Source organism: Photobacterium sp. 1_MG-2023, assembly GCF_030547945.1.
In the GTDB taxonomy this organism is placed as follows: Bacteria; Pseudomonadota; Gammaproteobacteria; order Enterobacterales; family Vibrionaceae; genus Photobacterium.
In genome coordinates this window covers 56386-114056 of the sequence record NZ_JAUORR010000011.1, presented here as the reverse complement: position 1 = coordinate 114056, position 57671 = coordinate 56386, and the positions used below count along the sequence as shown (strand labels likewise).

55 protein-coding genes and 2 pseudogenes (2 of these 57 only partly in view) are annotated in these 57671 nt (G+C 49.3%); 25 read left to right on the top strand and 32 right to left on the bottom strand.

Annotated features, from left to right (window positions below; genetic code table 11):
• From Q4579_RS11845 to Q4579_RS11820, 6 genes are all read left to right on the top strand, one after another.
• A protein-coding gene (locus tag Q4579_RS11845; protein WP_303564396.1) for an iron-containing alcohol dehydrogenase crosses the window boundary here: on the top strand, positions 1-75 show its 3' portion. The gene continues 1083 nt to the left of window position 1, outside the view; the window shows 75 of its 1158 coding nt (coding positions 1084-1158); its start codon lies beyond the left edge, outside the window; its stop codon occupies positions 73-75.
• Positions 76-319: 244 nt separating this feature from the next.
• Positions 320-1108 carry a TetR/AcrR family transcriptional regulator gene (locus Q4579_RS11840; RefSeq protein WP_211651473.1) on the top strand — a complete coding sequence of 263 codons (789 nt, stop codon included), beginning with the start codon at positions 320-322 and terminating at the stop codon, positions 1106-1108.
• A 220-nt stretch (positions 1109-1328) separates the two neighbouring features.
• Positions 1329-3668: an RND family transporter gene (locus Q4579_RS11835; protein WP_303564390.1), complete on the top strand. Its 2340-nt coding sequence runs from the start codon at positions 1329-1331 to the stop codon at positions 3666-3668.
• 75 nt (positions 3669-3743) lie between these two features.
• Positions 3744-4508 carry an outer membrane lipoprotein-sorting protein gene (locus Q4579_RS11830; RefSeq protein ID WP_303564482.1) on the top strand — a complete coding sequence of 255 codons (765 nt, stop codon included), beginning with the start codon at positions 3744-3746 and terminating at the stop codon, positions 4506-4508.
• A gap of 20 nt (positions 4509-4528) precedes the next feature.
• Positions 4529-5680 (top strand): hypothetical protein, encoded by a 1152-nt coding sequence (locus tag Q4579_RS11825; RefSeq protein WP_303564388.1) that lies wholly within the window; start codon positions 4529-4531, stop codon positions 5678-5680.
• A gap of 653 nt (positions 5681-6333) precedes the next feature.
• The gene (locus Q4579_RS11820; protein WP_303564385.1) at positions 6334-7650 is read left to right on the top strand and encodes a PAS domain-containing methyl-accepting chemotaxis protein; all 1317 of its coding nucleotides are present in this window, start codon (positions 6334-6336) and stop codon (positions 7648-7650) included.
• 70 nt (positions 7651-7720) lie between these two features.
• Here the strand turns inward: Q4579_RS11820 and Q4579_RS11815 are convergent, their stop codons facing one another.
• From Q4579_RS11815 to Q4579_RS11800, 4 genes are all read right to left on the bottom strand, one after another.
• Entirely contained in the window at positions 7721-8227 is a 507-nt protein-coding gene (locus Q4579_RS11815; RefSeq protein WP_303564383.1) for a histidine phosphatase family protein, read from the bottom strand.
• 53 nt (positions 8228-8280) lie between these two features.
• Complete coding sequence (locus Q4579_RS11810; RefSeq protein WP_368501985.1) at positions 8281-9531, bottom strand: ABC transporter substrate-binding protein; 1251 nt, start codon at positions 9529-9531, stop codon at positions 8281-8283.
• Positions 9532-9628: 97 nt separating this feature from the next.
• On the bottom strand, positions 9629-11068 hold the full coding sequence (locus Q4579_RS11805; RefSeq protein WP_303564378.1) for an ATP-binding protein: 1440 nt from the start codon (positions 11066-11068) through the stop codon (positions 9629-9631).
• A gap of 21 nt (positions 11069-11089) precedes the next feature.
• A complete protein-coding gene (locus Q4579_RS11800) occupies positions 11090-11830 on the bottom strand; it encodes a response regulator (protein WP_303564376.1) in 741 nt (246 codons plus the stop codon).
• Between the two features lie 549 nt (positions 11831-12379).
• On the opposite strand from Q4579_RS11800, the gene Q4579_RS11795 reads away from it, so the two are divergent.
• Complete coding sequence (locus tag Q4579_RS11795) at positions 12380-14695, top strand: FdhF/YdeP family oxidoreductase (RefSeq protein WP_303564375.1); 2316 nt, start codon at positions 12380-12382, stop codon at positions 14693-14695.
• A 141-nt stretch (positions 14696-14836) separates the two neighbouring features.
• Here Q4579_RS11795 and ptsG read toward each other — a convergent pair whose 3' ends face one another.
• On the bottom strand, positions 14837-16282 hold the full coding sequence (gene ptsG, locus Q4579_RS11790) for a glucose-specific PTS transporter subunit IIBC (protein ID WP_303564373.1): 1446 nt from the start codon (positions 16280-16282) through the stop codon (positions 14837-14839).
• Between the two features lie 316 nt (positions 16283-16598).
• On the opposite strand from ptsG, the gene Q4579_RS11785 reads away from it, so the two are divergent.
• From Q4579_RS11785 to Q4579_RS11775, 3 genes are read left to right on the top strand one after another with little or no spacing between them, the layout of a single operon-like run.
• Positions 16599-17294 carry a response regulator transcription factor gene (locus Q4579_RS11785; RefSeq protein WP_303564371.1) on the top strand — a complete coding sequence of 232 codons (696 nt, stop codon included), beginning with the start codon at positions 16599-16601 and terminating at the stop codon, positions 17292-17294.
• Between the two features lie 14 nt (positions 17295-17308).
• A complete protein-coding gene (locus Q4579_RS11780; protein ID WP_303564369.1) occupies positions 17309-18754 on the top strand; it encodes an ATP-binding protein in 1446 nt (481 codons plus the stop codon).
• Entirely contained in the window at positions 18751-20016 is a 1266-nt protein-coding gene (locus tag Q4579_RS11775) for an ABC transporter substrate-binding protein (RefSeq protein ID WP_303564367.1), read from the top strand. Before Q4579_RS11780 ends, Q4579_RS11775 begins: the two co-directional genes overlap by 4 nt.
• A gap of 86 nt (positions 20017-20102) precedes the next feature.
• Here the strand turns inward: Q4579_RS11775 and Q4579_RS11770 are convergent, their stop codons facing one another.
• Positions 20103-20723, bottom strand: a complete 621-nt coding sequence (locus Q4579_RS11770; RefSeq protein WP_303564366.1) for a class I SAM-dependent methyltransferase — start codon at positions 20721-20723, stop codon at positions 20103-20105.
• Positions 20724-21025: 302 nt separating this feature from the next.
• On the opposite strand from Q4579_RS11770, the gene Q4579_RS11765 reads away from it, so the two are divergent.
• Complete coding sequence (locus Q4579_RS11765; protein WP_303564364.1) at positions 21026-22330, top strand: mechanosensitive ion channel family protein; 1305 nt, start codon at positions 21026-21028, stop codon at positions 22328-22330.
• Positions 22331-22425: 95 nt separating this feature from the next.
• Here the strand turns inward: Q4579_RS11765 and Q4579_RS11760 are convergent, their stop codons facing one another.
• A complete protein-coding gene (locus Q4579_RS11760) occupies positions 22426-22785 on the bottom strand; it encodes a hypothetical protein (RefSeq protein ID WP_303564362.1) in 360 nt (119 codons plus the stop codon).
• A 342-nt stretch (positions 22786-23127) separates the two neighbouring features.
• On the opposite strand from Q4579_RS11760, the gene Q4579_RS11755 reads away from it, so the two are divergent.
• A complete protein-coding gene (locus Q4579_RS11755; protein ID WP_303564360.1) occupies positions 23128-24174 on the top strand; it encodes a hypothetical protein in 1047 nt (348 codons plus the stop codon).
• Between the two features lie 103 nt (positions 24175-24277).
• On the opposite strand, the gene Q4579_RS11750 is transcribed toward Q4579_RS11755, so the two are convergent.
• Positions 24278-25210 (bottom strand): EboA domain-containing protein, encoded by a 933-nt coding sequence (locus Q4579_RS11750; protein ID WP_303564359.1) that lies wholly within the window; start codon positions 25208-25210, stop codon positions 24278-24280.
• 507 nt (positions 25211-25717) lie between these two features.
• On the opposite strand from Q4579_RS11750, the gene Q4579_RS11745 reads away from it, so the two are divergent.
• A complete protein-coding gene (locus tag Q4579_RS11745; protein ID WP_303564357.1) occupies positions 25718-28150 on the top strand; it encodes a M9 family metallopeptidase in 2433 nt (810 codons plus the stop codon).
• Positions 28151-28250: 100 nt separating this feature from the next.
• On the opposite strand, the gene Q4579_RS11740 is transcribed toward Q4579_RS11745, so the two are convergent.
• The 3 genes and pseudogenes from Q4579_RS11740 to Q4579_RS11730 form a co-directional block, all read right to left on the bottom strand.
• Complete coding sequence (locus tag Q4579_RS11740) at positions 28251-28562, bottom strand: cupin (protein ID WP_303564354.1); 312 nt, start codon at positions 28560-28562, stop codon at positions 28251-28253.
• A gap of 17 nt (positions 28563-28579) precedes the next feature.
• Positions 28580-29083 carry a GNAT family N-acetyltransferase gene (locus tag Q4579_RS11735; protein ID WP_303564481.1) on the bottom strand — a complete coding sequence of 168 codons (504 nt, stop codon included), beginning with the start codon at positions 29081-29083 and terminating at the stop codon, positions 28580-28582.
• A 51-nt stretch (positions 29084-29134) separates the two neighbouring features.
• Positions 29135-29467: pseudogene (locus tag Q4579_RS11730) on the bottom strand (GNAT family N-acetyltransferase); the annotation flags it as partial.
• 308 nt (positions 29468-29775) lie between these two features.
• Between Q4579_RS11730 and Q4579_RS11725 the strand changes: the two are divergent.
• The 3 genes from Q4579_RS11725 to Q4579_RS11715 all read left to right on the top strand — a co-directional run bounded on the left by Q4579_RS11725 (position 29776) and on the right by Q4579_RS11715 (position 32349).
• Positions 29776-30084: a hypothetical protein gene (locus Q4579_RS11725; protein ID WP_303564352.1), complete on the top strand. Its 309-nt coding sequence runs from the start codon at positions 29776-29778 to the stop codon at positions 30082-30084.
• A gap of 110 nt (positions 30085-30194) precedes the next feature.
• A complete protein-coding gene (locus Q4579_RS11720) occupies positions 30195-31109 on the top strand; it encodes a pirin family protein (RefSeq protein WP_303564350.1) in 915 nt (304 codons plus the stop codon).
• A 283-nt stretch (positions 31110-31392) separates the two neighbouring features.
• Positions 31393-32349, top strand: coding sequence for a transposase (locus tag Q4579_RS11715; RefSeq protein WP_303564480.1), 957 nt, complete (start codon positions 31393-31395; stop codon positions 32347-32349).
• Here Q4579_RS11715 and Q4579_RS11710 read toward each other — a convergent pair.
• Positions 32335-33261 (bottom strand): LysR family transcriptional regulator, encoded by a 927-nt coding sequence (locus tag Q4579_RS11710; RefSeq protein ID WP_303564349.1) that lies wholly within the window; start codon positions 33259-33261, stop codon positions 32335-32337. The genes Q4579_RS11715 and Q4579_RS11710 overlap by 15 nt on opposite strands.
• A 132-nt stretch (positions 33262-33393) precedes the next feature.
• On the opposite strand from Q4579_RS11710, the pseudogene Q4579_RS11705 reads away from it, so the two are divergent.
• Positions 33394-33798 (top strand): annotated as a pseudogene (locus Q4579_RS11705) (DMT family transporter); the annotation flags it as partial.
• Positions 33799-33848: 50 nt separating this feature from the next.
• On the top strand, positions 33849-34286 hold the full coding sequence (locus Q4579_RS11700) for a DMT family transporter (protein WP_303564347.1): 438 nt from the start codon (positions 33849-33851) through the stop codon (positions 34284-34286).
• 51 nt (positions 34287-34337) lie between these two features.
• On the opposite strand, the gene Q4579_RS11695 is transcribed toward Q4579_RS11700, so the two are convergent.
• A complete protein-coding gene (locus Q4579_RS11695) occupies positions 34338-35237 on the bottom strand; it encodes a DMT family transporter (protein ID WP_303564476.1) in 900 nt (299 codons plus the stop codon).
• A gap of 135 nt (positions 35238-35372) precedes the next feature.
• On the opposite strand from Q4579_RS11695, the gene Q4579_RS11690 reads away from it, so the two are divergent.
• A complete protein-coding gene (locus Q4579_RS11690; RefSeq protein WP_303564345.1) occupies positions 35373-36269 on the top strand; it encodes a LysR family transcriptional regulator in 897 nt (298 codons plus the stop codon).
• Between the two features lie 42 nt (positions 36270-36311).
• Here Q4579_RS11690 and Q4579_RS11685 read toward each other — a convergent pair whose 3' ends face one another.
• The gene (locus Q4579_RS11685; protein ID WP_303564342.1) at positions 36312-36800 is read right to left on the bottom strand and encodes a hypothetical protein; all 489 of its coding nucleotides are present in this window, start codon (positions 36798-36800) and stop codon (positions 36312-36314) included.
• Positions 36801-36963: 163 nt separating this feature from the next.
• On the opposite strand from Q4579_RS11685, the gene Q4579_RS11680 reads away from it, so the two are divergent.
• Together Q4579_RS11680 and Q4579_RS11675 are read left to right on the top strand one after the other, a co-directional pair.
• Positions 36964-38508 carry a bifunctional GNAT family N-acetyltransferase/carbon-nitrogen hydrolase family protein gene (locus Q4579_RS11680; RefSeq protein WP_303564341.1) on the top strand — a complete coding sequence of 515 codons (1545 nt, stop codon included), beginning with the start codon at positions 36964-36966 and terminating at the stop codon, positions 38506-38508.
• Positions 38509-38530: 22 nt separating this feature from the next.
• Entirely contained in the window at positions 38531-39508 is a 978-nt protein-coding gene (locus Q4579_RS11675) for a DUF2860 family protein (protein WP_303564339.1), read from the top strand.
• A gap of 66 nt (positions 39509-39574) precedes the next feature.
• On the opposite strand, the gene Q4579_RS11670 is transcribed toward Q4579_RS11675, so the two are convergent.
• The 4 genes from Q4579_RS11670 to Q4579_RS11655 form a co-directional block, all read right to left on the bottom strand.
• On the bottom strand, positions 39575-40231 hold the full coding sequence (locus tag Q4579_RS11670; RefSeq protein WP_303564338.1) for a DsbA family protein: 657 nt from the start codon (positions 40229-40231) through the stop codon (positions 39575-39577).
• A gap of 98 nt (positions 40232-40329) precedes the next feature.
• Positions 40330-41160 carry an arylamine N-acetyltransferase gene (locus Q4579_RS11665; protein ID WP_303564336.1) on the bottom strand — a complete coding sequence of 277 codons (831 nt, stop codon included), beginning with the start codon at positions 41158-41160 and terminating at the stop codon, positions 40330-40332.
• A 105-nt stretch (positions 41161-41265) separates the two neighbouring features.
• Positions 41266-41841 (bottom strand): peptide-methionine (S)-S-oxide reductase, encoded by a 576-nt coding sequence (locus tag Q4579_RS11660; RefSeq protein WP_303564334.1) that lies wholly within the window; start codon positions 41839-41841, stop codon positions 41266-41268.
• Positions 41842-41996: 155 nt separating this feature from the next.
• On the bottom strand, positions 41997-42977 hold the full coding sequence (locus Q4579_RS11655) for a rhodanese-related sulfurtransferase (protein WP_303564331.1): 981 nt from the start codon (positions 42975-42977) through the stop codon (positions 41997-41999).
• Positions 42978-43222: 245 nt separating this feature from the next.
• Between Q4579_RS11655 and msrB the strand changes: the two genes are divergently transcribed.
• Complete coding sequence (gene msrB, locus Q4579_RS11650) at positions 43223-43666, top strand: peptide-methionine (R)-S-oxide reductase MsrB (protein WP_303564329.1); 444 nt, start codon at positions 43223-43225, stop codon at positions 43664-43666.
• 57 nt (positions 43667-43723) lie between these two features.
• Here the strand turns inward: msrB and Q4579_RS11645 are convergent, their stop codons facing one another.
• Positions 43724-44008 (bottom strand): hypothetical protein, encoded by a 285-nt coding sequence (locus tag Q4579_RS11645; protein ID WP_303564325.1) that lies wholly within the window; start codon positions 44006-44008, stop codon positions 43724-43726.
• A gap of 135 nt (positions 44009-44143) precedes the next feature.
• Here Q4579_RS11645 and def point away from each other — a divergent pair, with 135 nt between their 5' ends.
• Positions 44144-44659 carry a peptide deformylase gene (def, locus tag Q4579_RS11640; RefSeq protein WP_303564323.1) on the top strand — a complete coding sequence of 172 codons (516 nt, stop codon included), beginning with the start codon at positions 44144-44146 and terminating at the stop codon, positions 44657-44659.
• Positions 44660-44690: 31 nt separating this feature from the next.
• Here the strand turns inward: def and Q4579_RS11635 are convergent, their stop codons facing one another.
• Both Q4579_RS11635 and Q4579_RS11630 read right to left on the bottom strand, forming a co-directional pair.
• Positions 44691-45260, bottom strand: coding sequence for an NADPH-dependent FMN reductase (locus Q4579_RS11635; RefSeq protein ID WP_303564321.1), 570 nt, complete (start codon positions 45258-45260; stop codon positions 44691-44693).
• Entirely contained in the window at positions 45226-46134 is a 909-nt protein-coding gene (locus Q4579_RS11630; RefSeq protein ID WP_303564319.1) for a DMT family transporter, read from the bottom strand. Before Q4579_RS11630 ends, Q4579_RS11635 begins: the two co-directional genes overlap by 35 nt.
• A 135-nt stretch (positions 46135-46269) precedes the next feature.
• Between Q4579_RS11630 and Q4579_RS11625 the strand changes: the two genes are divergently transcribed.
• The gene (locus Q4579_RS11625) at positions 46270-46761 is read left to right on the top strand and encodes a MarR family winged helix-turn-helix transcriptional regulator (RefSeq protein ID WP_303564316.1); all 492 of its coding nucleotides are present in this window, start codon (positions 46270-46272) and stop codon (positions 46759-46761) included.
• A 166-nt stretch (positions 46762-46927) separates the two neighbouring features.
• Here the strand turns inward: Q4579_RS11625 and Q4579_RS11620 are convergent, their stop codons facing one another.
• The 9 genes from Q4579_RS11620 to hisC form a co-directional block, all read right to left on the bottom strand.
• A complete protein-coding gene (locus Q4579_RS11620; protein WP_303564313.1) occupies positions 46928-48244 on the bottom strand; it encodes a DUF2254 domain-containing protein in 1317 nt (438 codons plus the stop codon).
• A gap of 64 nt (positions 48245-48308) precedes the next feature.
• A complete protein-coding gene (locus tag Q4579_RS11615; protein ID WP_303564310.1) occupies positions 48309-48845 on the bottom strand; it encodes an ASCH domain-containing protein in 537 nt (178 codons plus the stop codon).
• A gap of 37 nt (positions 48846-48882) precedes the next feature.
• On the bottom strand, positions 48883-49713 hold the full coding sequence (locus Q4579_RS11610; RefSeq protein ID WP_303564308.1) for a patatin family protein: 831 nt from the start codon (positions 49711-49713) through the stop codon (positions 48883-48885).
• A gap of 186 nt (positions 49714-49899) precedes the next feature.
• On the bottom strand, positions 49900-50421 hold the full coding sequence (locus Q4579_RS11605; protein ID WP_303564306.1) for a GNAT family N-acetyltransferase: 522 nt from the start codon (positions 50419-50421) through the stop codon (positions 49900-49902).
• Positions 50422-50489: 68 nt separating this feature from the next.
• Positions 50490-51011 (bottom strand): hypothetical protein, encoded by a 522-nt coding sequence (locus Q4579_RS11600; RefSeq protein WP_303564304.1) that lies wholly within the window; start codon positions 51009-51011, stop codon positions 50490-50492.
• Between the two features lie 84 nt (positions 51012-51095).
• Entirely contained in the window at positions 51096-52133 is a 1038-nt protein-coding gene (locus Q4579_RS11595) for a S66 peptidase family protein (protein ID WP_303564302.1), read from the bottom strand.
• Between the two features lie 197 nt (positions 52134-52330).
• Complete coding sequence (locus Q4579_RS11590; RefSeq protein WP_303564301.1) at positions 52331-53182, bottom strand: hypothetical protein; 852 nt, start codon at positions 53180-53182, stop codon at positions 52331-52333.
• Between the two features lie 217 nt (positions 53183-53399).
• Positions 53400-54146 (bottom strand): ABC transporter substrate-binding protein, encoded by a 747-nt coding sequence (locus Q4579_RS11585; protein WP_303564471.1) that lies wholly within the window; start codon positions 54144-54146, stop codon positions 53400-53402.
• Positions 54147-54185: 39 nt separating this feature from the next.
• Positions 54186-55262: a histidinol-phosphate transaminase gene (gene hisC, locus Q4579_RS11580; protein WP_368501982.1), complete on the bottom strand. Its 1077-nt coding sequence runs from the start codon at positions 55260-55262 to the stop codon at positions 54186-54188.
• A gap of 209 nt (positions 55263-55471) precedes the next feature.
• Here hisC and Q4579_RS11575 point away from each other — a divergent pair, with 209 nt between their 5' ends.
• On the top strand, positions 55472-56365 hold the full coding sequence (locus tag Q4579_RS11575) for a LysR substrate-binding domain-containing protein (RefSeq protein ID WP_303564297.1): 894 nt from the start codon (positions 55472-55474) through the stop codon (positions 56363-56365).
• Here the strand turns inward: Q4579_RS11575 and Q4579_RS11570 are convergent.
• A complete protein-coding gene (locus Q4579_RS11570; protein WP_303564294.1) occupies positions 56344-57441 on the bottom strand; it encodes a hypothetical protein in 1098 nt (365 codons plus the stop codon). The two genes, Q4579_RS11575 and Q4579_RS11570, sit on opposite strands and share 22 nt — an antisense overlap.
• Positions 57442-57517: 76 nt before the next feature.
• On the bottom strand, positions 57518-57671 hold the 3' portion of the coding sequence (locus Q4579_RS11565; protein WP_303564292.1) for a hypothetical protein. 896 nt of this gene lie beyond the right edge of the window; only the last 154 of its 1050 coding nucleotides appear in the window; its start codon lies off the right edge, out of view; its stop codon occupies positions 57518-57520.

The window sequence follows — 57671 nt, the reverse complement described above, 5'->3', positions numbered from 1 at the left end:
ACTGCACTGGGCGAACATGGCCGCATTGCGATTGCAGACAGTGAAATGATTCTGAATACCGCTCTGGCACATTAAACAATCCTTCCCCCTTCGTATTTCAACCGCCTCCCGGGGCGGTTTTTCTGATCCGACCACAATTTTTTTCGAAGAAAGTCACAAGGCTTGTCTTGATCTCCATGCAGAAGCGACTATTATGACGATTGGTCAACTTTGACTAATCGTCAATTTTCTGATGATTTACCCTTGAGGTAATCGTGTTAAACTTACAAGACAGGAGTTGCAATGTATTCACGCAACTGACAGCCAATAGTTGGAAGTGATGTTCGGGTTGAACTGTAATAAAGAACGATGCGCCCTCTTCTCTGGAGAGCGAGTGCCAAAAACAAAAAAACAGCAGGCGATTGCAGACCGCGATCAAGAGCTGATTATGCTTGCAAAAGATCTGGTGAACAAAGAAGGCTTTGCGAACCTGACCATGGACAAGCTTGCAGCCATGAGCCCTTACTCAAAAGGAACGGTGTATAACCACTTTTGCAGTAAAGAGGATGTCATTGTTGCGCTGTGCACTCATGCCATCAAAGAAGAAATGGCATTGTTTAATCGGGTGTTGGGGATGGAAGGGACCAGCCGGGAAATTTTATTGGCTGTCCATGTCGCATACCATATTTTTGCCCGGCTTGAACCGATTCTTTCAACCTGTCTGTTGACGGCGAAGACCCCCTGGGTCATCGATAAAGCCTCAACAACGCGCGTGGAAATATTGAACCAGCTGGAAGAGCAAATGATTGATAACGCAGATGCAATCGTCAATCACGCACTGGACGAAGGAAGCCTGACCATGTCAGCCGCCGTCAGTACGGATGCCGTTGTATTTGCAAATTGGTCGCTTGCGCTGGGTTCCAATGCACTCATCATGAATGCAACCAACAGTCGGTGTATTCACCGTCTTCAGGACCCGTTCACTGTCCTGAACAACGTGAACATGCTGCTGGATGGGATGAACTGGAAACCACTGTCGAGTGAAAAGGACTATAAGCGCTTGTGGAAACACATTGAGCAGACCTTTTTTGCAGAAGAGATCTCACTTTTGTCACAACTTGGTCGATAGTTTGCTTTGTTAACCCGCTTGATGCGGGTTAATTTCACACCATAGTTGACGATTAGTCATAAAAAACGTTTACTCTCCTTCTTGCATATTTAGGAAGTAAACTGTTACAGGGAAATGACACTCTAATTCAGTGACCTGTAAGTTGTTTAGAACACCAACCAGTTGAAAAACTGGTTTTTAAACGCCAATTTTTGACGAAACGTCACCAATGGAGAGTGTGATGAAAGACAGTCTATATGCATTGCCAATCAAACGAGCCTATCTCGTGATGGCAACGATGATCGCCTTGATCGTCGCAGCGACAATTGGGGGGAAGAACCTCTATTTCCGCGGCGATTACAACATTTTTTTCGACGGAAATAACCCGCAACTTCAGGCATTCAACACCATCCAGGCCACCTTCAGTAAAACCGACAACATCAGTTTTGTGGTTGCGCCAAAGAATGGCAATGTCTTTACCTCTGAAACGCTCACTTTGATTCGGCAACTCACTGATGAAAGCTGGCAAATTCCTTTTTCAAGCCGGGTCGATTCAATATCAAATTATCAGCACACCGAAGCCATCGACGACGATTTGCTGGTGGAAGATTTACTTCTGGCGGATTATCCACTGACTGCTGAACGCATTCGGAAAGTCAAAGCCGTTGCACTCAACGAACCCCTGCTGCGAGATGCCTTAATCTCAGCTCAGGGGGATGTCGCTGTGGTGAATGTGACTTTACAAATGCCAAAAGTTGACGAAACGACAGAAATGACTACGGTCACGGATGCAACACAGACATTGATTGACAAATACCGCGCTGAATATCCAGAGGTCGATTTTTATCAGGCCGGTATCGTGGCAATGAACCGTACCTTCATGGATATGGCGCAAAAAGACAGCAGCACGCTGGTGCCTGTGATGTTGCTGATTGTACTCGTATTTCTGGTCTTCATGCTGCGGACAGTCACCGCGGTACTGGCGACATTGCTTGTCATTATTGGTTCAGTCATGGCCACGATGGGCCTCTCCGGATGGGCAGGCATGTTCCTTAACACAGCCACTGTCAATGTGCCGACTCTGGTGCTGACGCTGGCGGTTGCAGACTGTGTTCATGTGATTGCGACCCTGCGCCAGGGGATGCAACGGGGCATGACCAAGCACGAAGCCATTGTCTACAGTACCCGGCTCAATGCCATGCCGGTTTTGATTACCTCTGTGACGACAGCGTTGGGATTCCTGATGATGAATGCATCCGACTCCCCTATCCTGCGTGATTTAGGAAATCTGGCTGCACTGGGCATCATGCTCGCTTGTGTGCTGTCGCTGACGTTATTACCCGCGCTGCTGGCAAAACTGCCCATGCGTGCACCTGCTGTTCGGCCTGAAGGACAAACCACCTGGACGGATACGCTGGGTAATCTGGTTGTGAACCACCGGAAAGTCATTCTACCTTTCTCTGTCCTCATGCTTGTGGGCTCCGTCTTCCTGCTGCCGAAAAACGTCGTCAATGATGAACCGGTCAAATATTTCGCAACAGACAGTTCATTCCGACAGGCGGCCGACTTTATGGCAGACAATATCAGCGGCATGACCACAGTCAGCATTGCCATTGATTCCGGCCAGCCACAAGGCATTGCCGACCCGCAATTTTTACTGATTCTGCGCGATTTTACAGACTGGCTGCGGATACAACCCGAAACGGATCACGTCGCCAGCTTAAGTGACACATTCAAACGCCTGAATATGAACATGCATGGCGATGATGAAAGCTGGTACCGCATGCCGCAGGACCGCGAACTGGCCGCGCAGTACCTGCTGCTTTATGAAATGTCACTCCCCTACGGACTCGATCTGAACAATCAGCTCAACGTTGATAAATCCTCTGTCAAGCTGACACTCACGACCAAAAATATCGGCAGTAAAGAACTGGTTGCGCTGGAAACACGGATCAATGACTGGTTTGCCAGTTATGCACCGGGCTATCAGATTATGGCTTCCAGTCCGAACCTGATGTTTGCTCACATTGGTGAAACGAACATGGCGAGTATGTTGAGCACGCTGCCAGTCACCCTGGTTCTCATTTCTGTGCTGATGATTTTCGCGCTGCGCTCACTCCGTCTGGGACTGATCAGTTTAATTCCGAATATTGCGCCCGCAGTCTTTGGATTTGGTCTCTGGTCGCTGTGGTCCGGTGAAATCAACTTGGGGTTATCTGTCGTTGTCACGCTCACCCTGGGCATCGTCGTCGACGACGCTGTGCACTTCCTCAGTAAATACCAGATCGCCCGGAAAGAAGGCCGTGATGCTGAAGCTGCCGTTCGTTATGCCTTCAGTACTGTCGGCCGGGCCCTGTGGATCACCACTGTGGTTCTGGTTGCCGGTTTCCTGGTTCTTGCAAGCTCGAGCTTCAGACTGAACAGCGATATGGGGCAACTCAGCGCACTGATTATTTTCATCGCACTGGTCGTGGACTTCCTGTTACTGCCAACCATGCTGATGCTATTTGACCGTCAACCTGTGGCACAGGACAGTCCTCAAGCCACAGCGCCAGATACGAATCATCCGATTACCCAATAATTTTCCCGAATCTTTAGGAGAACGATCATGACAAATCAAACCGCCCGAATGACGCAATGGCTGGCCTCGATTGGCATGCTTGCCACGCTGGGCATGGCAGTGATCCCTGCCGTTTGTCACGCAGGCAATACACAGGGCATGGAGATTGCCAAAGAGCGTAAAGCGCGTGACACCGGTTGGGGAGACAGTATCGCAGATATGACGATGCTACTATCCAACGCTCAGGGAGAAAGCAGTACCCGAAAAATGCGCATTAAAACGCTGGAAGTAGTTGATGACGGCGATAAAGGCCTGACCATCTTTGATGAACCAAGAGATGTTCAGGGAACAGCGTTTCTCAACTTTGCCCACACCACCAAACCCGACGATCAATGGCTTTATCTGCCCGCGTTAAAACGTGTGAAACGCATTGCATCGCGCAACAAATCCGGTCCGTTCATGGGCAGTGAATTTGCTTATGAAGATCTCAGTTCATTCGAGCTTGAAAAATATGAATTCACCTACCTTGGGGATGAAACAGTTGCCAGTCAGGACGCATTTAAAGTCAAGCAAATCCCAACAGATGCGTACTCAGGCTACACCAAGCAGCTGGTCTGGGTCGACAAGGCACATTACCGTCCACTCAAAATTGAATTCTATGACCGGAAAGACAGCTTACTCAAAACGCTGAATTTCGACGATTACGAACAGTATTCAGGAAAATACTGGCGCGCTCATCAAATGACCATGACGAATCATCAAACCGGCAAGTCGACAGTGCTCACCACGCATAAACTGACGTTTAACAATGGGCTTGATGAAGGTGATTTCAACAAGGCCAGCCTGAAACGCGCCAAATAATTTCCTGAACAGGAGCAAGTATGACTTCTCGTCTCGCTGTACTGCCCCTGTATCTGGCTGCCTCTGTCGAGGCAGCTGGTTTCAGTGGCCAAATCAATTTAGAACAACGTCAATTCATTCATGATGGCCTGCAAGGACAGGATAAAAGCCAGACCTCTCTCGTGATTGAACCGGAGTGGTTTACCGAATTTCAGGACGGCGATGCCCGTCTCACCATCCAGCCGTTCCTGCGACTTGATAGCATGGACGATGAACGGACTCATGCCGATATTCGTGAATTGATGTATCTGCAGCTCATCCAGGATTACGAGCTTCGGGTCGGGATTGGCAAAGTTTTTTGGGGAGTCACCGAATCCATCCATTTGGTGGATGTGATCAACCAGACCGACAACGTCGAATCTGTAGACGGTGAACAAAAATTGGGACAGCCAATGATCAACCTGACCGCAGTCAAGGATTGGGGAAACGTCAGTGGTTTTATTCTGCCCTACTTCCGGGAACGAACTTTTGCCGGAAGCGACGGACGCCTTCGGACCCCCTTGCCGGTCAATGATGATGCCCGTTATGAGTCTTCTGCCGAACAGGCACATGTTGACTGGTCGCTACGATACAGCAACTATTTTGGTGACTGGGACGTAGGGGCAAGCTTTTTTAAAGGCACCAACCGGGATCCCTACTTCCTGCCAGGCACCGCAAGCCTGACACCTTATTACGCCCAGATGGAACAAAGCAGCGTTGATATTCAGGGTATTTTCGGTTCCTGGTTACTGAAATTAGAAGCGCTCTATCGGGATAGTCTGGAGAATCACTCTGCAGCCGTCACCGGCTTTGAATATACCATTGTGGGGGTATTTGATACTTACTGGGATTTAGGACTGATCGCTGAGTACCAATATGACTCCCGCGACCTCAGCCTGAATCAGAATGATCTGTTTTTGGGTACACGTTTTGCCTTCAATGACATTGACGGCACTGAGATTCTCTTTGGGATCAATCAGGATTTGGATCACAGTCAGGAATCAACCGGCAGAATTGAAGCATCCGCCCGAATCAACAATAACTGGAAATGGCGTGCGAATGTCTGGTGGTTTAACACCGATAAACTGGATAGCCCCCTGTATTTTGTCCGAAAAGATGATTTCATCGAGGTCGCTCTGGAATACTATTTCTGAATGCACACAATCACTTGATATCTGCCTTGCCGGAGCATCCCTGACTCCGGCATTTTTCATTCAGATTCACAGTGCCTCATCAGACTGTGGCCACTTCATCCGGTCACAATAAGATGCGCATACTTCCCTGAATTGGCGAGCACGTATTTTCGCCAGACTGGCATACCATTGCCACGCCGCTTTCATGGCATATCTGTCAACATTTACTGATAAATAAAATATTAAAATCCTGTTTATATTAAGCATGTTACGAATGAAAATGCATAGCCATGAATAGGAAATTCAATATATCGATAGCAAATACAATTGCAGTCGACATCAGCGAGAATATGCAACTACGCAATGAACCGCTGTTTTTTAACAACATTGACACTTGGAGAGAGATCACAAGTCCGATAAATAACCACACATCCAGCAGTTCAGGAATCGATCAGTAAGCATCTGGTATCCATACTTTAGGTAAGTGTATTCAGCATGAACACTAATAGATAAAAACATTAATAGAACATATTGATATGAAATATGAGTGTTTCAGCAGATTAGCAGCATCGTTTAGCTTTTACTAAAAATGTGCTGGCTCTTCGAAAAATATCTTTTAAGCATTATTTGCTGCTATATGTTTTCTTAGGGTATATATCAACAAGGACTGTGACATGTTCGGTTTATCCAAGAAGAACAACGTCTCTCTTGAAGAGTACGAAGCGATAAAAAAACAGTGTCTGGAAACAAAACAACATCTCAATGCCATCAACGACGTCTTCGCGACCATTGAATTCTTTCCTGATGGAAAAATCATTACAGCCAACCCCCATTTCCTCAAGACCATGGGCTATGATTTAATTGACATTCAAGGCCACCATCACCAAATGTTTTGCTCCAGCGAAACCCGCCAAGGTCCTGAATACAAACGTTTCTGGCAACAACTCGCCGCAGGGCAGCAGTCCAAAGGACTCTTTCAGCGTCTTAAAAAAAATGGTCAGGAAATCTGGCTTGAAGCCAGTTATTGTCCGGTAAAAGGTGATGATGGCCAGGTTTATAAGGTGCTGAAAATTGCAGCGGACACCACGGAACGTGTTGCCGCTCACCATGAAAATACAAGCCAGATGCAGGCTGTCTCGCGTTCAATGGCTGTCATTGAGTTCGATCTCGAAGGAAGAATCCTGACGGCCAATGAGAATTTCCTGAATACTGTCGGTTACACGCTTGAGGAAATCAAAGGGAAACATCACCGGCTATTTGTGACCCCGGAACATGCCAAATCTCAGGAATATCGTGATTTCTGGTCTCAACTCAATCAGGGCCAATTCCTTGGCGGAAAATTTGAGCGCGTCAATCATCAGGGCGACCCCTTGTGGCTTGAAGCCACCTATAACCCGATCTTTGATGCCAATGGAAAGCTCTATAAAGTCATCAAATTTGCGACTGACATTACTCAGAACGTCCTGTTGGGACATCAAAACAGCCAGTTGGCCTACGATCTTTCAGTGAAAACAAGCCAGCTCTCTGCTGAAGGAAGCCATTCTGGCAATCTGGCCATCGAACAAATGACGCATATGGTTGAAGCCTTGAACATGACGTCAGACGTGATCGCTCAGCTTGAAGAACAGTCCAAAACCATTACCAGCATGGTCGATACTATCTCAGGCATCGCCAACCAGACCAACCTGCTGGCACTGAACGCCGCCATTGAAGCGGCCCGGGCGGGTGAGCAAGGCCGGGGGTTCGCGGTGGTTGCAGATGAGGTACGTCAACTCGCATTCCGTACAAATGAATCCACCGATAAAATCGACAACCTTGTGAAACAAAACAGCCAATTTACCGTGCAGGCAGTCACTTCAATGTCGGATATCATTTCTCATGCGCACAGCAGCATGGAAAAGGTGAAAGAAGCCAGCCAGGCGATTCACGAGATCGAAGCCAGCATGAATGAAGTTGTTGATGCGGTTCGAAAAATGTCTGAAGCCAGCTGAAGCAGCTCACTCAACAAATCATCGTCGGCTTCGCGGCAACTGCGAGAAGCCGACGCAGCCCCAAATCAGATCATGATTTTTCAGGCTTGAGCAGACGCTTCGGATAATCAAAGAAAATCACCTCTGAGGTTTCTGGCCCGAGGTTTTTCCATTGCTCCGTATGAATGGCAAAAACCGCCACCCCACACGTCGGCATATTCTCAATCTTCAGCCCTAAGCGCCCGACCAATTCATTAATCGCCGGGTTATGACAAACCACCATCAATCGATCAATCTCATCCGAAACCGACTGAATAATTTCTGCAACTTCATGAGCAGAATCGGTATAAAGGCCGACCGTGGTTGCCAGCTCGGTTGGATGCGGGTGCAGCCCCTGTTCAAAAAACTGAGCGGTCTGAAAAGCCCGTTCCGCCGTACTGGACAGTATTCGCTGCGGCATCGCCAGCCATGCGCCGAAGCGTTTCGCCATCTCCTCAGCGTTTTTAAGACCTCGTTCATTCAACGGACGGTCATGGTCATCTAAATCCGGGTTATCCCAGGACGATTTTGCATGACGAACCACAAACAGTAATTTCATAAAGCAAAGCCTCCCTTTTCTTCATCATTGACCACGCCACATGCACAAAACGATCAGCGGGCAGACCGGACTGCTCTTTCCAATCGCATGGCAGCTTGCTGCGGATCCGCTTTTTTACTGTGGAAGAAATCTGTGACCACATCAAAAATAGCAGCCTGCACATAGCTGCTGTTCGCCAGACCCTGCGACAGACTTGGCACAAGCTGATGGTGTTCTGCATTCGCCCGAAATGCTTGTGCCGATGCTTGAGCGCAGCGATCAAACTCTGTTAAAGGCACATCGTTGCGCACCGGAATCGAACCTTTTGCCAGGTTGAACTGACGTTGAAATTCTGGCGTCAGAATCGTGTGCGCCATTTTTGCCTGCGATTCCGGATTCATGGTGGCGTCGTGTTTAAAGAACGCAAAACTATCAATATTGTAGGTAAAAAATCCCTGTGTGCCTGGCGCAGGCAAGCAAAGCACATCCACACCCGGTACTTTACCCATCGCGGTGAACTCGCCTTTCGCCCAGTCCCCCATAAATTGCATGGCCGCTTCACCATCCACAACCATGGCACTGGCATCACTCCATTCCATGGCTTTGGTTTTGACATCAACATAAGGACGAATCGCGTCAAACTGGCGGAACACTTCAACCATTTTGGCACTGCTCAGCAGGTCGGCATCCAAATCCACGAAGGCGCTCCGATAATCTTCAGGTCCCAGAACCGCTAACGCAATAGATTCAAATAAAGTCACTTCCTGCCAGGGATCGCTGCCTAAAGCAATCGGCACAATACCCGCCTGTTTCAACTTTTCTGCCGCCGCAAAAAAAGAAGCCAGAGAGTCTGGCAACTCAGCCCCTGCTTTTTTCAGTAAGGCTGGGTTGACCCAAAGCCAGTTCACACGGTGAATATTGACGGGTACGGCGACATAGTGCCCCTGATATTTCATGATCTGACTGATCACGGGTGGCAATAACTGATCCCAATGTTGTTTTTGGGCGACCGGATCTAACTGGGTGAGAAAACCCAGCATCGCCCATTCCTGCAAATCTTCGCCTTTCAATTGCGCCGCTGTCGGTGGGTTTCCTGACACTGCGCGACTTTTCAGGACAGTCATCGCACTTTCCCCGCCACCACCCGCAATGGCAAAGTTTCGCCAGGCAATGCCTTGTTGCTCTAAGCTGTCTTGCAACACTCTGGCGGCTTTCATCTCGCCTTTTGAGGTCCACCAGTGCAGCACTTCAACGTCCCGCTTGGTTTCCGTCACGGCTGCAATCACCATGGATGACGTTCCCAGCACTGTCGCCATCACTACGATTGAAGACAGATGTACCCAGCGTTTTTTGCTTGCAAAAACTTGTTTCATCATGAGTTTCTGAACCGATTGAAATTAGATGCCATGGTCGTGAACGACTTTAGTCTATGAGACGGGGTAACGTCAGGCTGACTTCCAGTCCACCTTGCTTCAGATTACGGATGGTCATTTCACCGCCATGGGCGTGTAAAATATTCCGTGCGATTCCCAACCCTAAACCGTGACCTTCATCATCCTTAGCCAGCCTGACGTATGGCTCAAAGACAGAGTCCATCTTCTCATCCGGAATACCGGGTCCCTGGTCCCAGATGCGAATCACAACCGCATCGCTGGCGTCGTCCACATCTAGCCAGACGGTCTGGCCATACTTCACACCGTTTTCAATCAGGTTACTCAGACAACGCTTCAGCGCGAGCGGCTTGCCTGCGACAGGGGCAATCTCAACCTCAGGCAAATGCACCCGGATCTGCTCACGGTTATGGCTTTCCGAAATACTGCGCAGCATCTCAGAAAGATCAACCTGCACCAGATTCTCATGTAAATCGGTATCCCGAACCGTCTGAAGCGCGCCTTTCACCATCATTTCCAGCTCATCTAAATCTTTGTTGAACTTATCGATTTTGCTGTCGTCTTCAAGCAATTCCGCCCGAAGACGCAATCGGGTAATGGGCGTTTTCAAATCATGAGAAATTGAAGAGAACAGATGTTCCCTGTCATCAATATACCGGCGTAAACGCTGCTGCATCCGGTTGAACGCCCGGGTTGCGGTCACCAGTTCACTGGCCCCTTCTTCTTTCAGCTGCGGCTGATAAATATCCATGCTGAGCGCATTGGCAGCGTCTGCCAATTGCCTGAGCGGCTTGGTCTGACGCCGGATCATGGTATAGGTAAACAGCAATAGCAACGCCGTAATAAACAGCAAGAACATCACTTGCTGCCCGGTAATGATTTCATCTTCCAGCGACGTGTAAGGCGGCGGTAATAATGCGGCAATGTAAAGCCACTCCCCTTCCGCCAATTCCAGCTGAACAACCAGAATTGGTGGATTCAGTGGCTCCAGGCTCAACGTGTAATGGGCCCAGGAACGGGGCAGATCGCTCAGGAGAATGTCATTACTCAACACATGCAGTGTTTCCGGGCGAGAAAACTCCACCCGAATCACTTCCAGCCGCGGCAATTTATCGTGCAACACAGTTTCAATCGCCTGCACGGCTGTGTTTTTCATGCGGGAGGCAGGAATCGGATCAATCCGGATTTCTTCTTCATTAAATGACACGAAAAATCGCGTCCCCCCCATGTTCCGGATCTGATCCAGCACGATATGACGATATTGCAGTGGCAGGGATTCAAAAAAATTGACGGTGGATGCGAACATAGTGGCCATACTGGCCGCTGCAGAGTCCAGCCCTTCCAGGTCTCGACGTTTGGATTGTCCGTACCAGATGAGTGTTGCAATCATCTGGGCCAGAAACACGGCCAGCAATGTAAACCACAGGGTCCGGGCCATCAGCGAAGTTGGCCACCATTTTTTCCAATTCATCATCCTTCCACCGGCACGGGCTCAGTCCTTGGTTTCATAGCTGACATCAGCATTAAACAGATAACCGTTGCCGCGTACTGTTTTGATCAGCCGCTGCTGGCGGCCTTTATCCCCCAGACGCTGACGCAAGCGGCTCAACTGAACATCCACGGCTCGCTCTGAAGGCTGGGCATCCCGTCCCCGCGTTGCATAGAAAATGGTATCGCGATCAAGGACTTCATTCGGTCGGCTTAAAAACAACAGGAGTAATGCGTAGTCACTGTTGGTCATTTCATAACTGCGCTGGGTCTGAATATCCTGCAGCATTTGTGATGCCGTATCCAACCGCCACCGGTCAAACAAAAAGGCTTTCGGGAGTGCCTGCTGGCTGATGTCCGGCTGAGGTCCAGACGACTTCACGCGCCGCATCACCGCTTTCATACGTGCCATCAATTGCCGGGGACTGAACGGTTTGGCAATGTAGTCATCTGCTCCCAGTTCCAGACCCACAATCTGATCCATCTCGTCAGACACTGCGGTCAGCATAATAATTGGCACATCAGACGTTTTACGGACATGCTGACAAAGTGCAAAACCATCTTCACCGGGCAACATGATATCCAGCAAAATTAAATCCGGTTCACTGATGGTCATTTCTCGCTTCATGGCGACGCCGTCCTCAGCCGTCACAACCTGAAAACCTTGTTTGGTCAGATATTCTTCTAACAGTTCGCGAATCTCCTGATCATCATCGACAACCAGTACCAGCTTGTTCGCAATCATTCCGCATTCCTCAATTCAATCCATGCCATGACAGCATGCAATGCTTATTCCGCTCAGGCCTTAATACCAATCAAAGTAAGTAAGTGATCAAAAATAGCGCAGGAAAAATGTTTAAGAACAAGGCAGATTTTTTAGATAAGTAGTCATTCTACAATCAAAAAATCTAACGCAGTTATCGAACATTTTAACAAGATTGGATGACCAGTTATTTACTGCGATCGGTATAAGATACCAAACTCCAGCACAAAACGCTTGAGGTTCAGTGTAACGCGCAAGTAACAGCTGTTGAGCACAGCGCTGCATAAGCGATTGTCTTGCTTCATATTATCGATAATGAGTTAACCCAGAATTGACAGATAATCCGTACAATCCTTACACTTTTTGTGGTCAATGCTACATTTTTATGAAGCAAGCCGTAATAGGATATTGCATCGACCTGCTCATTCAAAAATCATCTGTCATCGTTGCCAATCCCGGTAACCTGCACACAACCCCGGACGTTTGAGGTCGTCATGCCTGTATCATTGCTGCACAAGGAAAGGAATCACCATGACCATTAAACAATATAAAGGCTCCGCTGGTGGCTGGGGCGCACTCGTCAGTACCACACGTCATTTGGTGAAAAGCGAAAACGTCACCCGGAATATCCGTAACTTGTTGAAAACAAATCAGGATCATGGCTTTGACTGTCCGGGTTGCGCCTGGGGAGAATCCGAAGAACCCGGCCGTTTCCGTTTTTGTGAGAACGGTGCGAAAGCCGTGAACTGGGAAGCCACCAGTCGCCGGGTCACGCCTGAATTCTTTGCTCAGTATCCGGTGGGCTGGCTCAAACAGCAGAGCGATTATTTTCTTGAATATCAGGGACGTCTGAGCCATCCGGTTCGTTATAATGCGCAAACCGACTACTATGAAGCCATTTCGTGGGACGATGCTTTCGCCCTGATTGCCGACCATCTGAACACGCTGGAAAGCCCAGATCAGGCCGAGTTTTATACTTCAGGCCGAGCCAGTAACGAAGCTGCGTTTCTGTACCAGCTCTTTGTCCGCGCTTATGGTACCAACAATTTTCCTGACTGCTCGAATATGTGCCATGAAGCCAGTGGTGTCGCTCTGAAACAAAGTATTGGCGTGGGGAAAGGAACCGTCCGGATTGAAGACTTTGATCTGGCTGATGCCATTTTTGTCTTTGGCCAGAATCCCGGCACCAATCATCCACGCATGCTGGACACCTTGCGTAAAGCAGCACGTCGCGGTGCTGCGATTGTGACGATGAATCCCCTGAAAGAACGTGGCCTGGAACGCTTTACCAACCCGCAATCTCCTGCTGAAATGCTGACAGGCGGCGCAACCCGAATCAGTAGTCATTATTTCACGCCCAAACTGGGCGGCGATATGGCTGTGGTTCGCGGCATGGTGAAATCACTGCTCGAAACCGACAAAACCGAAATGCTGGCCGGTCGCCCGTCGATTTTCGATCAGGAATTTATCCAGACGCATACCACGGGCATGACGCAATATCTGACAGAAGTGGAACAGACCGACTGGTCCGCCATTGTTGAGCAATCCGGACTCAGCCAGGATGACATCGAATATGCTGCTCACCTTTACCGGCAGTCCGAGCGGGTCATCATCACTTGGGCGATGGGTCTGACGCAGCATAAACATTCCGTGAATACCATTCAGGAAATCAGTAATCTCCAGCTCCTGTTTGGGCAATTCGGCAAGCCCGGCGCGGGGGTTTGTCCTGTACGGGGTCACAGTAATGTGCAGGGTGACCGAACAATGGGGATCAACGAAAAACCGGCCCCTGCCTTTAATCAGGCGATCGAAGCAACCTTTGGCTTTTCACCGCCGACACAGCATGGCCACAACACCGTTCATGCGATCAAGGCCATGCTCGCAGGTGAGAGCAAAGTATTCATCGGGCTGGGTGGCAATTTTGCGTCGGCGACACCGGATACACGGTTAACACAGCAAGCCCTGTCGAACTGCAATCTCACGGTGAACATCGCCACCAAGCTGAACCGGACGCACCTGATCACCGGTAAAGACAGCCTGATCCTGCCTTGCCTGGGCAGGACAGATATCGACCTGCAAAAAAATGGCCCGCAATCGGTCACGGTTGAGGACTCCTTCAGCATGGTGCACGCTTCCGGAGGTGTTGTTGAAAGTGATACCGGTGAAATGCGTTCAGAGCCTGCCATCATCGCCGGTATAGCTCAGGCAACGCTCGGCAAACAGCCCGTGGACTGGTTAAAGCTGACAGAAGACTACGATCGGATTCGTGAGCTGATTGCAGATGTCATTCCAGGATTTTCAGACATGAACCGAAAGCTCAAGCAACCCGGCGGGTTTTATCTGGGCAACAGTGCTGCTGAACGGATCTGGCAAACGGACTCGCGTAAAGCCGAATTCAAGACACACCCGCTGCCGGAACATCTGCTGGCTGCCAACCTCCGGCAACTCAGTGAAGACCCCGTGTTTGTCCTGCAGACCGTTCGCTCTCACGACCAGTACAACACCACCATTTATGGGTTTGAAGACAGATACCGCGGTATTTCCGGCGAGCGAAAAGTGCTCATGATGAACCCGGCCGATATTGAAGCTCTGGGCCTGAATGTGGGTGATCGGGTGGATGTCACCTCATTGGCTGCGGATGGCATTGAACGTCAGGTCAAAGGATTCAAACTCATTGGTTACGATATCCCCGCTGGCAATCTGGCGGCTTACTTCCCGGAAACCAATCCACTGGTTGCACTGGACAGTAAAGGCGATCTGAGTGATACCCCCATTTCAAAAGCCATTCCCGTTATCCTGAAAGCCAGTCAGATTCACGATGAACGGATTGATTTGGCACCTTACTGATTCAAGATGAATCAACAAAATAAAGCCGGGAAGCGCACTTGTGCAACCCGACTTTTCATTGACAGCTTATTCCGGGGGAAGGGAACAAGCTGTACATACCTTCGCAAGCGCCTCAACCGACCTTGCAACACGGGCGTGCCTTTATGATTGCGACGCAATCAATGCAGCATTCATTTCAGTCTTGATGTTGTCGGACTGAGTTCCGAAGATAGCTTGCAGATTATCACCAACCACCAGCACTTCCCGGGCACCCAACTGCTTGATTTTAGGAATATCGGCTTTCCCCATATCACGCAAACTCACACGAAGACGGGTAATGCAGGCATCCACATGCTTGATATTGCCTTTACCGCCCAAAGCCTGAATCAGATTCTCGGCCAGCTCTGTGCCAATTTCAGACAAGTTGCTGACGGATTCCGCATCTTGCTCACGCCCCGGCGTCATCAGGTTCAGCTTCGCAATCAGCACCCGGAAAATGGTGTAGTACATCAGCGCCCAAAGCGGACCAATCACAATGAACAACCAGGCATTTTGCGACAGCGGGAAATAGATCAGGAAGTCAATCGCACCATGGGCAAACGTGACACTGTGATGGATATCGAATGTGGTCACCAGTGCAAAGCCAATACCGGTCAGAATACAGTGGATCACATACAGCACAGGGGCGGCAAACAGGAACGAGAATTCCATGGGTTCAGTAATACCGGTCAGCCAGGACGTCAACGCAGCAGAAGCCATGATACCGCCGACCAGTGCACGTTTTTCCGGGCGTGCTGAGTGATAAATAGCCAGACCGACGGCAGGCAGTGCCCACATCGAATAGAGATAGCCACCCGCCAGATTCCCTGCGGTCGGGTCACCAGCCAGATAACGCTGAATCTCACCTTTGATCACCTTCCCGGTTTCCGGATCCACATACTCACCCACTTCAAAGAAGAATGGCACGTTCCAGATATGGTGCAGACCAAAAGGAATGAGCGAGCGTTCAACAAAACCATAAATCCCGAAGGCCGTTGTCGGGCTCTGATACGCAGCCCAGTGCGAGAAACTATCGATGGCATTCCCAACCGGCGGCCAGACATAGCTCAGGAAGATCCCCAGGAAAATTGCGGTGATCCCGGTAATGATGGGTACAAAACGCTTACCGGCAAAAAATCCCAGATATTCAGGTAAACGAATATTATGGAAGCGGTTAAACAGATAGGCAGCCACCGCACCAATCATAATGCCGCCGAATACCCCAGTATTCAGGCTTGGGATACCCAAAATCGTTGCAGGCTCAATGCCATGCAGTTTCGCCATCACGCCCATAGTCGCCGTCATGATGGCAAAACCAACCGTTGCTGCCAATCCGGCAGCTCCGTCATTATCCGACAGGCCTAGCGCAACACCGATGGCAAAAATTAAAGCGAGGTTTCCAAAAACGGCATCGCCGGACATCGCCATAATGTCAGACACTAAATCTGGCATCCAAGAGAAATTCGCGGAACCTATCCCTAATAATAAGCCGGCCACCGGCAATACGGCGACAGGCAGCATCAGCGACCGGCCAATCCGTTGCAATAATCCAAACGCACTACTGATCATGTTCAATTCCTTGTGTAATGAAATATAACCCGCTTCTAAATTAAAGAATTAACAGACCGGATAGGTTAAAAAAGCGAATGATTTTGTAAGTGCTTTGTTACACATATAAATTGCAGCATGGATGAAAAATAAGCTATATAGCACTGATTACCTTGCTGCGGTTTTGCTTCAACGATGTAACGAAGCCGCAAAATCTGGAGCCTCAATCAAATATCTGAAAAGAATTGAGAGCACTCCAAGCATTGGCGCTTCAAAAGCATCACAAAACACAATAACAATGCTCTGACGTACGAATTGGTATGAGGAATCAAGGGATATGAAAACCATACTCATTGTGGACGATAATCAGGAACTTCGGGATGCACTCACCGAATATTTGGGTCGTTCGGAATTTAAAGTTCTCACTGCCTGTGACGGGGAAGAAATGTGGAAGCATTTGCATCACACAGAGCCACACCTGATTATTCTGGATATCATGCTGCCGGGCGATGACGGACTGACCTTATGCAGCCAGATCCGAAAACGCTCGAATGTGCCAATCATTATGCTGACCGCAGTCACCGATGAAGTCGACCGGATTGCCGGGCTTGAAATCGGCGCCGATGATTACATCACCAAAACCTTCAGTCCGAGAGAATTACTGGCCCGAATCAAGGCCCTGCTCCGACGCACACAAGTGTCGCAGGATGACCCGGTAGCCCCCCATCAGTTACGCTTTTCCGGCTGGACCTGTGATCTGCTCAAACGCCGCTTGATCAGTCCCGACGGCAAGGTGGTTCAGTTGTCCGGTGCAGATTTTAATCTGATTAGCCTGATGCTGGATAAACCCAATCAGTTGCTCAGCCGCGATGATATTGCCCGGTGTATCTGGGGGCGGGATGCCGATCCCTTTGAACGGGGCATTGATGTACAAATCAGCCGACTGAGAAAACATTTACATGATGATGAGCGCACCCTGATTCTGACCGTCAGAAATAAAGGGTACATGCTTGCCAGCGATGTTCTCTCCTGAAGCTGCGGGGCGATATGAGGTTGAGCAGCGTTCAGTCACTTTTTTCCTCGATTACTTTTCGCATCGGGGCAACACTGCTGATCGTGATTATTATTGCGGAACTGATTGCCGGTCTCATCTGGTATCAGTCCAATGCCAGCAAAGAAGTGGATAACCTGAAAAAAACCATGGAAAGTCTGATGTCGAATGCAGCGGATACCTACAACTATTTCCATGCGCTGCCCGTGAACTACCGATACCTGATCCTCAACCAGATTCGTGAAATGGGCGGGACACGATTTTTTATTTCGATTAACCAACGACTGCTGCCCACAACACCCCTGATTGAGAACAGCCGGACAGACATCCTGCTGTCAACCGCCAGCCAGATGCTCCACCAGAAAATCCGTAAAACAAACCAAATTCATGTTGCCCTGAGCAAGCGCCAGGATCTTCGGGTATTTAACTCCGGCATTAAACTGGATGCCCTGCCTGAAATCTGGGCCAGTTACAGCCTTGCTTTGGGCGATATGGATTTGCCCATTGTGGTCATGCAAGTACAGATGTCCGACAACGAATGGTTTTATCTGGCTGCAACACTGCCTGTCCCCTTTTCAACCTTGTCCCCTCAGTTCATTGATCAGAAGCAACTGATATTCCTGGGGATATCCTCCCTGTTACTCGTGTTGTGCACTGTTTGGCTGTTGCGCCAGGAAATCCGGCCAATTCGGCGACTGGCCAAAGCAGCGACGTTAATGGGCGGACAGCTCTATGTGGAAGAAGTCGAGGAAGAAGGCAGTCTTGAAGCGAAAGCTGCCGTGCGCGCATTTAATAAAATGAATCGCAGAGTCCGTTCCTATATCCGTGACCGGGAAATGCTGTTTGGTGCGATATCTCACGATCTGAAAACGCCCCTTGCCTGCCTGAAACTGCGGACGGAAATGCTGGACGATGAGCAGGCCAAAGCTCGGTTCGAGAAGATACTTGATGAATTTGATCTGATGCTCAAAGGTGCCCTGCAATGTATCCGGGATACCGATATCCATGAAGAACCGGAATGGATTGATATCACGCAAATGCTTGAACAATGCGCCAGTTACTACAATAGAAATGAGCATACAGTGACCTTTTCGGCCGACACGCCCATGTTGTATCTGGGTAAACCTCTCGCAATTAAACGCTGCCTCTACAACATTGTTGATAATGCAGTGAAATACGGAGAAAGAGTCGATATTTCAATGCAAAGTACTGAGATAGACATTCAGATCCAATTCCGTGACTACGGACCAGGACTGGATAAAAAGTGGGCCGAAAAAGTCTTCGAACCTTATTTTCGGGTCAACCCGCAAGATGAACTGGGCTCCGGGCTGGGCCTCACCATTTCCCGCAGTATTGCACGCAGCCACGGGGGTGATTTAACGCTGCATAATCATCCTGAGCAAGGCCTGGTTGTTGATATCCGACTAACGAGCGACACATGAAACCATTTTTTCTCTTTTGCCTGCTGATTTGTTTCTCTTCTGGCAAGGTCACAGCAAACAACAATGCACCAACTTCCGCTCCCAAAGAGATTGAATTTCTGCATTGGTGGACTTCAAAAGGTGAAGTTGCAGCCTTTAATCTGGTGAAAGATGCGCTGTTACAGGCTGGTGTCAGCCTCTTGGATCAACCGATCCCGGGTGGTGGCGGCGATACTGCGATGTCGATTCTTCAGGCTCGGGCAATTGCAGGTACCCCCCCGGATATTGTTCAGCTGGAAGGTCCTTCGATTCAATCCTGGGCAGCGCTTGGCTTTCTGCATGAACTGGAACAGGTCGCCAAAGATGAAAACTGGCATGACAACCTTCTGCCAGTCGCACAGCAGGTGAATCAGTATCAGCAACGCTATGTTGCGATTCCCATTGCCATCCACCGCCTGAACTGGATGTGGATCAACCAAAAAGTCCTGCGACAATACGGTCTTGCCGTGCCCGAAAGTTGGGATGCCCTCATTGATGTGTTCGAGCGCCTGAAAAAAAACGGCGTTGAACCGCTGGCACTTGGGAAAGATCAATGGCAGGTTGCTTTGTTATTTGAAAATCTGGCGTTTGGATATGGGGGCGCTGACTATTATCAGCGGGCATTTATCCAGATGGATCCTGCCGTCCTGAACAGCGACACCACGCACGAGATCCTCCATCGTTTCCGAGCGATCAGCCGTTTAGTCAAGCCAGGCATGTCGCACATGCGTTGGGATGAAGGCACACAGCTGTTAATTGAAGGCGAACGTGCGTTTCAGATTTCCGGGGACTGGGTGTTGGGCGATCTGCTGGCCAGCCATGCTAAAGTGCCCACGGATATTGCCTGCTACCCTGCTCCTTCCAGACACCCGGGGTTTATTTACAATATGGACAGTTTCGCACTGTTTAACAGCCCGCGAACGGATGAAATGACCGCGGCAGTTGTCAGCAAAACCCTGTCTTCCCCTGAATTTCTGAAGACCTTCAACCGAGTCAAAGGAGCACTGCCTGCCAGAAGTGATATCAAACTGAATGGCTTCAACAGTTGTTCAATTAATGCCAAGAAAGATATGGAAACCGCTGCGAAGACCGGGCAAATGATCCCCAGTATTGTGGACTCCATGGCGGTCAGCCCGATTGCTCAGCAAGCCACATCCAGTGAGATTTACCGATATTTCAATGATGAGACCATGAAGCCCGACGATTTTATTCTGCACCTGCAGAATATCCCGCGCGGAGAATAAAAAACAAAGGGGGATAAAAGCCACAATGAATCGGTTCATCCCCTTTTTATGCTTGTCACCATCGGACTTTCAACAGCACGGCAGGTTCAAAAAATAAACGGATGAGTCCGGTTTTCTTTTTTGACCGCCAACACACTGTAAGTATGCCAGCGCTTCTGTTTCCCCAGCACCGTTGACCCCATTTCATTTCGCTCAGACAATTCAATGATTTCAAAATCATGAAAAAGCGCCTGAATTTCATCTCGGGTAAACGCATTGATGACCTGATGATGCCCTGTCGCCCAGTCGTCCTCAACACCCATGAAATCCCCGGCAAATACTCCCCGGCTCACCAGACAATCAGTCATATGTGCCCAGGTATCCTGAAACACATCAGGCAAGGAAAAATACAAACTGTTACTGGCATACACAATGCCAGCCGCCGGGTAATCAAAGTGCTCAAAGCTGCTTTGCATCAACTCGACCTGCGAGTTCTCTGAAAAGCGCTGTCTGCACAGTGCAATCGCATCCGCGTTGATATCAAAACCATGTACCCGATAACCAAGATTGCTGAAAAATTGAATATCACTGCCTGTCCCGCAGCCGCAATCCACCACGATCTCCACACCACTTTGGTTTATTTCGAAGGCTCTCTCTGCTAATTGGTTGTGATTACGCCCCAACGCTCGCTCATAATACCGACGCCAGAGTTCTTCGCGATTATCCATGAATTTCTGTGATCTCCCTGTCTAGCCATTTGCACTTCATTTCAATTTACTGAGCAGCCATCACCCGTTGACATGCGTCGAAAAATGAAATTTTCATATCTGTCAATTATTCAGTATTTAAAGTGCAACAACAAGCATATTATTTCAAAAATATGACTCTTTGGTTCCAGTTGTTTACTCCTTCATCACCAGAGAGCAGCCTGCCCGGTAATCACATCAATATCCGTCTTCCAATCGTGTTTGTTTTGATACTTTCATGCTACATTGGCCGCCAGTGAATGAGAGAAGGCAACGTTTTTTACATGATTACGGAATGGTTCAACGCACATCAAATTGATGTTCAGCGATTGATTGATTTAGGCGAAGCCCTCGGCCTGATTGCCGCAATTTCTATTGTGATTCATCTGGTGCTGCATCGTGGGGTCATTCTGTGGCTCAACCGTTTTACCGGCCATAGTGAAACACGCTGGCATCAGGTAGTTTTCGGAAAAAAACTGTTCAGCCGCTTCGCACTTTTGATTCAGGGGATTGTCATTGCCATTCAGGCACAGCTCTGGCTTTCTGACGACAGCGCCGTTTACGAAATTCTTCAGACATTCACCTCGTTATGGATTGTACTCTACAGCCTGCTGACCCTGTATGCTGTACTGGGTGTGATTGAAGTGTTACTCGGACGGACCCAGGCTGGCCGGAATATGCCTTTACGCGGTATTTCCCAGAGCCTGAAAATAATCTTCTTTGTGGTCGCAGTGCTGCTGAGCACTTCGATTCTGATTGGTAAATCACCGGTGATTCTGCTGAGTGGTCTGGGAGCCATGACCGCAGTTATCATGCTGGTGTTTAAAGACCCCATTCTGGGTTTAGTTGCCGGAATCCAGCTCTCTGCAAATAAGATGCTGAGTGTCGGCGACTGGCTGGAGATGCCAAAATACGGTGCTGATGGCGATGTGATTGATATCAGCCTGACCACAGTGAAAGTTCAGAACTGGGATAAAACCATCACCACAATTCCCACTTATGCGCTGATATCTGACTCCTTCAAAAACTGGAAAGGCATGCAACAATCCGGCGGGCGCAGAATTAAACGCAGCCTGCTGATTGATGCAACCAGCGTCAGTTTTCTGTCCGAATCCGATATTCATTACTTGCAAAAAGCGAAGCTGCTTGAGCCTTACATGAAGGATAAAGTGGAAGAAATCAGCCAGTACAATGCCCAGAGTCATACAGATTTAGCCTGCCGGATCAATGGCCGTCGCCTGACAAATCTGGGGAGCTTCCGGGCTTATCTGGAGCGATACCTGCGTCATCACCCAAACATCCACCAGCAAATGACATTGATGGTACGCCAGTTACCCCCAACACATGACGGGATAGCGCTCGAACTCTATTGTTTCACCAATACAACCATCTGGGTGGAATATGAACGGATTCAGTCTGATATTTTTGACCATCTGTTTGCCGTGTTGCCAGAATTTGGCTTACGGGTGTCGCAAGCCCCGACCGGACACGACTTCCGTGAATGGCGATCCGCAGCTCAGTCACAAGTTCAAAAACCGGGAGCGGTTGCCAATGAATACAAGCCATCCGGGCTCATGAATATCAACTAACTGAAGAGATACGCCGTTCCGCCAGTTGATCAGACAGCCACATCTTGAATGTGGCTGTTTTGTTTGGGTTGTGACCTCAGCATGGTCCGAGCCCATTAACCAATCCAGCGTTCGCATTTCCGGCAAACTTTCTCCAGCAGAACAGCCCCAACAACAGGCAAACAATAATACATGCCATTCAATACAATGCTGTAGACATGCTTATCATTCAGACCTGCCAGTAAAAACCATTGCATCTGACGCTCAAGGCCAAGATATGCCACAACGAGGACAGACAACACTGGCACATGCTTCAACTGTAACCTGAGCGCCAGTGCAATGGACACCATCAACGCCGCAATTGTCGTCGTACTATGCGTTACACGCCCTACAGCCATTTGAAAAACGAGGGCCAGAACAATCATCATGCCAAGATAGATGATCGACTTCTTCAAGCCCGCTTTGATCCCATTCATGTTGCTCCAAAGTTTTCTCACCAAAGATCCATCAATAGATGGCGCTCTGTTCAGCCGATTTCTTAAATACGTTATATCAAACTGGGACAGGCACATGTTCAAATGAGTTTTATCTAACCGGGACAGGCACAGTAAGTCATCTTCTGTCTGTTAGATAGAGAGATAGAGGGACAGACACCGCAAGCCCCTCTTACGAGATATAGGGACAGGCACATTAAGCCCTCCACTTGTGATTCCGGGAATCACCATTTAGCAGGGAACCCGCATGATTTTTTATAGAGAACCAGATCATGATAAATTGACTGGCCTCAACTTTTTCAAACAATATTCACGGAGAATATAATGAATAAGCATTTTTTTATTATTTTCATCGTTATTTTCATCAGCCCCTCTCAAACGTTTGCTTCAAATGGCGCATGGTTGTTTGCACACAGAGCCAATAGCCCTGAAGCAGTGAATCACGCCATTGACGACCATTTAAATGCGATAGAAGTGGATATATCGCTTGCCAAAAACATCCCCGCTCATCGCCGCTGTACGCGAGATTTATGGTGCGCTTATCACCGGGGAGATACGACAGCTTATAACTTATCGGATGTTCTCGAGACAGCCCTTACAGGGACAGGCGTTTCTGGGATAAACAACAGCCAGATTGGTGCTGTCTGGCTGGACGTAAAAACCGGCCATGCAACCCATGCAGATTATCAGGCGCTGACTCACATTGTGTTTGATACATTAGGTACCGGTGACAATACCGTCCGGAAATACTGGGGGGTCTGGCCAGCCAGTCAGTTAAATACGACTTATACGCAAGTTGTCAGAAATGAAATCGTTCAAAGAAACCTGCAAAAGGAAAGCACATTTATTATTGAAGCAGACAGCAACCAGGATACCAATCTCGCGGCTCAGCAATGTCAATCTTGGGGGCTGCAATGCGGGTTATCTGCCGGGAATCCATTTCTGGGCGATCTCGGGACTCACACCGGTCCTTCCTGGGATATGAATAATCTGAATTATCTCAGCGGTGATATTTCTCACAAGTCACATATCAATTCGATCTTCTTATGGACCTTTAACTGGAACGGCCTTTATGAAGACGACATGATCCGGTTGCTTTTCGGTCACAGAAGTCACTGGGAATATCTGGCCGGATTTAACTGGCAATGCGGGCAAGAAGGCAATGGTATCATCCTTGGCGCGATTAATTCCGTCTACCCTGCTAATTTTTGTACCGAAGCCGATGGCAATGATGCCTGCTCCATCGCTACGGAAGCAATCTTCGCGGGTCCTCTCACTCTGGGAGACCGTTATACCGATTTGAGTCAACCCAGAAATCAGTATGCAAGCTCAAATCCCCTGACATGTAACGCCTACTACCCGACGGATTAATCCACTCCCTCAGACCACTAACGGGACAGACCCACTTCCTTTTCTGTGACTGTCCCGCTAAAAACCTTCAGCGAAAGCGAATAATGATGTCTGTCCCCAGAAGTTATGGTGTCCGAAAATGACCGGCATTGAAACATGAAGACGTTCGCGAGAATCGCGCCTCACTGAGCAATTCATCGGCAAGCGGACGAATGTGCGACGCCATGGAAAAAGCTGACTTCGCCAGTTGTTGCCAGAAGTCGGCTGGGCATTCCTGTGCCCCATTATTCACCAGTCCTAACAGCGTAAAATACTGATGCTGCTCAGACTCTGAGAATACATTACCCAAATAGAGGTCTTTACCTTGATCAGACAAATACCGATATCGCATCCCCAGCCAGATACTCGGTGGAATATCCTGCTCAGCATGTAACCGCTCACACACCAGACCCATACACAATTTGGTCAGTTCCGGCGACTGACGCAGCGGCAAACCTTCAATCTGTTCAAGATTCAAGTCCAACAGCACCGCTTTTTGTACCAGCTTTAGAAAAGTACATTCATTTAAGAATTTCACAGGGTAAGCATTTTTCAGTGCCAGCGCCGAGAAAAGGTTGAGATTCGAGGTATTCACAGTCTCCACCGCAATGGGATTCAACTCATGATTTTCTGCCAGCCAGTCTAAAGCCCGAACCGTGACAATCTTTTCACTGTCATCAAACTGGCGGTAAATTGAAAGCATTAATTCCGGCCAGTTCACGGCAGGGACAATGCTTCTGAGCGTCAGTAACAAGAGTAACCGAGCAGCCTGATCCACTTGCCAGTGCGTCCCTTCCGGCTGATATCTGAGTGCTTCTTCACCCAATTTACGCTGTGCCATCGCACTGGTGAGCAACAGCGTATTCACTGCCAGCTCGAGCGTGCGGCAATCCAGGATTTTGTCTCTGCCAACCTGAAGCCAGGTACGAGATGCCGGATCCAGCATGACATTTAATTCACTTTGTAAGGCGTCAGGAGAAAAATGGCTGAGTGGCGTATCAAAACGTCGGGAATACATAATTACTCTCTCACTGTCTGGTGACCTGCATCCGGCTGTGACCCTTCATGCTGGCTGGCAGCAAGAGCCACGACAAAGAATCACGCCGCAGAGGCTGACCTACCATCGACGATTCAGTCGCGAAGATTTCCATAAGGAATATTTAATATTGTTTGAGTTGAATATAGCTGTCCCTTCAAAGAATAAAGGCTGATCTCTGACTTGGGCCTGATAGAAAGGTTTATTTTGTGATTTCTTTCGTTTCTCATAATGTAAATGACAGGAATATCACTTGCATTTCAGTGAGCGAGATTCAGTTTCAGCTCAAAACGTCCATTAGGATCAAGCCCGCCGCAACCTTACTCAGATTCCAGCAAGCCACTTCCACAGCTCACATCCAGATTCCCTCATATACGATGCTGTTGTTTTGTGAACCAATATCTTAGTTTCATATTCAACCTAATGCATTTTTATTGCTTGTTGGTATAACGCGTTTCTTTACTCCACGCAAATCAACAGGTTGCTTATATGAACAATTTACAATCCGGTTTCAGACACTCAGCGCTGGCACTGCTTGTTGCAGCTGGTCTCTATGCGAACAATGCATCCGCAGCGCCTGCCTGCGAAATTGAAGCTTTACTGGCTTCTCCAACCCCTGTCACGGACATTGAGCAGGCAGACCTGGATTGTCGGAATGCATGGTTTTCAGCGCCACCAGAAACACTGAATACCCTGTTCAGTGAGAACAGCCTGTTGAATATTCAACAGCAGTTAATGCTTCAGATCCAAGGGTATCAGGGTGAAGCGGAGCAAGCTGCTGTGATTGAAAATCTGGGCGAATTTGTTCGGGCCGCCTATTACGTGCGATATCCGAATAAAGCACAGTACGGGGATTTTTCCGACGCACTGGATATCGCACTTGCCGGGACAATCAACGCGTTTCTGGCCTCCCCTTACGCTGCGCAAAGCGGCAGAGAACAAGTCGCAGCTCTGAAAAGCATGACAGTGATGGTCGACAATATCCGCCAGCTGCCGCTGACCATGGCAAATCAGCTGCAGCTGATGCATCAGTTCACACCGGAAACAGCGCAGGATCTTCAATTCGTTGACGCACTCAATAATTTGTTCCGCGCCATGAGCGGCCACATCAGCCTGGATGCTTTTTATGATGATCTGGCCCAACACCCGGAATATCTGACGCAGTTACATCAATTCGTTTTGGATAACGAATGGGCGCTCGGCACTGAAGCTGAATTCATTGTGACCAATGCCGCACGAGAAATGGGCCGACTGTTAGTCACACCGCACCAAAGCACTCGTCAGCAGGTGTTGTCGATCCTTGAATCTCTGCTGCAGCGTTATCCGCTGGGTGGGAAGAGCAACAAGATGTGGGTTGGCATTGCAGAAATGATCAACTACTTTGCCCCCGACAAAGCAGAATCACTCGGCGTGAAAGACGCAAAGGCAAAGCTTGAAGCCATTGTGATGCCCTTCCGATACAACTGCGAAGGTCCGGCGATCGTTCGTGCGCAACACATGACACAGGCTCAGGCAGCTGACGTCTGCGCTATCCTTGCCGACAAAGAAGCAGATTTTCATCAGGTTGTGAATTCTGGTTATCAGCCGGTGACAGACGACCTGAATGATACGGTTGAAGTTGTTGTTTTTGATAACAATGCAGATTACGTCAGTTATTCCAATTTCCTATTTGGCAATACCACCAACAACGGCGGTCAGTATCTGGAAGGCAATCCGGCAGACCCGCAAAACCAGGCCAGATTCGTGGCATACCGCAATGAATATGCCGAAGGTTACAGCATTTTGAACCTGGAACATGAGTATGTGCATTATCTGGATGGCCGCTTCAATTTGTACGGCGATTTCAATGATGTTCTGAGTCCGGGTCACACGGTGTGGTGGCTGGAAGGATTTGCGGAGTATATGCACTACAAACAAGGTTACACTGCCGCTGTCGAACTGGCCCGGGAGCAGACTTACTCTCTGTCTGAAGTCTTGTCGACAACATATGATCACGATCTGAACAGAATTTACCGCTGGGGCTATCTGGCCGTGCGTTTCCTGATGGAAAACCATCCTGACGAAGTTAATACTCTGCTGTCTGCTGGCCGTCAGGGGGATTACACCCAATGGACCCAAACGGCCAAAACACTGGGAAATACATACGGGGTTGCGTTCAATCAATGGCTGCTGACCGTTGAATCCACGCAAGAACCGGGTGAACCTGCGCCAGATCCGCAGCCAACGCCAGATAAGGCAACGCCATTGAGCCTGAACTCCCCGGTCACGCTGGCAGGCGAAGCCTACAGTGAGCACCTGTACTACGTTGATATTCCGGCAAAAACACGTGAATTTTCTATGCGAATTACCGGAGACGGAGATGCCGATCTCTACGCCAGCTTTGGCCGTGTCGCCCATTACTACGACTTCGACTTTACCGCTTTCGCGCCGGGCAGCGACGAAATCCTTGACTTCACACCGCAAGCGGATGGATTCATTAAACCGGGTCGCTATTACCTGAGCGTGACTGGCCGGGAAGCATTCAGCCAAGTGTCCCTGACGGCATCTGCAGAGGTGGCTGCCGACAATCCAACGCCTCCGGGAACACAACCCGCTGATGATCTGACGCCCATTGTGCTGACTGCGGATCAGCCGCAAACAATACAAGTTTCAGCGCAGCGTTATCTGGCGATTCACGTGCCAAATGCCGGACAGTCCGTGCGTGTCTGGGTGACACCGACATCCGATAACCAGCCTGGAAATACCAATTTGTATGCAGCTCAGGCACACTGGCCAACGGAGACACAATACGACGCGGCCTCCACTTACGCGGGCCATCAGGAGTTTATCGAAATGAAATCCGAGCAATCCGGTTATATCCATTTCCTGTTAAACAATACCGGTGAATCGGCAAACGTTGAGATTTATGCCACGGTCTATTAATTGATGGCGTAAAGCTGCTGGCTTCAGTCTCGGTCGCCAGGCAGCCTCCCGAATGGCGCAGTTCGTCTCATTCCCCCTGATCGTTCTGCGCCTTTTTTTGTCAGACACTGCCTTCGGTTTCAATCACCAAAATTCGCGCCTCACCTTTCGGATGTGCGACATGCTCCGTGCCCACCGCAGCATAAAAGATATCCCCGACACCCAAGCTCACAGACCGCGCCACACCGGCTTCTCGGTAAAACATTTCCACTTCGCCATCGAGCACAACAAAGACTTCCTCACCATCGTTGATATGCCATTTGTAAGGTTGATCCGTCCAATGCAAGCGGGTCGTGATCCCTTTCATATTGGCAATGTCCATCGCTCCCCACGCCCGCTGGGCGGTAAATTCCTGACTGCGAATCACTTTCATCCTAAATCCTTTCTGTTTCAATGTTGTGGTATCTGGTCGCGACCAGATGCAAAAGCTGCCAGCGCCTCATCCGAAAAGCGGTAATATTCTTTCTCTGCAACTTGCGAGGCGCCAATGGACTGATAAAAGCGCCCGGCCCCAGGGTTTGTGCGCTCTGCGGTCCAGTCCAGACGGCGACACCCCTTCGTGAAAGCATCCTTTGCCAGATACCGCATCAATGCCTGTCCCACTTTCTGACCCCGTGCGCTGGCCGCAACGAATAAATCCTTCATGAACATCTGGCCGGACAACTTAGGGGACGGATACAGGATGCTGTAAGTCGCAAACCCGACAATCACGCCGCCTGTATAAGCCGCAACAACACGGACGCCTGAATGTTCTGCAAAAAGTGAGTCGGTCAGATAGGCTTCAATTTCCGACTGAGAGGCTGCCTGATCTGCAAAATAATACGCCTCTAACTCAAGAAAAATATCCACCAGCCGGGCACGCTCTGCGCGTGTCACCGGCTCAATATCAATCATTTTTCCCTGAGCAATACCAGGCTGGCACTGCATCAGTATTTCTTGTTCTGTTTCACCGACGTTGTCAAAACCAAGCCGCTCATACAAATGCCTTGCCGGATTAATTTTCAGTACGCTCAGCGCGAGATGGTCACCTTTTACAGATGCTCGCGCAATCAACTGACCAATCAGGGTGCGGCCTATCTGACGATTTTGATACTGAGGTAAGATTTGAATTTGATGCAGAGACCACAGCCGTTGCTCATACGAATAACTGACTTTCAGCAGTCCCGCATTCTGACCATCGACTTCAATCACCTGTGCATGTTCAAACTGATACAAAATCCGCTCCAGCGAAGCTTCTCTGTCACTCGGTACACCCGCCTGTTCCAGATAAGTCTTCATCGTCAGATCGCGCAGAGTGAATAAAAAAGCTAGATCTGCCAGAGTGGCTGGCCGGAGAGAAACCTGTTGTGTTTCCGTATTGGTTGTCATTGTTCCATCCTGAATACTGTGTCTTTCCTGACAAACGCAAGCCTATCATAAAGTTAGAGCGCATTATTGGATAGCTCATTTCTGATGCAAACCTTGTTCTGATTTTTCGAACAAGATGAAAGATAAATCGATATGGATTGTGATTTAAATCACATTTAATCTCTACACCATCAATACGATTCATCCTTTCCACATCACACGTTTATTTTGGAGTAAGCATGATGAAAACATTCCTACCTGCGCTGGTACTGAGTACACTGACTCTTTCCGCATCCGCTTTTGCTGAACTCACTGTTGATGTATCTCCACAAAGAGGTGGTGCCTGGGTTCAGGTTCAAAAAGACGGCGTGCCACAGGCCAATGTTGATGTGACTGTCCCAAGTCAGAAATCACACTACACCACGGTTCAAAACGGCAGAGCTTTTGTCTACAGCCATCGTGAAGCAGCACATACCCTGACCATCAATATTTCCGAAGAAGGGGGCCAGTCGTTTGCGGTACAGCGTCTGATTCCTTCCAGCCGCTGATTTAAAATTCACTCCGGGGTGCCGACTGGCACCCTGAAATACCCCACTCGCACATTACTCATGATCTTCCATACTGAAAGCATTCAAGGCTTTCAAATAAGGTGGTTTTCATGAGCAATACTTTCAAAGACGCAGAGCAACCCTGTAATTCCAGTGGAGCCTGCGGTGCAATCATTCAGATCCTGACCCCGAAAGAAAAAGATCTGGGTGGATTTTCAGTACGTCGCTTATTACCGACTATTCAACAAAAAATGGTCGGTCCCTGGATCTTCTTTGATCACATGGGACCAGCACACTTCCCGGCCGGTGAAGGCATCAACGTCCGTCCCCATCCCCACATCGGTATTGCCACTGTCACCTATTTGTTTGACGGGGAGATTCTTCACCGTGACTCCTTAGGGCATCTGCAGCCTATCAAACCCGGCGATATCAATCTGATGATCTCTGGCCGTGGCATCGTCCATTCAGAGCGTGAACGCTATGACGTGACCGCAAAAGCACATACCTTGCACGGCCTTCAACTCTGGCTGGCTCTGCCCGTTCAGGATGAGGAATGCGAACCGGCGTTTCATCATTATCCGTCAGATACCATTCCTGCACTTCAGGTTAAAGGTGTACCCGTGCGTGTGATGATGGGCACAGCCTATGGTGTGACCGCACCAGTCAAAACATTTGCGGACACTTTATATGTGGAAGCAGAACTTCAACCCGGCCAACGTCTGACACTCCCCATGGCCGATGAACGGGCGCTATACATAGCTCAAGGCCAGGTCAGCGCAAAAGACTCCGTCCTGCCTGAACACAGCATGGCCATTTTTTCTCCACAGGAAGGCATTGAAATTGAAGCAGCAGAACCTTCCCGAATCGCCATCATCGGAGGCGAAAACATCGGCCCACGCTTCATCGAATGGAACTTCGTCTCCAGCCGGAAAGAGCGGATTGAGCAAGCCAAAGAAGATTGGCGCAATCAGCAATTTCCGGTTGTACCCGGTGATGAAACGGAGTTTATTCCGCTGCCTGAGTGAGCCTTTTCGTATCGGGACAGGCGCACTTATTGCCGCGCTCAATGACTGGGACCGCTCAATGACTGGGACAGTCACTCTATGCCGTCTTATCGTCTTTTTGGGTGCCTTATTGGGACAGGCATTTCAGAGTCATCACTAAACTGTCAGCTATCGCAATGTCAATGAAATTTAAACGACTCAATTACATCTGTTTGAGAATTAAAGCTATTTTTCGACAACTCATGTTTCGCAGAGAGCGCAAGCCGGATACTGTGTATTTATCCAGCAAAAGTGAGTGAAATTCATGACCAGAGCAAGAAACCAGCAAATCTGTCTTGATGCAACTGAGTATTATCACTGTGTGTCACGTTGCGTCCGAAGTGCATTTCTTTGTGGTGTTGATAAAGAAACTGGGGTCAGCTATGAGCACCGTCGAGGGTGGGTCGAAGAAAGATTATTTGCTCTGACTCAAGTCTTTTGCATCGATATTTGTGCCTATGCCATTATGAGTAATCATTACCACCTTGTTCTTCATGTCAACAGACAACAAGCTTCAGCATTATCTGATCTTGAGGTCATCGACCGATGGATAACCTTTCATCTCCCGCCAGTCTTGATTCAGAAGTACTTACGTGGAGAAATTCATTCTACGGCTGAAAGAGCCGCAGCACTCAAAATCATCAATCTATGGCGTGAACGACTCTATTCCATCAGTTGGATGATGAAATTACTTAATCAATTTATCGCGACTGAAGCAAACAAAGAGGATGCCTGTACCGGACATTTCTGGGAAGGCCGGTTCAAAAGTCAGGCATTACTCGATGACAAAGCACTCATTGCCGCGATGGCTTACGTCGACCTGAATCCTGTTCGTGCGGGCATTTCAGACACACCTGAATCGTCTGATTTCACATCCATTCAGTCCAGAATCAATGCCGTTGAAGGGAAAAATGAAACACCAAAACTCTATCCATTGATCGGGGATAAACAAGCACAAAACGGGATTCCCATTCGGCTCGTCGATTACATTCAACTGGTTGATTGGACTGGCCGTCGGTTCCGGGAACAGAAACAAGGACAAATTCATCCAAATCAGCCACCCATTCTGGAGCGGCTGGCATTATGCTCTGATACCTGGATACACGCAGTACTCCATCTCAGTCATGCATCACTTGCGGGCGAAGCATCCACGATAAAACGAAACCTTCATCTTTTCGGCAGGCAAAGAATGACTGGTTATAGGTTTTCACAACCGAGGTAGCGCATCCCAAACAGGATGATCTGTCCCCAGATGAAGTCGCAGGAAATCAATCAGCACCCTGACTTTCGCAGGTAAATGTTTCCGTTCCGGAAACATCGCATAAATCGCGTGTACAGGTAAGACATAATTTGTCATGACAGGCACTAACTTCCCGGCAGCCAAATCCGGACCCACAATAAAGGTTGGCATCTGGCAGATACCTGTCCCGTGCAGCAAAGCTTCACGCAGCGCTTCACTGTTATTGACGCGATAATTTCCCTGAGGCAGGACACTTTCTATCCCTGCGGGCCCTTCAAATCGCCATTCAGCACCACCACGAAAAAAGCTGTAATACAGACAATTATGGTGACGCAAATCTGCCGGAGATTGAGGCATACCATGCTGAGCAATGTATTCAGGAGAAGCACACAATACGCTACGGCATGGGGCGATCTTGCGGGCGATCAAACTTGATTCCGGAATATGACCAATTCGAATGGCCAGGTCAAAACCGCCGTCAACCATATCGACCATGGCATCATCCATTGACAAATCGAGCCGGATTTCTGGGTACGCTTTCAAAAATTCAGGAATTAACGGAGCAACATGTAGCCGCCCAAACGTCATGGGGACAGTCACTTTTAACTGTCCGCTGGGTTGATTTTGTTGCTGAGTGAGCCTGTCCTCCCCCTCTTGCGCTTTCATGACAGCAGCTTGAGCACATGCGTAATATTGCTCCCCTGCTTCTGTCAGGCGCAAACTGCGAGTCGTGCGATGCAGTAATCGGGTCCCGAGAGACAATTCCAATTGAGCAATACGCTTACTCACAGCAGATTTTGTAATCCCCAGATGTTGTGCAGCAGCGGAAAAACTGCCCTGCTCCACAACACAAACAAACACAGGGATTGCACTAAAAGTGTCTAAACGAAGCATATTATGTAGCATTACTCAACAAAAAATCACCCTAAACAAGGATTATAAACCTGAAGAATACAGTAAGTACATCAATGAAAATTACTGAACAGTGTACATTAATGTACGCACGCATCTTCTCTTCTAGCCGTCTCTGCCGGGGGCCTGCTAACCCTAATGATTCTTCTGAACAGCCAACTAGGCCAATACAGTTCACCGCTCACTGCATCCTGGATAGCGCATGGTGTCGGCGCAGGTTTCGCGGGGGTTGTCTTACTCTGCAAATATTCGCAGCGTCGTGCCTCTGTACCCAACAACACAGTCAACACCCCGATTTGGGCCTATCTGGGTGGGGCTCCCGGAGCATTCACAGTGGTACTTGCTGCAATCACCGTGAATAGTCCGCTTGGAATCGCTGGCTCACTTTCGCTCATGCTCATGGGACAGACACTGTTTGGATTAATTTGCGATACGCGCGGTTGGATGGGAACTCCCCAACGGTGCCTGTCCTTAAAAGATATTATGCCTGTCCTGTGTATTCGGGTGGCAGTTTGTTGATTATCTTCTCGCCTGAATGATTTCCCATGTTCACCTGAAAGGAAAATTACATGGCACTCTTTATCATCCTTGCGCTGTTGAACGGCGTCTGTATTGGCCTGAGCAGGGTCATCAATGGTCGGCTCAGTGTGAGCCTTAACGCGATGAAAGCCTCATGCTGGAATCATCTGATTGGCTTCATTTTTCTGAGCATTCTGCTGTTCATCGTTAACATTAATCAAGAAGCTTTTTACTTGCCGCAAAAGGCTCCCTTAATCGCGTTTGCCGATGGGATCATAGGCGTATTATTTGTCGCCCTGAACAGTCTGGTTTTCCCGAAATTAGGGGCCACACGCACCACTCTTTTGGTGGTCAGCGGGCAGATGATGGTTGGCGTCATGCTGACTCTTTCGGGACAGACACTAATCAAGATGCTCTGCAACCTTGCAGGTGTAGCACTCATTCTACTGGGCATCTTTCTCAACAAAACCCAGCAGGATAAGCCATAAAAGCAACAGAGAAACTGCGTCTGTCCCCATAGGTTCACAGTGCCTGTCCCCCTAAAAATCCATCGGCGCAGGCTTAACATCGGCTTTTCGCTGCCCGGTCAGGGTTGCCAACAACATCCCAATCAGGACAGTCGCCATCCCCGCAAGCTGTATGGCTTCTGGTGTCTGTCCCAAGAAGATGGCAATCAGCAGCGTGCAAACCGGCACTAAATTAAATGCCAGACTGGTTTTCTGAGGCCCAAGCAACTGGTTCCCCTGCAGCCAGCTGAAATAAGCGATCACAGTGCCAGCCACAGCCATATACACAATCAGTAAAGTGGCTCGACTATCTAACTGAGCTGCTTGCGTCCACACATTTTCCTGACTCATTGCAAACAGGGTGATCAATAAAGCGCCAGACGTGATCGTCCAACGCGTCAACTGCACTGCTGGAACATCTGGCACCCATTTCTTAGCCAGCACCGTAAACAGACAGCCAGAAAGGCATGAAAGCATAATAAACCCATCGCCTGGCGACACCGTGATCTGCGTGATATTCCCTTGCGTCACAACTAGAAAGATGCCCAAAAAGCCAGTCAGTAATCCAACTATCTGCATTTTTCGGATCGGGCTTCCAAGCAACAAGCGGGACAAAATTAAACCCACCGCCGGGGAGCTCCCCATAATCAAAGCACCATTAAGTGCACTGGTCATCGTCAGGCCGACAAACATCGCAGCATTAAAAGTAAAGACACCAATGCTTCCCAATATCACCAGCTTGATTTGTTGGTTCAGCGTTAATTGCAAGGTCTGATTTCTCTGAAATAGCCTGAGACACAACAAAATTCCCGCCGCCAGCAAAAACCGGAATGTCGCAGCGCTGAGGGGCTCTGGCCCGCCGTTTAGAGCTGTAATCGCATGAAAGTTGCTTCCCCAAAGAAAAACAGCAGAAAAAACCAAAGGCCAGGCCATTGAGTATCGTTGCATGAGAAAAAATCCAAAATCGAATCAAGAGGCGCCAAGACTATCGATATCATTTATGATAGAAAATAGTGATCATTAAGAAGTTCAATTTCATTTATGAGATCAAATTATTCCCTGGATGATATGCGGTTATTTGTGAAAGCAGCCGCCTGTACAAATCTGACTCAGGCTGCAGAGATCACAGGGGTTCCGCTTGCAACCTTAAGCCGACGCATCAAACATCTCGAAGATCAGCTTCAATGCCGGCTGCTCAATCGCAGTGCACATTTTTTCTCCCTCACGCCGGAAGGAGAGACCTACTACATGCTATGTCATCCGCTCATTCAAGAGCTGGAACAGGCACAAATCCAGACCAGTTCCGACAGACAGCAGCTCACCGGCACCATTCGTATCACCGCCCCGGTGAATCTGGCGCAAGTCTGGCTGAAAGAGTGCTTTTTCGACTTTATGAAGTACTACCCTGGTGTCCAATTGGATATCGAAGTGAGTAATCAGATTGAGAATCTGGTGATGAAGGATTTTGATATCGCTTTTCGGGTCGGTGAATTGCAGGATAGTGACTGGATTGCGAGAAGGATGTGGCAGGCAACCTTTGTGCTCTGTGCTTCCCGCCAGTATCTGGCTCAGCATAAGGTCATAGAGCACCCAAGCCAGTTAGCCGAGCACCAGCTAATCGCCTCAGGCAATGCTCAGCGCTGGGCGATGAAACAACAAAACAGCGGCGAGCAATTCCAGCAGCCCATGACGCGGTCTTGCTTGCGTGTGAATGACATCCATATCGCACGGGATGCTGCGGCAGCAGGATTGGGGATCACCTGGATACCTGCCTATTACTTCGAAGCAGACGGTCTGTTACAACATGATCTTATCCGGTTGTTGCCAGACTGGGCTGGCGAAAACAAAACAATCTGGATGATGTACCGTGACCGGATACGCCAGTCCGCCAGACTGAAAGCCTTCATTGAGCACGTCGAGAACTGGTCACTTCCACTCACTTACAACACATTGAAGCTCAATTAAAAAATCACGGATTTATCGCCCCTCAGCGAGGGGCGTTCAGGTTTATTCTTTTTCTTTCTGTTCAAATTCTTTACTGGCTTTCTGCCAGGCATGACTCAGATTGTCATAAGCGTCAGAGAATCCTGATTTCACATGTTCCCAGGCTCCCGCAGAACTGCTTTTCATACTTCCGTACCACTCAGCCAGTTCCACCCGCTGCTCCTGAAGCGACTTCAGCGTTTTTCTCGATTTTTCACGCGCCGCCTGGTCCATGTTGTCCCAGTTTTTTTCAATATTATTTTGCAGTTCGTCGATATTTTTATCCAAACTGTCCAGCCCCTCTTGAGTTGCTTTGACCGCCTCATCTTTCTGATCTGCTGAATATTTCTTCAGGGATTCCAGCAGTTCCTGTGTGTCCTGGCTCACTTGCTCTGCTGAGGTCGCCGCGTCTTCTTTTTCATGATGGGCGCCACTCACAGAAAGGGGCGTCAAGCCAAGCACAGAAAACAAGGTAAAAACAAGGGTATAACGTTGAATCATACGAACTTTCATAGTTCCTCCAAGTCTGGATTGATCATGAAGCATCCACATCTAAATATGGCTGACATTCAATCAAACTGTGTTCATAAAATGTCAACAATGTCCCTGACTGGCGAATCAGTGCGGATGTTCCATACTTGATACCAATGTCTTCAACAATGAAAAACAAATAGTTATGGAAGAAAATAACACAACCTTACTGAATTTGCGCACCATTGAGCCGTCAGACTACAAACAACTTGCCGCCCTGGAGGATCTGGTATTTCCGGATGTCGGCGGTGCCTGGCCCAAGTCAACCATCATGGGATTAATCAACAATTTCCCGGATGGCCAGATTTGTATCGAAGACAAAGGAAAAATCATCGCAGCGGCCCTGACCATTCAAGTGAGCTATAACCGGTACTCTCTGAATCATACCTATCTGGATATCGTGGACAGCAATCAGGTGGCCTGCCACAACCCGCATGGAGATGCACTGTATGGTCTGGACGTCTTTGTTCATCCGGACTACCGCGGCTTGCGACTGGGCAGACGCCTCTATGAAGCGCGAAAGGAGCTGTGCCGGGCGAATAATCTGAAGGCGATTCTGGCAGGCGGGCGCATTCCCGGCTATCACAAGTATGCGTCCGAGATGCCCGTCTCCGAGTATATTGCCAAGGTGAAACGTCGGGAGATTCACGATCCGATTCTTTCATTTCAACTGTCGAATGATTTCGACGTCAAACGCCTGATGAACCGATATCTGCCTGAAGACGCAAAATCGAAAGGCTATGCCACCCTGCTCGAATGGGACAATATCTTTTATGAAGAAGATTTGTCCGTGCATCAAACCGAAAAAACGCTGATCCGCCTGGGGATTATCCAATGGCACATGCGCCGCGTCGTTTCGGTAGAAGATTTGATGAATCAGGCTGAATTCTTTGTTTCTTCGCTCTCGAAATATCAGTCTGACTTTGCGTTATTCCCGGAATTTTTTAATGCGCCGCTCATGGGACTGGCGCGCGACAAAGACTCAGTGGAAGCCATCCGCTACTTGAGTCAGTTTACGGATGAAATCCGTCATCGTTTTTCGCAACTGGCCGTAACCTATAACATCAATATCATTGCGGGCAGCATGCCTTACCTGAAAGACGACAAGCTCTACAATGTGTCTTACCTGCTCCACCGCGATGGCGACATTGACGAGCAGTACAAAATTCACATTACGCCCCACGAAGTCCGGGACTGGGTGATCGACGGCGGCGATAAGGTCAAAGTATTCGAAACCGATGCCGGCCGAATTGGGATCCTGATTTGTTACGATGTTGAATTCCCGGAATTAGCCCGGTTACTGGCCGACGAAGGAGTTCAGATTCTGTTTGTTCCTTTCTGGACGGATACCAAAAACGGCTATCTGCGCGTGCGCATCTGTGCCCAAGCCCGTGCGATCGAAAACGAATGCTACGTCGCCCTGGGAGGCAGTGTGGGTAATTTACCCCGGGTTGATAATGTCGACATTCAATATGCCCAGTCGGCAGTTTTTTCACCCTCAGACGTTTATTTTCCGCATGACGCCATTATTACGGAAGCCAATGCCAACACAGAGATGATCATTTTTGCGGATGTGGATTTATCAAAACTGAAACTGTTGCATAACCAGGGCTCAGTCACTAATCTAAAGCATCGTCGACTTGACCTTTACAAAATGAAGCCTAAAAAGCCTAAGAAAAAGAAACATTAACCCCTTTGCAAAGGACAGCATCATGCATCGTATTCTTCGTCAGACAGCGCTTACTTTGACAGCGCTGTCTGCTTTTTCTGTGTCAGCTCAGCAATCGGTCAGACCAGGTCTTTCCGGGGATGTCAGCATCAATCTCGGCTGGTTTAAAAATGACTCCAAACTCAGTACCGAGCAATCTTCAGTGCTCAATTCGCTGAATGATCCCGGGAAAGATGAAGAAAAAACGCTGCCAGTCCCCATGTGGAATTTACAATTGGGACTGTCCCCTTCGACCGCACTCTACTTTAAATCAGCGCTTGGCGGCATGGCCAGCAGCTTTTATGTGCAAGCAGGGGTGACTCAATCTCTGTATGATGGTTCGGCCATCGGTCTCGGCTTCATTCCCGGATTCTTTGAAAATGAAGTCTGGGATGACCCGTTTCAAACGGGCTCCCCCCGGCAGGAAACGAAACGCACCATTCGCGGTTTTGTCTTCGACTATGAAAACATTGCAGGCAGTCAGATTTCGCTCGAACTGGCCGGCGGCAAGCGCCGGATTGACGATGAACGCAGTGGCTCAGGCTACGACACCGAGGCACAAAGTGCTCTGAAACGCGAAGGGGACTTGTACTATGCAGCCCTCAGCCAGACGCTGCCCTTCAGCCGGGATTTTAGCCTCGACTGGCAACTGCATTATTTAGGGGATGACGCACAAGGCGGAGCGCTCGCAAATCAGCGATATGGCGCGGAACTGACGGCGAAGCAACGCTATCACCACTACATCTTTATGCTGGGTGCGAGTGGCGCCAGAATCGACTACGACGAACGTCATCCAATCTTTCATCAGGTGCGTGAAGACAATCGGTATGGCGTCTCGCTCACCCTGATTTATCTGGCGCCGTTCCAATGGCAGAACGTCAGTGCGATTGCCCGGGCCGGATATGACACCTTGTCGTCAAATATTGATTTTTACGATGAAAATCAAAGCCTGTACAGCATCGGGCTGGCATATCGGTTCTGACTTCATTCAAAACCGTCAGATAAGATTGAAATATTGCAGACCGGGGGCAATCCCCCGGCGGTTCAATTATGAACGGAAAAATAATCGGCTGAATTTCTCTTTCGTATTTACCCAGTTCATCTTGTCCTGAATATCATTCAAGCTCGTCAGCTCATTACGGTAAGCCACAGCAATTGGCCATCGCTGCCCGTTGATCTCTAGCACCAGTGAAGGAAAGCCAGAAACACCCAGAGCAGCGGTGAACGCCAGATGGTCTTCCAGTCGCGCCTGCACCGCTGGACTGGCCAGATCCCGTGCAAATCGAACCGTGTCCAAATTCAGTTCACCGGCGAGCAAACAATGCGTCTCGGTATCAGAAGGATTCATGGCGCGAAGATAATATGCCTTTTGCAACGCAGCCGTCATGGCATCCCCCTGCCCCTGACATTCAGCCGCCAGCACGGCTCTGCAAGCCGGATACGTTGAACGACGCGGACGGCATGTTGCCCAGAAGTCATGATTGAATGAAGTGCCCAATTGCCCTTCAATACGCCGCCAGGTCTGTTGCAGCATTTGCTGCATCTCTTCCGGCATCGGCTCGTCACTGTCCGGGGCCAGACCGCCAAGCACAGCACGCACTTCAACCGTTTCCGGCAATTTGGCTTTCAACCGTGCGAATGCTGGTTGATACCCCCAGCACCAACTGCACATCGGATCGTGAACATAATAAAGAATTGCAGCCATTGTGCCTCCCGACATTTAAAAAGGGCAAACCCCTTTTATAAACGAACATTCCGGTAAAGCAAACTTAAATCTGATAGAAAAAAACCGGGATATCAGATTCATCCGTTCGTCTGCATCTGGCGAAGCTTCGCCGTCTGATGCGCAAACAGGTGCGCGGCCTCCTGCTCTGTGACGGTCAGTTTGAATTGCGTTTTCAGCAATTGATACAGCATTGTGCTGTCTTCAATGGCCACGGTTTTGTCAGAAACATGCTGGTCATCATATTCAAAATAGGTCAGATTCCGGATCAGCATTCTGCGTTCAGCCACAATTCTGGAAACAACCAGATGATTCACAAAAGCCGCATCAGGCGACTGATAGCTGTAGAAATGTGCAATCTGGCAGTCCGATTCCACATATTCGGCAAAATCGAACCGGTACAAGGTTTGAGCCGTATCACCATGACGGGCAATCACCATGAACCCGCCCCGGCCATCCGGCTCTACATGGTAATCGTAACGAAGTGAATCTTGTGCTTCCCCAGTTTCCAACGCGATAACACGACGCGGTGTCATCACTCCGAATCCGCCATCGATCAAATACGGTTTCCCATCCAGCTGAAGTAAGGTCAGGCGATGAGAGCGACCATTGTCCGGATTGCCATTCAGCATCACCCGCCCAATCAGAGGGCGTACATCAAAACCCAGAGATTGCAGCGCCAGAAAAATCACTTTGTTATGTTCAAAACAGTAACCACCACTGCGTTCTGACACCAGCCGGTCAAACAAGGCTTCCGGTTCCAGGCTCAAATCACGGCTCAGGATGACATTCACACTCGAAAACGGATAACGCGCCAGATGAGCTGTTTGCAGCGACTGAACCCACGCCAGAGTATGCTGAGGCTCAGCCAGATCAAGAGATTGCAGGTACGCTTGTATATATTTGTCCATCGTTTCAGCCTTCTGAAAGTACGCGATGGCACTAAGATAAAACCTCAGGTTAACCTGAGGTCAATCATTTCTTTCAACAATTTCATCCGTCACGATAGTGATGGCTTAACCCATCTCAGAACGCTCAGTCACTGCGTCCGCATCGGCGCTTTCCATTGCTTCAACGGCCTGTGGCACGCATTGCTCAATCAGCGGTCTTTTCTTCTCATCAATCCGCTCACTGAACTGATTCAGCAAGATACTGAGTTTCGGACTGATTCGTACCTGACAAAAAGGCCGTTCCGGATTTCGGTAAAAGTAATTCTGAATTTCCTCACGGGAAGGCTCAAAGATGTCGAATCTCAGCGCCTGGGTCAGAATTGGTTGTTCGAATTCAGCCTGAAGGGCTTTCAGGCACAATTGAGAGGCATGCTGCTGATCCGGGCTGAACGCATAAACTGCGGAACGATACCGGTGTCGTAATGCGTGATTCGACGTACAACTGTGGGTGTATAAATGAATTTGAATCAGCGTGAATAGATCAATCCGGGCCGGATCAAAACGCAGCAGAATCCCTTCAGATAATTCCGCATGGCCCTGAGCGGCAAGCCAGCCATGATCGACTTCGCAAACACCTGATAATGAACGGAAAATCGCTTCCGTGCACCAGTGACAGCTTCCCCCGAATCCTATGGTCTCCATCGCCCGCCTCTCCAATTTATTCACGTAAAGAGTTTGACCTGTCACACCCTTAATTGGTTTCAACGCAAGAGAGGGAAATTTCACACAAACAAAAAAATCCCCGGTTTTCGATAGGAAACCGGGGATTATTAAAAAGCTAACAGAGCAAAGTGAGATTAACGCTGCTCACGCTGCTGTTTTTTACGGGCCAGTTTTTCCTGACGACGTGCTTCGATGATCGTTTTTGCATCACCACCGACGTGCTGCTCACCTCGGGTTTCAGCAAGCTGTACCTGCTTCTCACGCTCACGGAAACGCGCTTTTTGCTCATCCGTATGCTTCTCAAAACATTTCGGACAGCTGACGCCTTTCTCAAACTGTTCGCTCTGCATATCCTGCTCAGTGATTGGCAAGCGACAAGCGTTACACAGCGCATAATTACCTTTTTCCAGGGCGTGATTCACCGTGACTCGGCCATCAAAGACATAGCACTCGCCTTCCCACAGACTGTCTTCTGCCGGTACTTCTTCCAGATATTTCAGAATGCCACCTTCGAGGTGGTACACTTCTTCAAAACCCTGCTCTTTCAGATAAGCCGTTGATTTTTCACAGCGGATACCACCGGTACAGAACATCGCAACTTTTTTATGCTTGGCCGGATCCATTTCTTCTTTCACGTAATCCGGAAATTCACGGAACGTTTCTGTTTTTGGATTAACCGCATGTTTGAAGGTACCGACTTCAATCTCATAGTCGTTTCGGGTATCGACGACGAACACTTCAGGATCAGAAATCAGCGCATTCCAGTCCTTCGGTTTCACATAGGAACCCACCACATGACGGGGGTCGATGCCTTCAACACCCATGGTGACGATCTCTTTTTTCAGTTTCACCTTGGAACGGTTGAACGGCTGGTTCGCATCAAACGATTCTTTAAAGACGATATCTGCCAGACGCTCATCTTTCCGGAACCAGGCCAACAGCGCATCAATACTTTCGCGCTTGGCTGCAACCGTGCCATTGATACCTTCTTTCGCCAGCAGCAGGGTGCCTCGAATTTCTTTTTCTTCCATCAACTGCTGCAAAGGCTGGCGCAGCGCTTCAAAATTTTCCAGTGCAACAAATTTGTACAGTGCGCAGACAACGTATTGGGACATCGTTTTTCCTCAGTGCGGGCTGGATCGTAAATCCAGAGCATTGTGTTCAATCAGGCAGCAAAGCGATGCCTGTCGTAAAGCGCGGCATTATAACCAAGACTTGCGATCATAAACACTCATAAAAATCATGGTTAATAATTTTTGTCATCGCTGGTCTAATCTAAAGCAGAATATCAATGCAACCCGCTTGAAATTCCCTCACCTGCACTCTATCTATAGGCAGTACCCAAATCTTGGAGGTCTTTATGCTGACATGGGAAACCGTTCTGGAATATGCAGCCAATGAAAACCCGGCGCCTGCTCGTCGGGTTGAGAAAAGTGAAGCTGAGTGGCGTCAGCAATTAAGCGAGGATGCTTATTATGTCACGCGTCAGAAAGGCACTGAACGCCCTTTTGGATCTGACATGTGCGAACTGTTTGAACCAGGTGAATATGCCTGCATCTGTTGTGACAACATGCTGTTCGATGCCAGTGAAAAATTCGACTCTGGCTCAGGCTGGCCTTCATTTACGCAGCCCGTGACACCCAATGCGATTCACTACCATCTGGATACGTCCCACGGTATGCAGCGTATCGAAACCACATGTGCGGTGTGTGATGCACACTTAGGGCACGTTTTTCCGGATGGCCCGGCGCCCAGTGGCTTAAGGTACTGCATGAATGCCGTCGCACTGAAGAAAATGGGCTGACCCGCATCTGCAATCAGCCCCCCAAGCAATCGATGATTGCTTGGGTACTTTTGAGGTTTATTTAAATTTATTCCAAGCCGACTGAAACGCCTTTTTCATTGAACTGAATGCTTCTTCAGCCCCTTGGCGCAGTTCCTCCCAGGCCTCTTCACTCGCGTGTTTCACTTCTTCCAGTTTCTGATTTGCTTCGGATTTCTTTTGCTTCAGATGGCTAATTTCGTCCCGGTATTTTTCTTTCATTTCCGCACTGGATTGCTGCGCTTTCGCTTCCAGCTTGTCAATTTCTGCATTGAGTTCTTTCATTTGGGCATTGAGTTTTTCAACAAAAGCTTTTCTGTCCATTTCAGGCTCCATCCAATTGTTTCACGTGCGAATTTGTCCCATAAGCATAGTTGCTGAATGAACGCTAAGCACAAAAGGTTGCAGCAGATGGCGACAAGCGCTATAACGCTCAAAAGCACGAGTCAGGAGGCAAGGATGAAAATTGCACAATTAGGCAACCCGGTCTTACGTCAGCAAGCCAAAACACTGAGCACTTCACAATGGCAATCCTATGGGCCTTTCTTTGCCGAACTGGAGCAACTGATGCTGCGACATCAGGGCGTCGGGATTGCAGCCCCTCAGGTCAGTGAATCTGTCAGCGCTTTTATTGTGGCCTCGGCACCAAACGCACGCTATCCCAATGCCCCGTTTATGACTCCCACTCTGATGCTGAACCCATCAATTGAACGGATGAGCGACACAATGGAAAAAGGCTGGGAAGGCTGCCTGAGCATTCCGGGCATCCGGGCACTGGTTCCGCGTTCAACGCATATTCGGGTCAGCTATGAACAACTCAACGGCGAGAAAATTCAGTGTGAAATGACCGGATTTATCGCACGCATTTTTCAGCATGAACTGGATCACCTGAACGGGATTGTTTTTCTGGACCGGGCTGACCCACTGGATTATGCCACTGAGTCTGAATATCAGCGCCGAATCAACCTGAACTAGAGAAAGCGGCCATCGCCGCTTATGAACCGGATCAGCGAGACAAATGCGCAATAAAGCGTTTCATCTGCACCTGTAAAGTCTCTGCCTGCTGTGGATCAGTGAGTGTTCCCTGAGCATCAAACGCCTGATTTCCGGCTGGAATCGCCAGTTGATCTGGCATCACAAGTACACCGATATTGCCCAGGACCATGCGCAACATGGTGAGTCCTCGCAATCCTCCAAGTCGCCCGGGAGAAGTACTCAGCAAGTAGGCAGATTTCCCCTGATAGGCAACCAACCCGGGCACCTCCCCATCCGGACGGGAAATCCAGTCCAGTGTATTTTTCAGTAATGGCGAAAAGCTTGAATTGTACTCAGGTGATGCAATACAGATCCCCTGATGCTGAACAAAGATGTCTCTTAATGCCCGGGCATTGTCAGGAATCCCTTCTGCTGACTCCAGATCCCCGTTGTAAAGCGGCATCGGATAATCCGACAGATCAATGTAGGTCACTTCTGCCTCAAGTTCAACCGCCACGTCTGACGCATAGTATGCCAGTTGTTTGTTCAGTGATTGCTTTCGACAACTACCGGACAGGAACAGTATTTTTGCTTTGTTCATGGATCTGAACTCCTTTTACTTTCGGTTTTCCCGCGTGTGATACCTGTCCCCGCTTTGCTGTTTTTTTCATCAATAACAGAGCCAGTAAAATTAAACCTATACCTACCCACTGCAGAATGCCAAGGCTTTCGCCAACCAGACCAATCCCAAGCATCACTGCCGTCATTGGATTGACCAGAGAAAGCATCGACATCACATTCGGGCCAAGCGTTTTGATGGAGCGAACCCATGCCCAATAGCCAAATGCCGTATTCAATAAAACAAGCCATAACAAGCCTGGTACTTCATGCATCGTGATTGCCGCAGGTGCCCCGGCGACCATCCAGGCAAACGGAACCAGCATGAAGCCGCCTAAAACAAGCTGCCAGGCCGTGAAGCCCAGTGCGTCGGTGACTGTCCAGCGTTTCATCCAAAGCGCTGACTGAGCAACCAGCGCTGTTCCCGCCAAAGCGGCGACTGTCCCGATTGGATCCAGATCTGCTGATGGATTGAGTAATAAACCAACCCCGATCAAGCCAAGCACAGCCAATGCCACAGCCATAGGATCCGGCTTTTTGCCCTCGCCCAGCCATTGCAACAACATCATCTGAAGGGGCATGGTTGCACCGAGTGTCCCCGCAACCGATCCTGGCAAGCGGTATGCCGCAATAAACAACAAGACAAAAAATGCGGCAATATTGCAGAAACTCAGCAACGTCATGCGCCGCCAGCTCAATGGCGGCAATTTCGGGCGAATCAGCAATAGCACCAATCCGGCTGGCAACGCTCGAAATACCGCGACCCAGTAAGGTGACATATCTTGCAAAAATAACCCGACCGCAGCATAAGTGCTGCCCCAGAGCACCGGAACCATGAATGCCAAAAGATAGTTCATCTGTCTTGCCCCTCAATATCTGGAAAAAGTATCTTTACTTAAAGATAGATTAGTGGCCTTTTACCTTTAGTTCAAGTATCTTTATTAAAAGCAAGTAATTCACCATTCATTCAATGACGCATACAGGAATTCACCATGCAAGATCATGTCGATAAACTGCTGCTGCAGTGGCAGGAACACAGGCCAGACTTAGACTGTTCGCCAATGGGTGTGATCGGAAGGATGTACCGGGGCCATAAGATCATGACGGATCAAATCAATCAGGTCTTTAAAGCGTTCGGGCTGATACAGGTGGAGTTTGACATTCTGGCTTCCCTGCGCCGCTCCGGTGAGCCACTCACACCCACGCAGTTGTACCACACAGTCATGCTAACCTCCGGCGCAATGACGACCCGCTTGGATAAACTTGAAAAGCGTGGGTTTATCTACCGTCAGCCCAGCGATAACGACAGGCGAAGCTGCACTGTCTCACTCACGGAATCGGGACAGGCACTGATTGATCAGGCGGTCACAGCCCATGTCGCAAACGAGCATCGGATGCTGGCTGTTTTGGATAAAGAGGAGCAAACTGAGCTGGCGAATCTGCTTCGAAAATTTCTGCTGGCACATGAATCCAACCTGAAATAATACCAATCAAAGTAAGCAAATGATCAGAAATAGCGCAGGAAAAACGGTTGAGCACAAGGCAGATTTTTTAGATCAGTCATGATTCTACAATCAAAAAACATAACGCAGTTTTCGAACATTGAACAAGCTGGGATGACCCGTGATTGACTGCGATTGGTATCAAGGATTAAAGCTGGCGCAGCTCATCCTGAACGGCCTGATAACGCTGCGTCATATCAGCTCGATCCTCCGCAACGGGCAGGCTTTTCTGGCGTGAACGGTAAATCATCTCTGCCTGTCGGGAAACAGCCTGCTGCTGCGCCTGTGTTCGGCAGTGACTTGCAATCCGTGCCAGCTCTTCGAGCAGGCGAATTGAAACCGCGACATCCGTCAGGCTGTGCTGGCGGATTTGATCAAAAGAAGCGGCCAGGACACCCGAAAATGTCAGTGCCGGTTCTTCCAGCTGAAGTGTCCCTGTGTCGTCATACCATTGTGCCGGATGAAAAGCCCGTCCCGTCAAGGTACATAAAATGGCACTGAGCCGATCGACACAGGTCATTGCCGTAAAGGGATCATTGATCCCGGGAGACAAAGCGCGGACAGCCACTTCCACCAGCTGATGAATCGCGAATTCAGGATCCTGCTCCGGTGTTCTCAGCTTCCCCACAATGAAGCAGGACCGAAGCTGATCATCCAGCGTCTCCTCCAAGGCTTTATCCGATGAGACCACCACCAGCGAGCTGCCTTTCACAACAAATGCCCCGGCACGGTATCTCAGTTGAATCTGACAATCTGAGGAAGCCGCCAGTTGTTGCAGGCATGCCCGATCCACAGCCTGCAGATATCCTTCCGCTGCAGCCGGCACAGTCCGGTGAAACATACCCGTTCGCTGCAATTGCGCCTTGCGAGGTGTTTCACTGGTCGCTCCCAGAGATTCCGGAAAAAAATGCTCAATATGCTGATTGAGTTCTTCGTAAACACCATTCACCACATGATCTGCCTGTATCGAAGTCGCGACATGATGAATAAAATAAATCAGGACACCGACATTCATCAGTGCAAGTAACAGTGACAGATTCACCGCAATTCGGGGGACAAATACTTGCCCGTTTTGACCCGTCACGCTACTGAGGACGAGCAAACAATAAATAAAGGTGGCGATAAAGGTGCCCAGCACATATTGATTGCCGGAATCTCGCATAAAGTTTCTCAGTAATCTGGGCCCAAACTGAGAGGATGCCAGTGTCAGCGCAACAATGGTGATTGAAAAAGCCACGCCGGCAACCGTCACCATGGAGCCCGCAATGGTCGACAGAATACTTCTGGCACCTTCTGCACCACCGGCAAAACCTATATCGGGCAAGCTGACAGGGAAATAATGAAGATGACGATCTAATGTCACAACAATACGGGCCACCCCGACCGCAATCAGCACTAACATCGCCGGAATAAACCAGAAGCTGTTTCTGATCGTTTCCCAGCGATTCATCCAGTAGGTTTTCATGTTGGCTCAACTATCACATACCTGAAGATGTGTTTAAAGATAGCAGAGCCACACAACCCTCAGATCAGTGTGATGTCGCTGGCCAGACCGTTTTAAAATGCTCAAGCACCAGCATCACCTCTTCTGTCATCTCAATCCCCAGAGCATCACACTCCCGGCTGAAAAATTGCCAGTGCGCTTTCCGCCACCATTCAAGTGACTGGTCGCCTTCTCCTTCTGCCGCAGCAAAAGCAGGGGATACGTCTTGGAAACGACATTCACTGACTGTCGTGATTTGCGTGATGGCAACGGGCTCGCCTGCCCAGTTTGTCACAATCTGAAGATGACCAACGCAAGGCATCGGCTCCGGTCCGTTTTCATCACCGGTTTCATACCAGTACTTCATGCTGCAACTGGCCTGCTTCTGCTGTTTCAGCACCAGTGCTGCACAGAGATCCGCATTTTCCTGATCCGCACAAAAATAATCTGCGCTGACACTCGGAATCTGCAGAATCCGGGCTTCGGGTAAAGTCACCAAATACCCAGAAAGAAAATGGGCAGCTTCCGTTGAAAGCTGAAATTGTCCGGCCAGTGTCTCTGGGGAAAAATTCTTAAAAATCATCACAATCCGTGTTCATTCAAGTGAGTCAGAGAGATTCTCAGTCTGTCAGTGCGGCAGCCAGGCCCATCTGGTATCCGGCATCCAGGCGTTTTTTATCGGTTGTCACACGTCCGACATCAAATTCTGCCGGCGGCGCAATGACCCGGATACTGCAATCGGCAGGTGGGTTCTGAATAAATTCAATGGCCTGATTATAGCGCTGGGCGCGATTGAGCATCACCTGCGCCAGCTGAGGTGAATCTGCAAGCATTCGCCGCACCAGCCAGGTGGCTCTACTGGCTTTTTTACGATAACCCAGTGGCCGGGATAAAATCACGGTGATCTCCCGGGCTCCCATCTCATAAGCTCTGATCACCGGGATAGAATCTGCAACACCACCGTCTGTCATCGGCACGCCATCCAGCTCAGGAAACGCCCGGTAAGCGATCGGGACTGAACAGGACGCTTTCAGCAACGGCTCCAGATTGGCAGCAGTAGCTTGCGTGTAGATCGCCTCGCCCGTCGCGACACAGGTTGTCACCACATATAAAGGGATCGGTTGTGCGCCGAAGGTTTCCAGATCAAGCCGAATTTCATCAATGGTAACTTGCCACAACCAGTCGAGATCCAACCAGTGTCCGCCACGGACAAACTTGCGTAAACTGATAAATTCAGGACGACAGGAATAATCAGTAATCACTTTATAATTACGACCCGGCTGGTTCGCCAGCCAGGCCGCAAGATTGGTGGAACCCGCAGAAACCCCAATACAAAAATCGAACGGACCGTAATCCCGCTCTAAAAAGCCATCCAGAACGCCGGTCGCAAATATACCGCGCATAGCGCCCCCTTCCACAACCAAGGCGCTTTTACTTTGAGGGTTTTGCATCTCAGGCTCCTTTTCAGGTTTCAGGTTTCAGGTTTCAGGTTTCAGGTTTCAGGTTTCAGGTTTCAGGTTTCAGGTTTCAGGCTGAAAGGGTTCACATCTATTTTCAATACTGAGCGGACAATTCATGAACATCCGATGTCCTTCTTTGGAAATGCCCCATATTCTGATCAAGTCTGGGCAATGGGTTTAACCCGCGACAGGTTGTAACGGTGTTTCCAGTGTCAGCTGGTAAAAATCTAAATCGAGCCAACGGTCAAATTTATAGGCCGCTTGCTGAATCGTGCCTGAATATTGAAAGCCAAGCTTCTTGTGTAATGCGATACTCCCCGCATTGGAAGAATCAATCCCACCCACCAGCACATGGTAATTCTGAGAACGGGCAGCCTGAATTAATGCCGCCATTAACACTTTCCCTAAGCCTTTCCCCTGATGATCCGGGTGAATATAGACGGAGTGTTCCACGGAGTATTTGAATGCCGCCCATGCACGGAAAGTACCGTAACTGGCAAAACCCATCAGCTCTCCCGCTTCATTTTCCAGACCAATCACCGGAAAATCGTGCGCTTTTTTTGTTTCGAACCAGGTTTGCATCACAGCCATCGTTCGCGGCTGATACTCATATAAAGCGGTGGTGTTCAAAATGGCGTCGTTGAAAATCGCCTGTATGGCTTCCCCGTGAGATTCATACGTACAGTGTACAAACTGCATCTTCCCTCCTGATGCACACAATTCCAGAATCATGATGATTCCAGACAGAGACACCAAGTATGCTGATTTTAGAGTGCCGGAGCCAGATAATTCGCTGCCAGCAACAGGAGCAAAGAAACAGCAATCAACCAGCCTGAAAATACAATTTCCTGATAGGCCTTATCCAGCAGAGCATTTTTCTGCTCATTACTCTGATGCAGCTTTTGCCACACTTCATAGCAGCGGACCACCGCAAGATGAGCATTCTGATTCGCCCCCTGCTGTTTCATCTCCTCCAGCCAAGTGTCCGGCAAACATACGCCGTAATCCGCAATGGGCCGCAGTAACCGAAATAACAGGCTCCACGCTGAGATCAGGCCCACATAAGTGAGTCCGATACTGATAGCAGCCAGCCATCCAACCCCATGCTGCGGTGGCAGAAAAAGGGAGGAAGAGACAAACACCACAATGGTGAAACCTGCGATCACCGCAGAATGTAATCCCAGCAAACGAGCCGATTTTTCATCCAGATGGCGTGCATACTGCTGCGCGTCTGACAAAGCAGAGCGCGCATGCTGATAGAGCACCGCAGTGTTGTCGTCTCTCATCATTCAGGGCTTATCATGCATTGAAAATGATTCATGAGAGTATAGACCGACTTGCACCCCACAGTGCCGCTGGCCATCGGGGATGTCTTACCGGAACGTCTGCCGGATGCACCCTTGCCCGTCCTGAAAACTGACTTCAGCAAATGCCCCGTTCACTAAGGGCATATTGGGGGCAACATGGCCGATATCGGTGTCATACACCACGGGCACCGGCAAATCGGCCAGTACTTGTTCCAGCGCCGCCACATGCGACAGGGACTTTTCATGTTTCTTCGAAGAACCGTCCCGGCCGATCAGGACGCCATTCACCTGCTCAAATACCCCATTCAGCTTCATTGTCCAGAGCATGCGGGCCATGGCTGTCGGAGACAGCTCCGAATTTTCCAGAAACAGAATCAGCCCGTCCGCTGGATAAAGTGATTTCAGATGCTTCAGATCCAGATAGGGCGTGTTCGACAACAGGCCAAGTGTGTCCAGACAACCACCGATCAGCCGACCGCTGAACTGCACTGCACCTTTTAACCGTCCGGACGACAGCAACTGCCATTGTGTTGGCTGACACAAAGCCAGCAACGCATTCGGATCTGCAGCATAATTCGATGGAACATGCTCGTGACAGGCAGATTGCTCCTGTGCAAGAGACCCGCCTTCCGACAAACTCAGTACTGAAAACACAGCAGAGGTCAGCGGATCTTGCTCTGCCGGATGGAGTTGCATTAAATTGGCAGCGTGCAGGCTGGCCCAACCACAGGTTGCCGTCAGCGTCGCAGACAAGGTGCTGATATCTGAAAATCCAACCAGCCATTTCGGTTTGGCGTAACGCAATAAGTCCCAGTCTATCCGGGGCAGGATTTCCATCGCCAGTTCGCCGCCCCAGGGGGGAAAGATCGCATCCACCCGGTCATCCAGCAGAAAGTCCATCAGTTCTTTCGTGCGAACCGCTGCCGGTGCACTGACATGGGCGTGATTTTCACGGAGACACTGGCCTTCAAGCACCTTAAAACCTTGATCACGCAACCCCTGAATCACAATATCCAGACGTTCATGACATGCTGAAGGCACCCCGGAAGAGAATGCAGTCACCGCAACGGTACTGCCGGGCTGCAAAGGAGACGGATAACGCATAAGGCCTCACACCAATATGAAACAAAGGCCTTAACAGTACGGTAAAAAAGAAATAAATCAAGGGGATCAAGCGAATGGCAAAACGATCCGCTGTAAATCACTTAAAAATTCGGAATTAACAGCCAGTAAAATGACATTTATTAAATTTATTACCTGTCAGATTGACGCTCATTCTTTATCTTCAGCAGGTCATCAGGTTATTTCGGATGATCCGGGACTGAGGCAAATCGGGTTTGAGCAAGATACTTTGGTAAATGATGTTTCGGTGCAAACGCATCCGAAATAGGCACAGTGACGTGCATCGTTTCCAGTGCCAGCACTTCCGGGCCGTAACGTTTCAGAAAGCTGGGTAATGACAAACAGGTCACCCCTTCAGCCCAACCATGCCTGACCAGTAAATCAGCCAAATCTTCAGGACTGTAGCACTGACGCTCCGCGAGGAAATAGACAGGTTCCCGATCATTTTGCTCTGCAATGTTGATATGAAACTCTGCCAGATCGTCAAGATGTGCTGCGTAATAATGGCCGGATGCGGGAATCAGAACCGGAATTCTGGGACTTCCCCGTTGCATGATGGCCGTTCGGATCGGACAGTCCGGTCCGCCATAACTGAGTGTGGGCACAAACAGGGCCGTCCAGCCCGCTCTCATTGCTTTTTCAAGCGCAGCAACCTCGCTTTCCGCAGCCGTTAATGGATCAAAGCAGAGATCATCTGCCACCACTTCCTGAGCACACCCGAAGACTTCGATACCTGACGTAAAAATCTTGGCCGCATGCGGTTTTGCAAAACGCTCTAAATCTGACATCAAAGGGGCGGCGTGAATCGACTGAGATTCCTGCGCATAAGGCGCAATGACGGGCCTTGCACAGCAAATCACGACATCGAACTTCCCGGAAAGTTGCTGATCTTTGGCGGCCAGTGGAATGGCGAGCGGATTATCTTGTTCCGGCTGCTGACTCATCGCAAACGTCTGATAACCATGATCAATCAGATGGCGGACCACATATTTGCCCAACACTGTATTTCCACCTGCAACTAAAGCTTTCATTGCTGCTTCCCTCCCTGCCTGAAATCACGCTACGAATATAAGGCTGGCCGGAAAAATCCTGTCTGTTTTCCGGCGCTTATGTTAAGCATAGCCGGAAGTGCAGGAAACGTAAGGTCGCCGGGTCGCAGCAATCACTGCTTCCGGACGCTCAAATACAAAAAAAGCTGGCCTGATGGCCAGCTCTCATTCATTGATGACTCAGTCGCGATCTGCTGAGTTAATCACCGTAAATATCGAACTTGAAGTACTGACTGGCGATCCGATCATAAGTGCCGTTTTCACGGATCGTTTTGATTGCCTTGTTAAATTTATCCGCCAGTTGCTGATCAGTTTTTCGCAACGCCAACGCAGTTCCTTCCCCGATGTAGGCTTTATCAGTCACAGCTTCACCGACGAACTGAAATCCCTCTCCCTGTTCTTTGTCCAGAAAGGCCAGTGCCAGCTGATCTGAGTTGCCGAAAGCAGCATCCAGTCGGCCAGAGGTCAGATCCAGATACACCTCATCCTGGCCGGTATACCGCTGAATCTTGGCGACATCGCCATACATATCCGTCACATAGCGATCATGAATCGTGCCCAACTGAACCCCGATGCGCTTTCCGTCCAGACCGGCGGAATCAATCTGGAAACCGGCATCTTCACGCGCCACGAAGCGTGCAGGCGTCTGATAATACTTGTCGGTAAACAGCACTCGCTTCTTACGCTCATCCGTAATCCGCATCGAAGCCATAATGGCATCGGACTTGCGAGCCAGCAATGACGGAATCAGACCATCCCAGCTTTGTGTAACCCACTCACATTTCAGTTTCGCTTCCTGACACAGAGCATCGGCAATCTCGATATCAAACCCCTTTGGTGTGCCTTCTGCATCTTTGTAGTTAAATGGCGGATAAGTAAAGTCAGAGGCCAGTCTCACCGGACGGTCAGCGGCCTGAACCTGACCAGTCAGCGTGGTGGCCAGCATCAGTGCCAGTCCTAATTGCTTTTTCATCATACGTCCCTCTTACGCCGTCGCTTGATTCATTGTATTGAATGGATAATCCTTCAAAGCCTGAAGGGTTTCCAGCATGCTTGATTCTGTCCCGATAGAAATCCGGACACACCGATTCAGCCTTGGATCATGGGCCTGATTGCGCGTCACGATACCTTTTTGCAGCAAATACTCATACAGACAGTCATCTGTATTGAACTTCACCAGAACAAAATTGGTCGACGATGGATAAACCTTCTCGACAAAACTCAGTGCTGCAACAGCCGCTGCAAATGCATCCCGAACCCGAATCAGCGTCTCTGTTTGTTCGTGCATTGCGCGAAGCCCCTCAGGCAACAATGCCTTCTTCGCAATCAATGCACTTGGATCTGCAATCGGATAAGGCGGAATCAAACGTTTCACATAACCCATCACACTGGTGTCTGCCAGCAAGAAACCGACCCGGATGGATGCCAGACCAAAGGCTTTCGATAACGTCCGGATCACAATCAGATGTGGATATTGTGCCATCAGGCTGATCACACTGCTCTCGGGTGCAAACTCGATATATGCTTCATCGACCACCACCAGTGTTGAATCTTTTGCTGCTTCAAGCAATGCGATCATTTGTGCCTGCGGAATCACATTGCCTGTCGGATTGTTTGGAGAGCATAAAAACAGCAATTTACTCTCACTCAGGTGTGGCAGAATGGCCGCAACATCCAGACTGAAATCCTCAGCCAATGGGATTTTACGTGTTCTGACCGCAATAGAATCAGCACAAAACTCATACATCGCATAGGTCGGTGGACACACGATAATCTGATCCTGACCCGGCTGACAAAAGGTGCGGATCAGCAGATCGATCCCCTCATCAGCTCCCCGTACAGCCAGCAGTTTCCCCGACAAGGCTGCCCCGTCCAGGTTCTGTTGTTGCGTATATTCGAGATAGGCCTGCTCAATCACATGCGGTAAAAAGTCCGGATAGCGGTTATAACGCACTGATTCTCCGTAAGATTCACTCTCTTCAAGCTCATTGGCATTCAGCCAGATATGTCCCTGACCACCAATTCGGCGAGCAGACTGGTAGGGTATGAGATTTTTTACCATCTCTGGTACTAATTTCGTAGCTAGCGACGTCACAGCACACCTCTTCGCAGCGAATGAAAAACTGAACAAAACCCAGAATTATGATTAATAATTCAGGATGGGAATCTTTCTATTTTGTATTTACATAAATTAAACAAATAAATTTGAAATAAGAATCGAAATGTCAGCATACTAGCCATGAGAAAAATACATCGCTGGAACACAAACGCATGAGACTACCTTCAACCCGTGAACTTCAGGCTTTCCTGATCACCGCAGAGCACCTCAACTTCACTGTCGCCGCCAAACAGCTCAATGTCACTCAGGGAGCGGTCAGCCGCCAGATACAAGCACTGGAAGCACAATTGAAGGTCCGCTTATTTCAGCGTCATGCGCGTGGTCTGACACTGACCACCAAGGGCAATGAGTTTCTGCCACTGGTTCAGCAGTTGCTCACACAACTGCAGAAAGCCGTGGATCAGGTGTCAAATGAAAAGCAACAAATCAAACTGAAAGCACCGAGCTGTATTACTTCCTGGCTGTTGCCCAAGTTAATGACCTTTCAGCAGGCGCACCCTGATATTGATGTCGCCCTGACTTCCGCCATCATGCACAACGTTCATTTCGCCTCTGAGCCCTTTGATGCGGCCATCTGCTATACGGAACAGCCACCGCAGAAAGACATGAAAGCATTCCGGTTATTTGATGAGTATTTATCGCCGCTGTGTGCCCCGGGGCTGCTGAGGCCAGACGCCGATCTGGTCCAGCTCAGTCAGCAAACCTGGCTTCATGCGACAGCGCAGCAAACCGACTGGAAGATATGGCTGGACCATGTGGGTTATCAGGGAAAACTGGCGACACAGAACCAGCGCTTTGCAACGCTGGATCTTGCAGTCAGTGCCGCCATTCAGGGATTTGGAATTGCCGTAGGTGACGTCGAACTGGCCAGACAGGATTTAAATGCGGGCCGTCTGGTGATGCCTTTTCCGCAGCGTGTCCCTTCCGGGAAAAGCTATTTTCTGGTGCGGCCCAACAGTGCGCCAACCCCGGCGCTGAGCCTATTGTTTGACTGGATTCTTGAAGACACCGACCCAGGCATGCTTCAGCCCGAAGCAGCGGATTGAAGAAATTTGATCCGCGATTGCTCCTCCGCCGTGGGCTGATACGCCTCGTTTGATAGCTGACTGGTGTCAATCTGTCCCAGCGGCCAGACCGACTGACGGCTGATGCCATACTGACTTTGCTCGCCTGGAAACCCGGACATTTTTTCGATTTGCAGCGTTCTCAGCTCATAAGTTTCTGGACCTGTCCCCTCAGAAAACACACTTTGATGCGCTTGAAACTGAATGGCCTGCTCACCTGTTTGCAGGGTCTGCTTTGCCGTCAGCACCGCAACAGGCTGTCCGCTTTGTGTGAACAGATTCCCCCGAATCCGGTAGATGCCGGCACGCTCGATCAGCAAAATCGCCGGAATATTCACATGCGCGCCGTCGATCACCGGTTGTCCGACCTGAGTCAATTCAGCAACCGGCACCTCAAAACGAAAGTCCGTGGTTAAAGTGTCTGTCCCGCTTTCAAAATCCACCGTCGCTTTGATTCTGATTTCCTGCGGCCAGGTGTCCTGAGAAGCAAAGCGAGCCTGATTTCCTGTAAATCTGACGTTTGCCAGTTGCTCTCTGGTGTCCACACCAATCAGCTCAACCTGCATCCCTTCAACCGTAAGATCACTTTGGACGGTCACAGAAACAGGCTCAGGGTAGAAAAACCTGAATTTTTCCAACCGTAAACTGGCCTGACTTTGTCCGTCCAGCACTGGCGTCGCCACCGGTGCATACTGATTCGGATTCAGCCACTGTGAATCTTCAGACGTTAAGGGCCGGGAGTAAGCTGGATGCGTCAGCTCTGAAGCATAGACCTGAGACAACACAGCAAACTGCGCTTTCATCTCAACGGGCATTACAATTCCCGCTTCTGGTTCCAGAGGGGGCGAACCCTCAGAGACAATCTCCGTGCGCCTGCCAGCCCTTTGCACTCTTGCCGTAAGGTTCGACGCTCGCACAGGACTCTCCGGTTCAATAACGACAGAGGACGAGTGCCCCTGCATTACAGCTGATTGTTCTGTGGCAAGCAAGAAACGGCCAGCAACACCAATCACGCCGATAGCGACACCTATCAAAACAATCCGTTGCAGTTTTTTCATTGTTCAACTCAAACTGAAAGATTTCAGGCCGAACGATTTTCAGGCTTTGGACGCTGCCAAAGCCTGAGCACCGTGGTTACAGAAACTGCCGGGCAATTTCAGACATGGTTTGAGAATCTGATCCATCGACATACCGGTAGTAATAACCGTTCAGCCAGTACCACTCGTCCGTTGAATTGATCCGGACAGATTTTCCGTCTCCAAGGCTTACCTGATCAGTCACTGTGGTG

Excerpts from the sequence above, each read along its gene's own strand:
- Q4579_RS11840 (WP_211651473.1), top strand. The coding sequence starts at position 320 with ATGTTCGGGTTGAACTGTAATAAAGAACGATGCGCCCTCTTCTCTGGA.
- Q4579_RS11835 (WP_303564390.1), top strand. The coding sequence starts at position 1,329 with ATGAAAGACAGTCTATATGCATTGCCAATCAAACGAGCCTATCTCGTG.
- Q4579_RS11830 (WP_303564482.1), top strand. The coding sequence starts at position 3,744 with ATGCTTGCCACGCTGGGCATGGCAGTGATCCCTGCCGTTTGTCACGCA.
- Q4579_RS11825 (WP_303564388.1), top strand. The coding sequence starts at position 4,529 with ATGACTTCTCGTCTCGCTGTACTGCCCCTGTATCTGGCTGCCTCTGTC.
- Q4579_RS11820 (WP_303564385.1), top strand. The coding sequence starts at position 6,334 with ATGTTCGGTTTATCCAAGAAGAACAACGTCTCTCTTGAAGAGTACGAA.
- Q4579_RS11815 (WP_303564383.1), bottom strand. The coding sequence starts at position 8,227 with ATGAAATTACTGTTTGTGGTTCGTCATGCAAAATCGTCCTGGGATAAC.
- Q4579_RS11805 (WP_303564378.1), bottom strand. The coding sequence starts at position 11,068 with ATGAATTGGAAAAAATGGTGGCCAACTTCGCTGATGGCCCGGACCCTG.
- Q4579_RS11800 (WP_303564376.1), bottom strand. The coding sequence starts at position 11,830 with ATGATTGCGAACAAGCTGGTACTGGTTGTCGATGATGATCAGGAGATT.
- Q4579_RS11795 (WP_303564375.1), top strand. The coding sequence starts at position 12,380 with ATGACCATTAAACAATATAAAGGCTCCGCTGGTGGCTGGGGCGCACTC.
- ptsG (WP_303564373.1), bottom strand. The coding sequence starts at position 16,282 with ATGATCAGTAGTGCGTTTGGATTATTGCAACGGATTGGCCGGTCGCTG.
- Q4579_RS11785 (WP_303564371.1), top strand. The coding sequence starts at position 16,599 with ATGAAAACCATACTCATTGTGGACGATAATCAGGAACTTCGGGATGCA.
- Q4579_RS11780 (WP_303564369.1), top strand. The coding sequence starts at position 17,309 with ATGAGGTTGAGCAGCGTTCAGTCACTTTTTTCCTCGATTACTTTTCGC.
- Q4579_RS11775 (WP_303564367.1), top strand. The coding sequence starts at position 18,751 with ATGAAACCATTTTTTCTCTTTTGCCTGCTGATTTGTTTCTCTTCTGGC.
- Q4579_RS11770 (WP_303564366.1), bottom strand. The coding sequence starts at position 20,723 with ATGGATAATCGCGAAGAACTCTGGCGTCGGTATTATGAGCGAGCGTTG.
- Q4579_RS11765 (WP_303564364.1), top strand. The coding sequence starts at position 21,026 with ATGATTACGGAATGGTTCAACGCACATCAAATTGATGTTCAGCGATTG.
- Q4579_RS11760 (WP_303564362.1), bottom strand. The coding sequence starts at position 22,785 with ATGAATGGGATCAAAGCGGGCTTGAAGAAGTCGATCATCTATCTTGGC.
- Q4579_RS11755 (WP_303564360.1), top strand. The coding sequence starts at position 23,128 with ATGAATAAGCATTTTTTTATTATTTTCATCGTTATTTTCATCAGCCCC.
- Q4579_RS11750 (WP_303564359.1), bottom strand. The coding sequence starts at position 25,210 with ATGTATTCCCGACGTTTTGATACGCCACTCAGCCATTTTTCTCCTGAC.
- Q4579_RS11745 (WP_303564357.1), top strand. The coding sequence starts at position 25,718 with ATGAACAATTTACAATCCGGTTTCAGACACTCAGCGCTGGCACTGCTT.
- Q4579_RS11740 (WP_303564354.1), bottom strand. The coding sequence starts at position 28,562 with ATGAAAGTGATTCGCAGTCAGGAATTTACCGCCCAGCGGGCGTGGGGA.
- Q4579_RS11735 (WP_303564481.1), bottom strand. The coding sequence starts at position 29,083 with ATGATTGATATTGAGCCGGTGACACGCGCAGAGCGTGCCCGGCTGGTG.
- Q4579_RS11725 (WP_303564352.1), top strand. The coding sequence starts at position 29,776 with ATGATGAAAACATTCCTACCTGCGCTGGTACTGAGTACACTGACTCTT.
- Q4579_RS11720 (WP_303564350.1), top strand. The coding sequence starts at position 30,195 with ATGAGCAATACTTTCAAAGACGCAGAGCAACCCTGTAATTCCAGTGGA.
- Q4579_RS11715 (WP_303564480.1), top strand. The coding sequence starts at position 31,393 with ATGACCAGAGCAAGAAACCAGCAAATCTGTCTTGATGCAACTGAGTAT.
- Q4579_RS11710 (WP_303564349.1), bottom strand. The coding sequence starts at position 33,261 with ATGCTTCGTTTAGACACTTTTAGTGCAATCCCTGTGTTTGTTTGTGTT.
- Q4579_RS11700 (WP_303564347.1), top strand. The coding sequence starts at position 33,849 with ATGGCACTCTTTATCATCCTTGCGCTGTTGAACGGCGTCTGTATTGGC.
- Q4579_RS11695 (WP_303564476.1), bottom strand. The coding sequence starts at position 35,237 with ATGGCCTGGCCTTTGGTTTTTTCTGCTGTTTTTCTTTGGGGAAGCAAC.
- Q4579_RS11690 (WP_303564345.1), top strand. The coding sequence starts at position 35,373 with ATGCGGTTATTTGTGAAAGCAGCCGCCTGTACAAATCTGACTCAGGCT.
- Q4579_RS11685 (WP_303564342.1), bottom strand. The coding sequence starts at position 36,800 with ATGAAAGTTCGTATGATTCAACGTTATACCCTTGTTTTTACCTTGTTT.
- Q4579_RS11680 (WP_303564341.1), top strand. The coding sequence starts at position 36,964 with ATGGAAGAAAATAACACAACCTTACTGAATTTGCGCACCATTGAGCCG.
- Q4579_RS11675 (WP_303564339.1), top strand. The coding sequence starts at position 38,531 with ATGCATCGTATTCTTCGTCAGACAGCGCTTACTTTGACAGCGCTGTCT.
- Q4579_RS11670 (WP_303564338.1), bottom strand. The coding sequence starts at position 40,231 with ATGGCTGCAATTCTTTATTATGTTCACGATCCGATGTGCAGTTGGTGC.
- Q4579_RS11665 (WP_303564336.1), bottom strand. The coding sequence starts at position 41,160 with ATGGACAAATATATACAAGCGTACCTGCAATCTCTTGATCTGGCTGAG.
- Q4579_RS11660 (WP_303564334.1), bottom strand. The coding sequence starts at position 41,841 with ATGGAGACCATAGGATTCGGGGGAAGCTGTCACTGGTGCACGGAAGCG.
- Q4579_RS11655 (WP_303564331.1), bottom strand. The coding sequence starts at position 42,977 with ATGTCCCAATACGTTGTCTGCGCACTGTACAAATTTGTTGCACTGGAA.
- msrB (WP_303564329.1), top strand. The coding sequence starts at position 43,223 with ATGCTGACATGGGAAACCGTTCTGGAATATGCAGCCAATGAAAACCCG.
- Q4579_RS11645 (WP_303564325.1), bottom strand. The coding sequence starts at position 44,008 with ATGGACAGAAAAGCTTTTGTTGAAAAACTCAATGCCCAAATGAAAGAA.
- def (WP_303564323.1), top strand. The coding sequence starts at position 44,144 with ATGAAAATTGCACAATTAGGCAACCCGGTCTTACGTCAGCAAGCCAAA.
- Q4579_RS11635 (WP_303564321.1), bottom strand. The coding sequence starts at position 45,260 with ATGAACAAAGCAAAAATACTGTTCCTGTCCGGTAGTTGTCGAAAGCAA.
- Q4579_RS11630 (WP_303564319.1), bottom strand. The coding sequence starts at position 46,134 with ATGAACTATCTTTTGGCATTCATGGTTCCGGTGCTCTGGGGCAGCACT.
- Q4579_RS11625 (WP_303564316.1), top strand. The coding sequence starts at position 46,270 with ATGCAAGATCATGTCGATAAACTGCTGCTGCAGTGGCAGGAACACAGG.
- Q4579_RS11620 (WP_303564313.1), bottom strand. The coding sequence starts at position 48,244 with ATGAAAACCTACTGGATGAATCGCTGGGAAACGATCAGAAACAGCTTC.
- Q4579_RS11615 (WP_303564310.1), bottom strand. The coding sequence starts at position 48,845 with ATGATTTTTAAGAATTTTTCCCCAGAGACACTGGCCGGACAATTTCAG.
- Q4579_RS11610 (WP_303564308.1), bottom strand. The coding sequence starts at position 49,713 with ATGCAAAACCCTCAAAGTAAAAGCGCCTTGGTTGTGGAAGGGGGCGCT.
- Q4579_RS11605 (WP_303564306.1), bottom strand. The coding sequence starts at position 50,421 with ATGCAGTTTGTACACTGTACGTATGAATCTCACGGGGAAGCCATACAG.
- Q4579_RS11600 (WP_303564304.1), bottom strand. The coding sequence starts at position 51,011 with ATGATGAGAGACGACAACACTGCGGTGCTCTATCAGCATGCGCGCTCT.
- Q4579_RS11595 (WP_303564302.1), bottom strand. The coding sequence starts at position 52,133 with ATGCGTTATCCGTCTCCTTTGCAGCCCGGCAGTACCGTTGCGGTGACT.
- Q4579_RS11590 (WP_303564301.1), bottom strand. The coding sequence starts at position 53,182 with ATGAAAGCTTTAGTTGCAGGTGGAAATACAGTGTTGGGCAAATATGTG.
- Q4579_RS11585 (WP_303564471.1), bottom strand. The coding sequence starts at position 54,146 with ATGCTGGCCACCACGCTGACTGGTCAGGTTCAGGCCGCTGACCGTCCG.
- hisC (WP_368501982.1), bottom strand. The coding sequence starts at position 55,262 with ATGGTAAAAAATCTCATACCCTACCAGTCTGCTCGCCGAATTGGTGGT.
- Q4579_RS11575 (WP_303564297.1), top strand. The coding sequence starts at position 55,472 with ATGAGACTACCTTCAACCCGTGAACTTCAGGCTTTCCTGATCACCGCA.
- Q4579_RS11570 (WP_303564294.1), bottom strand. The coding sequence starts at position 57,441 with ATGAAAAAACTGCAACGGATTGTTTTGATAGGTGTCGCTATCGGCGTG.